General features: G+C 37.8%; 41 protein-coding genes (2 of these 41 cut by a window edge). 8 read left to right on the top strand and 33 right to left on the bottom strand.

The genetic code is table 11. The features are described from left to right. Window positions 1–220 carry the 3' portion of a type II toxin-antitoxin system VapC family toxin gene (locus tag ACOWPH_RS09375; RefSeq protein WP_015215126.1) on the top strand. Its footprint begins 173 nt before the window's first position, so the window shows 220 of its 393 coding nt (coding positions 174–393); its start codon lies beyond the left edge, outside the window; it ends in the stop codon at window positions 218–220. Between the two features lie 77 nt (window positions 221–297). On the opposite strand, the gene ACOWPH_RS09370 is transcribed toward ACOWPH_RS09375, so the two are convergent. Continuing rightward, window positions 298–918, bottom strand: a complete 621-nt coding sequence (locus tag ACOWPH_RS09370) for a type I restriction endonuclease subunit R (protein WP_015215125.1) — start codon at window positions 916–918, stop codon at window positions 298–300. A gap of 20 nt (window positions 919–938) precedes the next feature. After that, window positions 939–1,376 carry a DUF29 domain-containing protein gene (locus ACOWPH_RS09365; protein WP_015215124.1) on the bottom strand — a complete coding sequence of 146 codons (438 nt, stop codon included), beginning with the start codon at window positions 1,374–1,376 and terminating at the stop codon, window positions 939–941. Window positions 1,377–1,820: 444 nt separating this feature from the next. Between ACOWPH_RS09365 and ACOWPH_RS09360 the strand changes: the two genes are divergently transcribed. The 3 genes from ACOWPH_RS09360 (at window position 1,821) to ACOWPH_RS09350 (ending at window position 3,159) form a co-directional block, all read left to right on the top strand. Beyond that, on the top strand, window positions 1,821–2,297 hold the full coding sequence (locus ACOWPH_RS09360) for a hypothetical protein (RefSeq protein ID WP_015215123.1): 477 nt from the start codon (window positions 1,821–1,823) through the stop codon (window positions 2,295–2,297). A 390-nt stretch (window positions 2,298–2,687) separates the two neighbouring features. Next, a complete protein-coding gene (locus ACOWPH_RS09355) occupies window positions 2,688–2,894 on the top strand; it encodes a DUF2281 domain-containing protein (protein WP_015215122.1) in 207 nt (68 codons plus the stop codon). A gap of 34 nt (window positions 2,895–2,928) precedes the next feature. Continuing rightward, window positions 2,929–3,159: a DUF433 domain-containing protein gene (locus tag ACOWPH_RS09350; protein WP_015215121.1), complete on the top strand. Its 231-nt coding sequence runs from the start codon at window positions 2,929–2,931 to the stop codon at window positions 3,157–3,159. A 112-nt stretch (window positions 3,160–3,271) separates the two neighbouring features. Here the strand turns inward: ACOWPH_RS09350 and proC are convergent, their stop codons facing one another. The 24 genes from proC to ACOWPH_RS09230 all read right to left on the bottom strand — a co-directional run bounded on the left by proC (window position 3,272) and on the right by ACOWPH_RS09230 (window position 46,293). After that, window positions 3,272–4,087 carry a pyrroline-5-carboxylate reductase gene (proC, locus tag ACOWPH_RS09345; RefSeq protein WP_015215120.1) on the bottom strand — a complete coding sequence of 272 codons (816 nt, stop codon included), beginning with the start codon at window positions 4,085–4,087 and terminating at the stop codon, window positions 3,272–3,274. 132 nt (window positions 4,088–4,219) lie between these two features. After that, complete coding sequence (locus ACOWPH_RS09340) at window positions 4,220–4,816, bottom strand: cell division protein SepF (protein ID WP_015215119.1); 597 nt, start codon at window positions 4,814–4,816, stop codon at window positions 4,220–4,222. A gap of 354 nt (window positions 4,817–5,170) precedes the next feature. Next, complete coding sequence (locus ACOWPH_RS09335; protein ID WP_015215118.1) at window positions 5,171–5,839, bottom strand: YggS family pyridoxal phosphate-dependent enzyme; 669 nt, start codon at window positions 5,837–5,839, stop codon at window positions 5,171–5,173. Beyond that, a complete protein-coding gene (gene pipX, locus ACOWPH_RS09330) occupies window positions 5,836–6,114 on the bottom strand; it encodes a transcriptional coactivator PipX (protein WP_015215117.1) in 279 nt (92 codons plus the stop codon). Before pipX ends, ACOWPH_RS09335 begins: the two co-directional genes overlap by 4 nt. 567 nt (window positions 6,115–6,681) lie before the next feature. After that, window positions 6,682–9,429 (bottom strand): isopeptide-forming domain-containing fimbrial protein, encoded by a 2,748-nt coding sequence (locus ACOWPH_RS09325; protein ID WP_242043085.1) that lies wholly within the window; start codon window positions 9,427–9,429, stop codon window positions 6,682–6,684. A gap of 8 nt (window positions 9,430–9,437) precedes the next feature. Further along, on the bottom strand, window positions 9,438–13,175 hold the full coding sequence (locus tag ACOWPH_RS09320; RefSeq protein ID WP_015215115.1) for a hypothetical protein: 3,738 nt from the start codon (window positions 13,173–13,175) through the stop codon (window positions 9,438–9,440). After that, the gene (locus tag ACOWPH_RS09315) at window positions 13,172–14,707 is read right to left on the bottom strand and encodes a DUF11 domain-containing protein (protein WP_015215114.1); all 1,536 of its coding nucleotides are present in this window, start codon (window positions 14,705–14,707) and stop codon (window positions 13,172–13,174) included. The genes ACOWPH_RS09320 and ACOWPH_RS09315 overlap by 4 nt, the downstream gene beginning before the upstream one ends. 140 nt (window positions 14,708–14,847) lie before the next feature. After that, on the bottom strand, window positions 14,848–15,411 hold the full coding sequence (locus ACOWPH_RS09310; RefSeq protein WP_015215113.1) for a hypothetical protein: 564 nt from the start codon (window positions 15,409–15,411) through the stop codon (window positions 14,848–14,850). A 346-nt stretch (window positions 15,412–15,757) separates the two neighbouring features. Next, window positions 15,758–18,286 carry a beta strand repeat-containing protein gene (locus tag ACOWPH_RS09305; RefSeq protein ID WP_015215112.1) on the bottom strand — a complete coding sequence of 843 codons (2,529 nt, stop codon included), beginning with the start codon at window positions 18,284–18,286 and terminating at the stop codon, window positions 15,758–15,760. A gap of 1,003 nt (window positions 18,287–19,289) precedes the next feature. Continuing rightward, window positions 19,290–20,087 carry a class I SAM-dependent methyltransferase gene (locus ACOWPH_RS09300; RefSeq protein WP_015215111.1) on the bottom strand — a complete coding sequence of 266 codons (798 nt, stop codon included), beginning with the start codon at window positions 20,085–20,087 and terminating at the stop codon, window positions 19,290–19,292. Between the two features lie 8 nt (window positions 20,088–20,095). Next, on the bottom strand, window positions 20,096–21,100 hold the full coding sequence (locus ACOWPH_RS09295; protein WP_015215110.1) for an NAD-dependent epimerase/dehydratase family protein: 1,005 nt from the start codon (window positions 21,098–21,100) through the stop codon (window positions 20,096–20,098). Between the two features lie 283 nt (window positions 21,101–21,383). Beyond that, the gene (locus ACOWPH_RS09290; RefSeq protein ID WP_015215109.1) at window positions 21,384–22,595 is read right to left on the bottom strand and encodes a hypothetical protein; all 1,212 of its coding nucleotides are present in this window, start codon (window positions 22,593–22,595) and stop codon (window positions 21,384–21,386) included. Between the two features lie 169 nt (window positions 22,596–22,764). Then, window positions 22,765–25,062, bottom strand: a complete 2,298-nt coding sequence (locus ACOWPH_RS09285) for an SBBP repeat-containing protein (RefSeq protein ID WP_015215108.1) — start codon at window positions 25,060–25,062, stop codon at window positions 22,765–22,767. Between the two features lie 122 nt (window positions 25,063–25,184). Further along, complete coding sequence (locus ACOWPH_RS09280; RefSeq protein WP_015215107.1) at window positions 25,185–26,333, bottom strand: beta-ketoacyl-ACP synthase III; 1,149 nt, start codon at window positions 26,331–26,333, stop codon at window positions 25,185–25,187. Between the two features lie 314 nt (window positions 26,334–26,647). Further along, complete coding sequence (locus ACOWPH_RS09275; protein WP_015215106.1) at window positions 26,648–27,589, bottom strand: hypothetical protein; 942 nt, start codon at window positions 27,587–27,589, stop codon at window positions 26,648–26,650. 505 nt (window positions 27,590–28,094) lie between these two features. After that, window positions 28,095–28,931 (bottom strand): class I SAM-dependent methyltransferase, encoded by an 837-nt coding sequence (locus tag ACOWPH_RS09270; protein WP_015215104.1) that lies wholly within the window; start codon window positions 28,929–28,931, stop codon window positions 28,095–28,097. A 122-nt stretch (window positions 28,932–29,053) separates the two neighbouring features. After that, entirely contained in the window at window positions 29,054–30,922 is a 1,869-nt protein-coding gene (locus tag ACOWPH_RS09265; protein WP_015215103.1) for a hypothetical protein, read from the bottom strand. A 128-nt stretch (window positions 30,923–31,050) separates the two neighbouring features. Further along, a complete protein-coding gene (locus tag ACOWPH_RS09260; protein ID WP_015215102.1) occupies window positions 31,051–31,356 on the bottom strand; it encodes a phosphopantetheine-binding protein in 306 nt (101 codons plus the stop codon). 36 nt (window positions 31,357–31,392) lie between these two features. Next, window positions 31,393–31,680, bottom strand: a complete 288-nt coding sequence (locus tag ACOWPH_RS09255) for a 2Fe-2S iron-sulfur cluster-binding protein (protein WP_015215101.1) — start codon at window positions 31,678–31,680, stop codon at window positions 31,393–31,395. Between the two features lie 68 nt (window positions 31,681–31,748). Then, a complete protein-coding gene (locus tag ACOWPH_RS09250; RefSeq protein WP_015215100.1) occupies window positions 31,749–33,047 on the bottom strand; it encodes a hypothetical protein in 1,299 nt (432 codons plus the stop codon). Between the two features lie 126 nt (window positions 33,048–33,173). Further along, window positions 33,174–34,511 carry a phthiocerol/phthiodiolone dimycocerosyl transferase family protein gene (locus ACOWPH_RS09245; protein ID WP_015215099.1) on the bottom strand — a complete coding sequence of 446 codons (1,338 nt, stop codon included), beginning with the start codon at window positions 34,509–34,511 and terminating at the stop codon, window positions 33,174–33,176. A gap of 2 nt (window positions 34,512–34,513) precedes the next feature. Further along, window positions 34,514–36,148: a PfaD family polyunsaturated fatty acid/polyketide biosynthesis protein gene (locus ACOWPH_RS09240; RefSeq protein ID WP_199327361.1), complete on the bottom strand. Its 1,635-nt coding sequence runs from the start codon at window positions 36,146–36,148 to the stop codon at window positions 34,514–34,516. Window positions 36,149–36,321: 173 nt separating this feature from the next. Then, complete coding sequence (locus ACOWPH_RS09235; RefSeq protein WP_096713138.1) at window positions 36,322–39,075, bottom strand: PfaB family protein; 2,754 nt, start codon at window positions 39,073–39,075, stop codon at window positions 36,322–36,324. A gap of 267 nt (window positions 39,076–39,342) precedes the next feature. Further along, the gene (locus ACOWPH_RS09230) at window positions 39,343–46,293 is read right to left on the bottom strand and encodes a type I polyketide synthase (protein ID WP_015215096.1); all 6,951 of its coding nucleotides are present in this window, start codon (window positions 46,291–46,293) and stop codon (window positions 39,343–39,345) included. 1,324 nt (window positions 46,294–47,617) lie between these two features. Here ACOWPH_RS09230 and ACOWPH_RS09225 point away from each other — a divergent pair. The 4 genes from ACOWPH_RS09225 to ACOWPH_RS09210 all read left to right on the top strand — a co-directional run bounded on the left by ACOWPH_RS09225 (window position 47,618) and on the right by ACOWPH_RS09210 (window position 51,596). Further along, the gene (locus ACOWPH_RS09225) at window positions 47,618–47,941 is read left to right on the top strand and encodes a hypothetical protein (RefSeq protein WP_013192762.1); all 324 of its coding nucleotides are present in this window, start codon (window positions 47,618–47,620) and stop codon (window positions 47,939–47,941) included. Between the two features lie 459 nt (window positions 47,942–48,400). Beyond that, complete coding sequence (locus ACOWPH_RS09220) at window positions 48,401–49,600, top strand: ABC exporter membrane fusion protein (protein WP_015215095.1); 1,200 nt, start codon at window positions 48,401–48,403, stop codon at window positions 49,598–49,600. A 119-nt stretch (window positions 49,601–49,719) separates the two neighbouring features. Continuing rightward, complete coding sequence (devC, locus tag ACOWPH_RS09215) at window positions 49,720–50,892, top strand: ABC transporter permease DevC (protein ID WP_015215094.1); 1,173 nt, start codon at window positions 49,720–49,722, stop codon at window positions 50,890–50,892. 11 nt (window positions 50,893–50,903) lie between these two features. After that, the gene (locus tag ACOWPH_RS09210; protein WP_015215093.1) at window positions 50,904–51,596 is read left to right on the top strand and encodes a DevA family ABC transporter ATP-binding protein; all 693 of its coding nucleotides are present in this window, start codon (window positions 50,904–50,906) and stop codon (window positions 51,594–51,596) included. 642 nt (window positions 51,597–52,238) lie between these two features. Here ACOWPH_RS09210 and ACOWPH_RS09205 read toward each other — a convergent pair. The 7 genes from ACOWPH_RS09205 to ACOWPH_RS09175 all read right to left on the bottom strand — a co-directional run. Continuing rightward, the gene (locus ACOWPH_RS09205) at window positions 52,239–53,012 is read right to left on the bottom strand and encodes a glucosamine-6-phosphate deaminase (RefSeq protein ID WP_015215091.1); all 774 of its coding nucleotides are present in this window, start codon (window positions 53,010–53,012) and stop codon (window positions 52,239–52,241) included. A 59-nt stretch (window positions 53,013–53,071) separates the two neighbouring features. Next, on the bottom strand, window positions 53,072–53,374 hold the full coding sequence (locus ACOWPH_RS09200) for a hypothetical protein (RefSeq protein ID WP_015215090.1): 303 nt from the start codon (window positions 53,372–53,374) through the stop codon (window positions 53,072–53,074). 147 nt (window positions 53,375–53,521) lie between these two features. Continuing rightward, window positions 53,522–53,959: an NADAR family protein gene (locus ACOWPH_RS09195; RefSeq protein WP_015215089.1), complete on the bottom strand. Its 438-nt coding sequence runs from the start codon at window positions 53,957–53,959 to the stop codon at window positions 53,522–53,524. A gap of 111 nt (window positions 53,960–54,070) precedes the next feature. Beyond that, window positions 54,071–54,427, bottom strand: a complete 357-nt coding sequence (locus tag ACOWPH_RS09190) for a DUF6464 family protein (RefSeq protein WP_015215088.1) — start codon at window positions 54,425–54,427, stop codon at window positions 54,071–54,073. A 156-nt stretch (window positions 54,428–54,583) separates the two neighbouring features. Then, window positions 54,584–55,942: a trans-splicing intein-formed DNA polymerase III subunit alpha C-terminal partner DnaE-C gene (locus ACOWPH_RS09185; RefSeq protein WP_015215087.1), complete on the bottom strand. Its 1,359-nt coding sequence runs from the start codon at window positions 55,940–55,942 to the stop codon at window positions 54,584–54,586. A 474-nt stretch (window positions 55,943–56,416) separates the two neighbouring features. Further along, entirely contained in the window at window positions 56,417–57,139 is a 723-nt protein-coding gene (locus ACOWPH_RS09180) for an SDR family NAD(P)-dependent oxidoreductase (RefSeq protein WP_015215086.1), read from the bottom strand. 58 nt (window positions 57,140–57,197) lie between these two features. Further along, window positions 57,198–57,671: the 3' portion of a glucose 1-dehydrogenase gene (locus ACOWPH_RS09175; RefSeq protein WP_015215085.1), read on the bottom strand. It continues 282 nt past the right edge of the window; the window shows 474 of its 756 coding nt (coding positions 283–756); its start codon lies beyond the right edge, outside the window — the gene reads right to left on this strand; the stop codon is at window positions 57,198–57,200.

Here is a 57,671-nt window from a genome sequence, read left to right as displayed (position 1 = left end):
TCAGCAACTTCTGAGCCGAGTTAACGTGATTCCGTTTTATAGAAATGCTGCTCTTACTGCTGCTACAATTCGCGCTGAGTTGGAGCAAAAAGGAACTCCCATCGGTCAAATAGATGTTTTGATTGCCGGGACAGCCATAGCACTTCAAGCAACTCTGGTTACTCACAATGTCAATGAGTTTTCCAAGGTTTCGGGACTGGCAATTGTTGACTGGTATTGATTACCAATCAATAACTTTCAAAATTCCCCAGAGGGTTATACTTGCTCCGTAGCGATCGCATTCAGTGGGAATTGAATTCAAATCAATGTTTCTGCAATTTTACGCAGGACTTGACACGCAGACTCTAATTCGCTTTGGGTAGAGAGGGGGGCAAATACTCGTGATATGGCGTAGTGTTGATTTTCTAGCTTGACAAAGACAATATCGTCACCATTGGTGAGCATTCCAAAATTAGGCACGTCAACATTTGGACTAGCCATCAAGTAAGCAAGTGTTTGTGGCAATGCTGACCAAACTGATAGCATGGTTTTTTTGGACTCTAAAACAATTATCCAAAAGCGATCTCTTAATACCAGCACATCTATTCGACCCTGTAGAGTTTCTTCGCTATCAGCTACTGTTATTTGTACAGATTCTTCAGCTTTGATGCGAAAAGGTGGATCGTATAAACCAGCAACGGTCAGTAATGGAGAAACGAGTAATAGCATCACCGTACTTTCCAATAAATGTCCACCAGAACGGTGATAAATATAACGCTTCCATAAAATTTCTAGGTTGGTGCGCTCATTAGGATTAATCTCAGGTAATTGATCATGCCATTCTGTAAAAAAATCATGAGCTTGACTGCGACTCAAGCCAAATCTTTTTTCTGCTTCTGCGATCGTGGTGATAGTTTCAGTAACAGCTATTCCTTGCATGATGGATTCCTGTATTAAACTCAATATTCCCGCCAAGACGTTTCTTGCAGAATTTGATCTATTTCTTGAGAAAAAGGACAATCATCAGGAAAAGGAAAAGATTGATAATCGGGGTTTTCTCTAAGAGTTACTAGTGCCTCAACATAACATTCTGGAAAGATTTCATGCCAATATTGTTTTAAGCTCGGAGAGTCTTGTAACAATCCCTTTAATTCCCGCTGACTGCGCCTAATTGTTTCAGTCCAACCACGATAATCTTGAAAGTAGTCTGAATAGCAAAGTTTGAGACAATGCTCTAGCATCGTGATGAGCCTGTTTCGCAATTCTCGCTTTTGACTCCTGCCCAAACTTTCAATCTCCTCAATCAAGTTTTCCCAGTCAACATTATGATAATTTTTTTCTTTCAATAGATTAACTGTCTGTTCAATCCAAAGAGCATAATCTGTTTGGGTAAACATAGTATTATTTCCCTTTTTTTTAATTTTACACTCTACCTGACTCAAGTTGGAACTATATTATGGTTATTGCCGAACAGATTGACGCACTTGTCAAAACCCTTTCCCAAAATCAAGCTGATGAGATTCTGTCAACAATATTGACCAGTTTCCTTGTGAAGAATTAGTTTATTCACTTGCTGGAACTGGGAAAGATGACTTTCCTAATTTAGAAGACATTCGCGCTAAATCGAGACAAGATATATTGGAAACGCACCATAGCACTTTAAATAACTCTTCCTTACTGAGAATATTAATGAGTTTTCTAGTGTTTCGGGACTGGCGATCACCGACTGGTATTAACTACCAAGGCTTTATCAGCTTATTTAGGATGGCAAGTTTTGTGATAATAATGAAGGGTGAAACTATGATAAATATGCTGAATTTAGAGATTACTTGGTGTATATAATGGTATTATACTGGCTTAAGAATGTGAAACCGCAACACGGGCAAGGATGGGCTTATGACAACCGTGATGAGATGGCAATCCCAGAAGCTCAAATTTTTCGCTTGCACTGGCGAACAAGAGGCGATGAAGATAATGCTCAACGACCTCTTAAGTACGAGCAAATAGTACTGGTTCAATCAGCAAGAGTCACTCACATAGTTGAGTTGTTAGATGATGTAGTTTATGAAAATCCTGAAAGAGAGTGGAGCATATATCGCATCGTCAAAGCTGTTTGGATGCCTCCTGAACGGTTACTCGATTGGTCTAATCTACCACATCAAGAAGATGTTTTCGGTATCAAAACTCTTCCTGCTGATGGACTTGTACATGATTTGCGAACTAATGGAATGAAAAAATTCAATGAGTATTGGAATAATAGGGAAGGTTTACAGGGTTTTCAGCGACATTTGGAGACAATTATTAGCCAAATTTCATAATGTGATTGAAATCTTTTAGAGTCTATTAATTTAAGTGGCATAAAAAAACTTGCTATATGCAAGTTAAGCAAAATCAAGCAACCCCTAAAACCGATTTGTAAAGATTCAGGTGTTTGAAACCGATTCACAGAACCAGTTTCAAAATTGAATTTGGGTTATTAACATACCTTTGGTCGCAATAAGGAACGAAAATATAGGTGTTACGTAATTCTTATTGAGAATAAAAAATGTGGTTAATTCCCGTAAACCTTTGTTAGGGAACGATTGTAGCGATTTTGGTATGACCTGAATCCTTACACTGATTTCACAAACTAGAGAAACGTCAGACAGCAATTTCAGCCAGAATAGAATAGTGTATTTGAAGTAAGCAGCATTCCTTTAAATAAAGACATGGATACTTTAACCAAAAACCGAGAGCAAATTATTGAGTCAATTAAGACATTGCCAGAGGATTCCCTCGCTGAACTCATCAATTTTGTTGATTATCTACGCTATAAAGCAACTGAAAAAGAATCCCAAAAAACCAGTAGAAATTTTTTGCTTTCAGTTGCAGCCTTGGGAAATTCAGTGGAAAAAAGCGATAATGGGAAAGATTAATGCAGCCATTTCTGGTTTCCCAATCTAATCAGCCATGCAAAATCTTACTAGAATTACCCGCAACCCAGAAGTAATGGGAGGAAAACCCTGTATCCGGGGAATGCGTGTCACCGTTGGTACTATCGTTGGCTTAATGGCATCCGGACACAGTGCAAATGATATCCTCAAGGCTTACCCCTACCTTGAAGAAGCAGATATTTACGAGGCACTTGCCTATGCTGCATGGCGGGCTGAAGAAATTGAAGTTCTGCTGATAAGAGCATGAAAATGTGGATTGTTCTGAACCTTTGCGACTTTGCTCCTTTGCGTCTACTCTGCGAGATCGCCTAACGGCGATTGCGCGAAACTTTTCTCAACTTGAATTTTAAATTGATTTGTCACCCTTTTCCCAATTCCTGAGAACGAACTGTTGCAGCTTTGACAGCTTCAATTAAAGCGGAACGAAATCCAGCCTTTTCTAATTGACTAACTCCGGCTATTGTCGTCCCACCAGGACTGGTAACTCTGTCTTTGAGTTCTGCGGGGTGTAATTTAGTTTCTTCTAAAAGTTTGGCTGTTCCTAATACGGTGTGTAAAGCCAGTTGTTTAGCTACTACCCTCGGTAAACCCGCTGCAACTCCCCCATCTGATAACGCTTCTATCATCAACGCCACATAAGCCGGGCCACTACCAGATAAGCCTGTCACCGCATCCATGAGGGTTTCTGGAACTTCTACAACTTCCCCTACTGCTGAAAAAATCTGTTGTGCTGTTTGCTGGTGGGTGGGGTGAGTATAAGCACCTAGACAAATTGCCGTTATGCCTGCGCCCACTGTAGCGGGAGTATTGGGCATAGCACGAATAACTGGCATTTGCGGAAAGGCGGCTTCTAGCTGCTTTAAAGGCACACCTGCCAAGATAGAAATGATGAGGGGATAATGTTCTATAGGTAATATATCTGCTAATTCTTGAGCGATCGCACTAAATATTTGGGGCTTGATTGCCAACATTACCGCTTCTTGAGCCTCAGCCAACACCAAGCAATTATCCGTCGTTACAGCTACATCATATTGCTGCTGTAAAAAACTCTGCCGAGAAACTTGGGGTTCACTAACTAGGATTTCTGCACCTTGATAAATCCCCAATGCAATAAGGCGGGATAACAAAGCTTCTCCCATCACCCCGCCACCAATTAAGCCAAATTTAATAGTCATTCGTTAATAGTCATTGGTCATTAGTCATTGGTCATTAGTCATCCAGATCACGACAAATAACATAAATGCCGGAAAGGCAACTTGCCTAATGGTATAACAAAGGGCAAAAGACTAATGACTAATTTAACTTCTTTATTGTGCCATCCGGTTAACTTCATTGCCCCAAGCTGGAGTTGTGCTTGCAGGACGAGAGGGACGGGCAACTGGTTGTGGTACTTCATGTAAAAAACCACCTTGAGTGCTGACTTGCACACAACTGGGCGTAAACAAAAATATACTTTCTCCAATCCGCTCTTGATGTCCATCTAGAGCATAAGTACCACCGGCAACAAAATCAACCGCCCGTTGAGCTTGATCCGGGTCCATAATTGTCAAATTTAAGACTACCGATTTACGCTCACGTAATGCTTGAATTGCCTGGGGCATTTCTTCAAAAGTACGTGGTTCAAGTACTAAAACTTCGGAAATTCCATTAATTGCGCCTGGCATACCAATTACGTTACTCATAGGCTTTGACCCTGCTGCGGCTACTTCATCCCCCATTGTAGGCACAGGTTCGCGCCAACGTCGATTAGGGGTAGTGGTGGTTTCTTGTGGTTCTGGTTGGGGATTTTCTTGCTGATACAGATTTTGGTAGCCATCGGTATCTGGCTCTTCTTCGTAGTACTCGTATTCTACTTGCTCATTCAACCCCACAAAATCCCTGAGTTTGGAAAATATATTGTTCATTGTGTGCGCTCCCAGTGGAAATTACCTTAATTGATCTGGCTGTAAATTTTGGTAGCCAGTATAGTGGCTGCTGCTTTCAGCAATTCTATTGCTGGTTGTAGCCTCTAGTACAGGGTTTCATGAAGAAAACACTGTTCTAAAAAGGACTATACCTTATGTGGACATTTAATGAGTTCAAATTATATCCTAAGGTAGAAGCAACTGAAAGTTATTTCAATCTCATTCTGTCTTACTAATTACATTTGTCAATACCCTGGTCATTAGACACGTATTCAAACGGAAGTTACTGAATATGTTTAGATATGATTTGTCCATTGTTTTTGATACCCAACTCAAAGCCAGACGCAAACAATGTCAACCTCGTTTCCCAAACAATACGGTTCCTAATCTTACCATCGTTGTACCCGTTTGCATGGCTAATTCGTAATCCCCTGACATACCCATTGATAGATGTTGCATGGTTATATTCGACCAGTTCTGAGATGCAATTTCTTGGGCTAGTTGATGAGTACGCTCAAAAACTTTCAAAATTGCCTCATGATCCAAGCCACGGGGCGGAATTGTCATCAAACCTTGAATTTTTAAGTTCTGGCATTGGTTAAGTGCTTCCAAGTCAGGTAATAATTCTGGTATCATCCAACCAGACTTACTCGGATCGGGGAGAATTTTGACTTGTAGGCAAACCAATGGACTCATTCCTAATTGTTGCGCCAGAGTATCTAAACGCTGGGCTATTTGTAGATTATCAACGGAGTGAATCCAATCAAATAATTCCAAAGCTTTTTTAGCTTTATTGCTTTGTAAATTGCCAATAAAGTGCCAAGTAATATCCGGCAAATCTTGTAACTCGGTTTGTTTACTGGCAGCTTCTTGGACACGACTTTCACCAAAATCACGAATTCCGGCAGCATAGGCATCCCGCATCAGTTCGGTTGGTACTAACTTACTTACAGCAATTAACCGCACTGAGGGAGGAAGTGAGGCGCGAATGTTAGCAATATGTTCACGAAGAGAACTATTCATTGGAAGGTGCGTTGGAAAACACTCTGAAGCTGATCGTACTCCTGGGACTTGCCATTGCGACGCAAAGTACGTAAGCGATTTTCCAGCATCATTCTTGCTTCAGTCCGGCCAAGAGACTGAAATTTAATACCTTTAACGTCATTTGTTACCAAAAAAAATAAGCGTTGGGCATAAAGTGTAGTGAATAGATCTTGGTTTTCATCAACCATACAGATCTTATATAGCAAACCCCACGTTGGATGATTTATGTAAGTTTCTGAGTTATCTGGATTCATTTAATAGTCAAGGTTGGAGTATATATTCTTTTTTCGCAGCCAAACACAAGCATTCCGACGATAATAAATATTCTTTCGTCAAGAATTTTGCTGACAATACGAAACTAACGACATTTTGCCAGGTTATGGCTTTGATGAAGACCTTGATCTAGTTTTTCATTGGCAGGTGAAGCAGTACCGAGGGAAAAACACAATCAAGAATATGTTTCTCCGTCCTGGATCATGCACAATTCATAGATAGTGCCGGACTAGGAACAGAGAGTGATTCCTTTGTTTGTTTACAGTTTACCAGGAGGAAAGCGATCGCTGAAGTTCCTCAAAGTTAAAACCAGCTTTCGGGCTTCTCATTGCATAAGCTTCTCTCCATCGTGCCATAATTCTTGCTTTATGGCGCAAATAGTAGTTAATTTCACAGCTTGATAGAATTGAGTACTAATGCTTCTGTACCCAACACATAAATAAATCAGTGCGTTCAGTTCATAATACAGCTTTGTCCGGATGCGTTGTTTTTGCAAACTATGCAAATTATAATTTAACAAATAACAACAATAATAGTTTTGCTACGTATTATCGCACTTTAGCTTGAAAGCGGACAAAACCATAGGCTCCCACAGAGTTAGTGATGACACCAGGCAAAGTGCCTAAATTAACAACAATAGCCCCTTCTATATTCGGATCTGTACCACAGACTGAAGGTAGTGTTTCTCCGGGAGCATAGAATCTAGCATCATCACCATCGTCAACATTTGTATAAGATAGTGGGGTGTTATTTTTTTGTACTAAGATGCCCCGATCTGCACCAGGTAATCCATTTGTAGCTTGATTGACATTATTGTATTTGCTGGGCAAGTAAGTTTGATTTAAAGGAATGCGATCGCACAAACTGACATTAACTGCATCCTGTAGTCCCATCGATAAAAAGTAGATCGTATATTCAACTTCATCACCAGGTTTTACCATACCTCCATTGACTTCTCCCGCTAGAGATGTACTCAGAGGTGTTGGCCATTGATCAGTATCTGGTTGCAAATTAGGGTCAATCACAGTAATGAGATTATCATCATAGGGACTGGCAGTATCAATATAAGCACCAAGATTATTGCCATCGTTCATGGTTGAACCATTAACCCCAGTAATCCGTTTAACTAATAGCAGCGTCCCTTGGGGAGTACTTGTAACTGTAACTGTCAACAAGGTAGGGTCATCGTCTGCGCTAACAGCAGGATTGTTACCTACATTTATACCATCGTCAGTAACTTGTAAAAAATAATTATTCACAGCAGGTGGATTAGTAGTAGCGGTAGCAGAGTCCGCATCTGTCAACACAGTACCAACTGAGGCTAAGGGATTATCCGGTGTATTGAAATCAGCACTTGCCTGGTTACTAATAGGATTACCACCATTAGAACTATTAATTGTGGCAGTAATTGTAATCGTGATTGTATCATTTACACGTAAAGTACCAGAATTAGTAACATTACCAGAGCCATTGTAACTAGGATTAATTATAATATTATTCCCTGGAGTAACAGCAGTCATCACTGCACTAACAAAAGTTAATTGTGGGGGTAATGCATCTTTAATAACAAAATTAATAGCATCGCTGTTACCAGGATTTAGGTTGGAATAAGTAATAGTATATTCGACGGTATCGCCCACAGTGACTGTGCCACTATTATCAGTATCCCCTAGAAAGCGCACTGATTTAGTACCTTTAACATTAGCTTGCTGGCTTGCAGTAATAACCAAAGGAGTAAGTACTCCCTGACTCGAAAAATATGCCCAAGTATCAATACCTTTAAAATCACCATAGCTACCACTAAATTCATGCTCTCCAGCCGCACTATTAATTCCTAAAGCAGCATTACGAGGATTAGTAGCTACTTGTCCTCCTGTGGGATTTAAACTAACAGATACTCCATTGGCAGTAGTATAGCTATTGTCATTGTAGTAAACAGTAGTTGGGCCAATCGGCTGTCCATTCACATCGAGGAAATTACTAAATGGACCAGGGGGATTTTGCATCGTGATTTTAAACCCCGATGGATTGTTCTCAGCATCTAACATAGGAAAGTGATATTCCCCGGCCCTAGCTGTGATTCTGGCATTATATGCTGCATTTCCTGGGAGGGGTGATAGGTCAACTCCACTAGCATTTTTTCCATCCCATAACACTACATTAGAACCTACAAATGATGGGTTTTGCAAAACGCGATCAATACTGGGATCAAAAATGCCGTCGTTGTTAGTATCAATAATAATTTGATAACTTCCAGATGTACTAGAATTGAAACTAAAATTACCTCCTACCCCAACTGGTGCTTGGTTGCCACTTCCTCCATTTCCTCCAGTAAATAGAAAAGAAGTTGGTTCTACGGGTAAAACTGCTGTTATGGGAATCCCCAATCCTATCAATGCTGAAGGATCTGGTTGATTAAAAAAAACTAAGTGGGTAATATCTGTGATTGTATCTGGCAGACTTGGGTCTTGAACTGCCACATTACCAGGGAAGATCAGACTATTATTAGTAGCACCACCAGCAGAATGGTAAAGAGTTGAGTTATTAGTTTTGTCAATATATCCCCGACTATTGGCAAAAAAGATAAACCCAAAGGGATCGACTCCATTCATATCAGTTTCATATCTATACCCATCTTTAGTTTGAATATAAAGATTGGAATTGAGTCCTATCCCATTTGAACCCATATTCATGGCAATATAGTTGGTAAAAACACGCCCTTTTTGGGCAGTACCACCTGTATTTCTAACTGTAATATCCCAAGCCGCGACTCCTCCTCGTTGAGTATTATCTATAGGAAATGGATTCGTGACTGTAACAACAGTCGGATCACCACTTAGACTGGGTGAACGAAATTCAACTTCGTAAATACCAGTTTCTGTGGCTACAAAGCTACAAGGAGTGTAACCACCGATATTGGGTAAAGGCCCTGCTGTTTCTTTGGCAACGGTGTCAATTAAACCAAAACCAGTAAGTAGAACATCGCAAGCACCATTTTGACCTCCAAAAGGACTTCTATAAACAATATCTTGAGTCCCATTACTACTTGTAGGCACACTAGAGCCAAGATTAACGGTTTCCCCTGCTTGTACGTAAACCTTGAGGGTTGTTTTCCGAGGAATCCCCGCAGTGAATTGATTAGTCCATTCTAGATAAGGTCTGTATCCACCATTAGAGACTAACTCTTTGCTGCCCTCAGCCCAGCTAGGTTGTATCCCTTGTCCCCAAATACATAAAATAAAAGCCAGACTACTAATTAATTTCTCTGAGTAGCTACTTAGTAATGACAGTTTCATATTAATTTTCATATTTTTAACTTTTCTCTTGCTGGAGACGGTGTAGGTTTTTGCAGGCCAAAACCATCAAACAATTCGTTGAGTTTGACAGTCAGACCTAAATAAAGACCGCCGGCAGAACGAGTACCAGAAAAATCAGGATCATCAACTTTGCCAAAAACATAGCCAGCAGAAAGGCGCAAATTAGAAGTTAAATAATAGCCAGCTTCAACTACAAAACCTGTTTCTGAATAATTAGATTGACCTATCCAACGAGTTTCTCCCACCAGATCCATACTATATCCTAAGCGATAAGTAGCCCGGAATTGAGCTAAATTCACTGTACTTGTACCAGCCAAATCATTAGCTAAATAAGAAGTGCTATTTCGTAGTGCATATTTCCCATAAAATTCCCATTGCCAGTTAGGAGCATAAATAGTTTCCATGGCAAAGGTATGATCTTGAGAACCTGTCCCACTGCCTAACAAAATTGTATCAGGAATTGTTGCGGGATTTTGGCGATATTCATACCGTAATAAAGCGTTAAATTTATCATTTTTAGGATCACGGTAAGCCAAACCCATTTTTAAATTAATGGTGTCACCTAATCCTGATAGTTTTTGGTTAGCAGCATTAGCTTGTTGATAGCGTACCAAAGCAGTAAGAGAGGGAGAAATTTTCCCTGTAGCACCCGCAGAAATGACTGTATTCTTACCACTAGAAGAAGTGCGATGTTCATAACGAGCGCTGGCTTGAAACTGAGGATTATTGCTATATTCCAGCCCCACACTATAGCTATCACCACCATTAAAACCAATAGCAGAAGCAGATTGACCAGAAGCGAATGGTTGAGCAAATTTTTGACCTGTGCCAGTATTACCAAAAAAACTACCAAATACGTGTTCGTAAGCTAGATTTAACCGCAAACCAGGAGCAACAGTCCAGCGATTATTTAAACCAATTGCTCCTTGAGTTGTGATTTCATTCGCCCCACCTAAAATGGTATAACGACCTGTTAAAGTAGTATCTGAACCAAGTTTATGTTCGCCATTTACACTTAAACTAGTGATAGATTTACCATTATCTTGACCGCTACTATAAAACTGTTGAGCTAAACTGACATTGACTCCAGGAATAGCTCGCCAATTTAGTCCTAAAATAGTCCGATCAGGGTAAACATTATCAGCACTAGCAGAAAGGGTAAGTTCATTTTGTGCCTGGAAGGTGAGACTATTAGTAATGGGAAGAGACAAGCGCGATCGCAACTGATCAGAATTACTTGTCAAACCACTACTGTTATCAATACGATCTTTTCGATTCCGATGAATCCAATCTACATCAAAAGTAGCTTTACCTAAACGTTGTTGTATACCTGCTGTAATGGTTGTTAACGAGTTATCAACGTTGCTCCCTGGGATAGCTTGAGAACGAGGTGAAAATAATTCTTCAAAAGTGTCTAAAGGTAAGGGTGCAATACCGAAATTATCTTCATGATCATATTGAACCCGCAAGTTAGTGGTATTGGTCAGTTTACCTGTTAGTTGCGCCCCATAACGAGTTTGCCCAGGAACAAAACTAACTGTGGCATTATTGGCAAACCCTGTATCAGCAAAACGATAATAAGCGCGACCTTGAAGACCATTAAAAATCTTTCCTTCAGCTTCCAAGCGATAAGCCTGACTGCTGACACTACCCATCAAATCAGAACTATTACTAGAATGGGCATATTCGCCTATTATTTTACCACTATTACCTAAAGAAATTTGGGTATCTGCACCATAGAGTTCAAAGTTATACAAACCTTGATTTTCTTTTAAATAAGTTGCTGCTACCCAAGTTTCTTGGTTAAGAGTGCGATCCAAATTATATTGAACACGACCTGCATAAATACTACTATTAGAATCTTGTGAATCATATTGATAAGTAGTAACAATCCGCCGTACTAATACCTGTCCAAATTCATCAATATCAGTCCGAAGGATAGGTTCACGGAATAATAAAGTCCCGCGATCATAATCAATTTCATAATCTGCACCCCGGCTTAACTGTTGACGTTTAAGAACAGTACCTGGGCGATTTAATTCTTCTAATTCAATGAAGACATTTTCACTACCAGGAAGTAATATTCGCCGAGAAAGAAAATAATAACCACTAGTACCATCAGGAGCTATAGTATCTCGTTGAAAACTTTCAACATTATTACCATAAAAACCTGTAATTTGTAGATTTCCCCAATTATAGTTAGCTTTAAAACCATGAAGTTGACGGGTCGTAGCGGTATATTGTTGGGAGGGGCGAGAAAATTCTTCTGTGTTGTAGTCACCCCACATAAAATAATCTGGGCTAACACCAGGAATCCCTGTGGAACGCTCTAGACGTGCATAGACACTATCAATAGAAGGTGCAGTAACATCAAGTTTGGAACTATCACCATAAACAGGATAGTTTTGTTCATTGGCTTGATAAGTTTTAAATAAACGATTTTCGCAGTTACAATCTTCATTTAAAGGACGGGAACTGTTATATGCTCCAGTAAATAACCATTCTCCAATATTTCCGGTGGCAAATATTTCTGAATGAAAATTTAATTGAGTATTATTATTTTTATCCGGGGGTATAAAATCACGCAATTTACCATAGTAATCAGTTCCTCTAGCGCCTAAACGAATATCTATAACCCCGGTCACTAAACTGGGACGTAAAGCTGTTGCAAATTCTAGTTGAGTAAAGGTTTCTAAATTATTAATTGAAGCGCGAAGCCGCACGGTTTGGGCTTTCAAGTTTGAACGTAATTGAGCAGTAAATTCTCCTGTTTTTGCTTCTACCTGAAACCCTGGTTGATCAGGTTTAAAATCTGTACTAATAAATTCTCCAGCGCTGGTTTCTAGAGTCACTACACCATCTTGGTTGGAGCGATTACCATTTTCATCAATCAGTTGACCCTTGATGGTTGCAGTAGAACGTCCATCAGCAGGAATATTCGCTTCTAGAGTTTCTATGGTTAATTGCTTGAGTGTTCCTCGCACTGATATCTCTACGGTGTCTGGGGGTGTAGTTGCTCCTACTATTTGTGCCGACAAGGTATTTTTTCCTGGCTGGAGAGAGACACCATACCATGTCTGCGTTATCAAATTGGTCTCTGCATCAGTTTCTGTCCGTCCTACTAAAGAAGGGTCTACTAATGTATCATTGACCCGTAATTCCACTTGACTACCTACAGGAAATTGCAATATTACTGTAGTAGCTGGAACATCAAAAATCCTATTTTCTGTTGGTGTGAGGATTTTAATTGCTGTTGATATTGGGGCTACTTGTTCAGGTATTTGAGTTGTAGTTGTTGGCAAAACTTCTAAATTTGTAGTAGTGTTTGATTTAATTTCTACAAATTTATCTTGTGGAATTTCGGTTGTGGTTGTTGCTGGAAATTCTGAGTTGGTGGTGGTAGTTGATTCAATTTCTACAAATTCATCTTGTGCTATTTGGGTTGTAGTTGTTGGCGAAAATTCCGAGTTTGTAGTAATGGGTGATTCAATTTTTGCCACAACATCTTTTGGTAACTGATATTCAGTAGCTTTGGGTGGTAGGGCAATTTCTTGATCAGTTATTTGCTCATTAATATTTGTAGGATTATCTAAAGGTTTATGGGTCTGGGGATTGTCCTTAGCGGTTTCTCCCTTGACTGCATGAGGATAAAATAGATAGCTACAAGCACCAGCTATTACCCCTATAGCTTTCAGGTTCTTGATATGGTGCAGTGGTAGTTTCATTTCTTTACTTGCTCCTGAAAGATGGGGGTGACAGCAAAATTCATTCTCACCAAACCACCTGGTTCTAAACGCACTAACCGAGATTGGCTATTACGTTCACGGAATTTGTGATTGGGAGCGAGGGCATAACCAGGAACACTACTCAGATCAAGAACTCCGGTGTGACTTCCAGGTAAGACATTGGCCACGGAAAATAAACCATTAGGATCTGTGGTGATCCGATTACCATCTTGCAGAAAAATTACTGCGTTAGGTATTCCTGGTTCATCATTTTGTTGTTCACCATCAAAGTTTTTATCTAGGAATACGCGACCAATTAAAGTACCACAATCACTGACTATTCCTGGTCTAATTTTTAGTTGGTGAGTTGCTGGCCCATCTTTGACACTAAAGCCGTTATCAATTCTTTGTGCATTGACAATGGCACTATTTCGACCTGTACCTCTTTGAGCATCATTTGTGAGTTGAACAGCGTAAGCAATGTTGATAACTTTTGAACTTAAAAGAGTAATATTTGTGCGGAATGTGATGGTATTACCGTTAATTTCGCTGGTAACACTAACTGGGTTTCCTTCTAATTCTCCCCGGACAGATTTGGGTAAAAATTGAAAGCCTAAAGGTAAGTTATCGGTGACTATGATATTATTCAAATCCGCATCTGATTGATTTTTGAGTGATACGCGATAGATGGCTGTGTCTCCGGGTTCAGCGGTTGCGCGATCACCTGTTTTGATGATCTGTATTTGACTGGGTTGACACAAGTTTGTTGTTAGTTCAAAAGCTAATAAGTTTAGTCCTTGGAGTTCGGCATTATTAACTAAAACAGTTGTGGCTTCTACTGTTGTTCCACCCGTTAAACTGATGGGTTGTCCATCTAAAGAAGTAGCAAGATAACGAATAACTTTGTTAGCTGTTCCTGCGACATCAATGCTATCTAAAATAACAATTTTAATTCGGCGTTGTTTATAGATAGAATTAGCTGGGGTATTAATCACAAAAATATAAGTTTTTCCTGGTTGGGTTTGACCTTTGTTAGGATCAAGAAGAAAATTATAAACACCTGCGGGATTATTGGTAATAAAATAGGGATTACTATTTTCAATATTTGGTGCTTTTCCTCCAGGAATATTATTAGGAGTATCTGGTAGTTCTGTCCGTGTCAAGGAAACTAAATTTCCTAACTCAGATCCTGTGGGATCGTTAGAGTTAGCTTCATACACACCAACAGAGAAACCTGTATAGTCTGGTAAGAGTGTACCAGCACAACCTAAAATTTGCCCTAGAGGGTCAACTAATGAACTGAAATTGAAGTCCAGTTTACTAGAACTTGCTTTAAACTCACCTTCATCATTTGCAGGATCTGTATAGGTATAATCAGCCTGATTCGTGATAATTGTTGTACTTTGGGCTATTACCCTATTTATGTTAGCTATGGGAGTTTGCAAAATACATCCTAAAATCATTGCTGTTATCAGTCTTGGCAATAGTTTTTTAATAAAATAATTTTTTCTAGATTTACGTTTATTAATCATGTCCAATTTTTTCCACAATGTTATTAGTTATTTAATAACTAAAAAATCTTAATTTTTGCTATTCCATAAAACAGATTTTTTAAACTAGTTAGTAATGGGTAATTTTAAAAAAGTGTTTACCCATTACTAATTTTTTATGATTAGCGCACTTGAGTTTGATAAGTGGCTTTAAATGTGGTTTTAGCTGCAATTGTTGGTACTTGTAAGCGGATATTAGTATAAGCAGTTGCTGGTGCTGGTTTAGTTTCTACTGTTCCGTTAGGAAGGGTAACTTTAATAGTGGGATTTTTGACAAAAGTGCGTCCACCATCAATGCTGTAGGTGATAGTGGTATTGCTACTAGTATTAATACTTTTCAAGACATAGGACATTTGTTTGGGTATGGGTTGATTTAAAGTGAGGTTTTTGAGTTGGCGATCGCTCTTATTTTCCCCCTTTAATGTATATAGCAATACATCCCCTGGTTTGACTACGGCTTGATTTTTCAAAGCTTCCCATTTCTTGATTTTATTACCTTGTTGATCCTGCGTTTCTACTTGCTTTTCTGCTACCAACTGCAACTGTAGTTGTGATTGATTCTTAGTATTTTGAGCAGTTGCACTTTCTAACTGAAAGAGAGAAGTTACACCAGGAATTTGACCTATTAATGGTGCTGCCATCATCAAGGAAATTGCACCAATACTGGCAATATAAACTTGTTTCATTGTTATTACCTGCTTTGATTAATTTGCTGATCGGGTTTTTCTATTTTGAGAGGATGTTGAAAAAGTTGTGGCTGATGTATTCACAAATTTTAATCTTCCTAAATCCTCCTTTTTAAGGATGACTTTGAGAAGATTATTTTACCCTTAAAAAAGGATTTTCTTGATACAAATGTAGACTTTGCTAACATTTTCTAAAGCGTTGCTGATAATATCAACAACGCTGGATATAAGTTTCACCAAGTCTGGCTAATTACTGATCATCAGTTTGGTGTAGTTGGTAGTTGCTTTTCTCAATTACCCATTACCAGACCAAACAGATATGATCAGTATTCAGACAGACACAAGATTAATTCATCTTACGTTGGAAAATGAATGTTCTTTGGACACCTGGTGCAACTATTCCTGTGACTTGATTGATATATTTGGTGACATCAGTATTGACTGTAGTACCGGTTTGATCAATACTACCAGTTGTAGCTGGATTACCACTAAAGAAGTTGATCGTAGAAGCACCTGAATCTTGGGCTGAACCAACAATATTGCTAGTATCACTTTGACCATTAGTGTCATTATCTAAAGCCCAATTGTTAGTGCCTGTAGTACCATCTTCAGTAATCACAATTTTGTCAGCGTTCAAAATCACATTACCCGTACCAGCTTGGGCATCTGAAATATTTGTGTACCGAATTAGATACTCAATAATATTGCCTGGTGCTGGAGTTCTGGGTACATCAGTAACAGTGGAATTAGGATCAATACCATTGACGGCAGGTGTAGATTCAAAATTATCTTGACCTGTACCAACTGCTGGACCAGTTCCTTGTAAAATTCGTGAGAGTTTCACCAGTTTCAAGTAACCAGTGTATACCCGGTCAATGGTGATATTTGTTGTCGTAGTACCTGCTACATCAATTGTGGCAGTGATGCGGACTGGGAAGCCAAATTCTGTATCGCCTGCATAATCGGCGATAGTATCAGTTGATAATGGAGTATTCGCTGGTAAATTAACTTCTACACCATAATTAATAGTCGCACCAGGAGCAACATTTGGGATTGTAATTGGTGTACCAGTAGTAGTGAAAGTTCCGGCTCCTTGATCGTAGGTATAGATAACAGATTGGGCATCATAGGTAAGAGTTACCAGTGTTCCATCACGCAAGTCTAATGGATTTACTGGTGCGGTTGGCTCTAGTGTGATATCACCTGGGTCTGTACCACTGTTCTGAAGAGTATTAGTGAAACCAACTGACTGCGGATCAAGTGTAGAACCCGGTGCAGTACCAGCAGGAACAAGGGCTGATTTATTGGTGAAGTCATCATTATTATCAGTTGGACCAATAGCATTTGGTACACCCTGTGGCCCGTTCAGAACTGACGCTGCTCCAACTACTACTACATCGAAGACGTTGGCTTCACCAGCTTCACCAGTACCAGTATTATTGTTGCTTGTATCTGTTCCCGTTGCGGCTAGTTCTGTGTCTGTTACTAAGCCATCAGTAATGGTACTAGTTAAATCATCGGGAAGACCATCAGCATTCGTATCTGTACCAACTGGTGGTGTAGAACCATCGAAGTTACTGGGATTTTGGTCACCGGATTCATCGTAAACTGGGAGATCATTACCTGGTGTTTGACCAAATAATTGGGCGATGTTGATGACTTTTAATGGTGAAGTCGCAGTTGGCATCGCTAACTGAATCGAAAAACCATTGACTGTTGTACCAGGAGCAATGGAAGTTATGGTATTGGTTTTGTTGATAAAACCAACGCGGGTGATACCTGCCAAGGTATCAGCACCTTGTAAGGGGAAACGTTTCCATACTGCTGTATTGGCGTTAAACGTCGCTGGATCAGATGTGGTATAGACTGCGTCCCAACCAGTAGGCGGAGTGGGTGCTGCTGCTAGTTGTGTACCTGCGGGAATGGCATCAGAAACGAGGATATAAGAACCATTAACAGTATCAACATTGATGGTTGTCCCGGCTAAAGGTGCTGGGGTGATGCCACTGCCAGTGACATCATTGCTTTCTACGCGCAAACCTAAATCATAGGTTAGTGTGTCATCTGTAATATTATTTACAGTTGCATTATTGTCGTATTCACTACGCACTTTGAGAATGGTAGCTAATGCATAAGTTTTTGCTGTGACACCAACTTGAATATCCTGAACTGCGCTGGCTTCCCGTGTCCCGTTGATGGGTGGGCCATCTGCTTCATTAGCAGCAGCATCCGGGTTATCTACTGTGTATACGTCACCACCATTTGGGATGCGAAGTTGGTTTTGAGCATTACCAGGGGTGTTACCTAAGGTAACTGCAATAGTTTCCCCTGTTTGAGCGCCTACTTGTACAGTTATTGGCACACGAACCAAGACAGTGCCATTAGGAGCAACTGAGGGTGTGATTTCTTCAGTATTAGTAATTTCTATCCAAGTTGTGCCGCCGTCAGTGCTGTATTGGAGATTATTCGCTGTAGTAGCGCCGGGTAAGGTTCCTGATACTATACCTGGACCAGTGGTGGTGGCTAAGTTAGGAATGCGGAATGTGGTCGGGTCGTTACCAACGTTGGTGATTGTGTAGGTGTAGATTAATAGGTCTCCAACTCCTACAGTTCCACCGTTGTTATCTACTATTCCTGCGGCTGAAACGGTTATACCTGCGACTTCTGCAACGGTGATAGTGACGGTGTTGGAGGTAGTATTTAAGGTTGTTCCTGGGCTATTGGGGTCTTCGTAAGTTGCGGTTGCGGTGTTGCTAATAGTTTCACCTGCGGTAGTTCCTTCTGCCATTGCAGGTGCTAGTAATTGGAAAGAACCATTGGCTAATAATGCGATCGCAACTAAAGAACGGTAAAACTTGGATTTTTGATACTTCACTGTTTCTTTCGGGATGTATTGAATATTTATTGTTGTTTCTGTTGGCTACTGACTGGAAGCGCGTTTGATTCGATGACTCAAGGCCATTCAATGTCAACAAGTTCCGAAGTAATCAGAGATTAAGTCACTAGTCGCGTAACTGAATCAGTTACTTGAATAAAACTGCTAATACTGACATTGCTTCTTTAATGCACATACGAAGAAGACATCAATAGCCTCTAGATAATATTTGTACCCACATAGTAATGGAAAAATATCATTAATTGAGCTATTCACATCTCAAGTATCTAAATATAAATACTTGGAGGTTGTGCTGTTGTCAAAGTTGCTTTTTTCACCTGAGAACCTAGGAAGATTTAGGTGGTTTTGCTACTGCTGTATGACATCATATCAATAATAAAACAGCGATGTATAAATGTAAAATATTTTTTATGTAAAAATTTCAAACCTGCCTAAGCTTGACGGAATTTTAGATAAAAGAAAGGTATAGTGCAGCACTATTTATATAGTATTACTTAACTCTTGTAATTTTACTAAGAGGGGACAAACAACATCAAAATTGCTTGACACTAAAGACATAAGTGCCATCTGAATAAGGGTTTTAAGGATTTAATCCAAACTTTATAATTGTCACTTTATAACCTATAATTAACCGAGGAAGATGCAAAGTTTTGTACTAAAAAACACACTTGTTTGCTGATTAAATCTTCAAACCAACAGGTTTTTAGATATTATTTTTACTTATATTAAGATGTGATTTAATGTTGTCTACGCACAAGTACTAACAATAGTAAATATACGGTCGTATTCAAGCTGAATTCTTGCGTTTTACACCGTAGCATACTAATGTTACATACATAGGACTATTTGTAGTTAGATAGCGATTGCTACACTCGCCGTAGCGATCGCCAAAAGCTTAAAAAATACCTATATTTTTTGGAAAAATACAAAAGATATCCGCTTAAAAAATGTAAGACCGAGTAAACCGTCCCTCTTGGCTTAATTAATCGAGGTGTGTTGGAGTTTGACGCTTTTCAACAACTGGATTTTTGATTGCTTGGGCTGCAACCATGAATTCAGGAACATTAATAACGCCTCGAAAGCAAAAATCGCGCAGGAGTTGCCATCCTCTAAGAGTTAAAAATTGTTCACGCATATTTGGCCTAGCAGCTGGATAGAGTTGTCTCCAGAGCAGAAGATCCCTACGAGTCAGACACCAATCATCACAACGGTACTGTTCTACCAAAAAACCTGCTTTTTCAAGCAGTGCAAACACATCCTCCTGACTAAATGCATGAAGATGATAGGGGTCTATATGCCGAGTTTCACCGAGAGGGACTGACAGTAACAACTTACCTTCTGGAAGCAGGAGATAGCGGAGACGATCTAGAAATTTGTCAGGATGGATGACGTGTTCTATCGTCTCAAAAGAAACAATAACATCAAAATGCTCCTTCCACTCGAAATCAAGAGCATCAGCACAAACAAATTCTACATTATTTTCTTGATAGTGCTTTCTGGCATATTGTACCGTTTCTGGACATATATCTACACCTACCACAGCGATCGCACCAGCAAGACGAAGCATCTGACTACCGTATCCAGTCCCGCAGGCAATATCCAGAACCCTTTTTCCTTTTACAAAGCGTGTTGCGGTTTCATAACGCCGGAGATGGATCTCAAAAAGCTTTTGACTGGCTGGATCATTTGGTATCTGTTTAGGGATGAGGCGTTCCCAGGTAAAAGGAAGACTTTCTGAATCTGTAATCGGCTCAATAGGAACATTGTGTTTATAGTTCATCGTTCCACCTACTTATCTAAAACATTCAAGTCCACTGTTTGTAGCCATTCCTGAGTGCGTCGCATTCCCTCTTCCAAATCAATTTTTGGTTTATAGTTTAATAATTTCTCTGCTTTAACAACCGAATAAGCATAGGGGCGAGTGATAAAATCTAAAGTTTCCGGCACAATATCAACTTTCTGACCCAAAAGCTTCTGTCCCTGATAGCGCAACTGAATTAGCAGTTTGAGCTCATTTTTAGGCAGAGAAGAAGGTGCCGACAACCCAGCAATATCAGCTAAACGCGTAAAATATTCTTGCCAAGAAGTCTCTTCTCCGTCAGTAATATTAAGAACTTCTCCATAGGCTTCTTTTTCCATAGCCAGAAAGATGGCATCTATGAGATTGTCCACATAGAGATGATTCATCACTCCCTGTCCATTGTTTGCCAACAGAAATATTTTTTGGCGCATCATTGCGAGTGGTCGGACTACCCAGGGGTAGCTCCCAGGCCCGTAAACATCTCCTGGTCTGAGGATAATAATATTAAAATCAGGTGGCGAATTGAGTCGTAAAAGTTCTTTTTCGCTTTCTATTTTGGTCTGACAATAGGGATGATTCTCCGCAAAAATTGGCCCGGATTCAGTGACGTAATTGGGATAGTTATAACCATAGACTATAACACTGGAGAGATGAACAAAGGTTTTAACACCTGCATTCTTAGCCGCTTTAGCCATGTTAATTGTGCCACCAACATTGACATCACGAAATTCCTTGAGTGATCCATGTTCTTTGACAATAGCAGCCGTATGTAGAACTATATCCACATCTTGGCAAGCCTTGCGGACAGCAGCAGGATCAGTGACACTACCAACAATTACCTCAGCACCTAGTTGTTGAGCTTTTTGAGCCTGGAGTTGAGAATGTTGTAGCCCCCGGACTTTCATTCCTTTTGTGAGAGCGATCGCAGTGGCACGCAAACCGATAAACCCACTGATTCCAGAAATAAGAAGCGTTTTTTCAGAAAGGTTCATAGAACTTACTCATCAAACTTTAGATTGATATGAACTGATGTAAGCTCTGGGAGATCGCTTACCTTTTGCATTCTGCTGAAGTTCATCATTACTCATTTTTTCTACTATTTCTTCCGAGCTAAGAAAGTAGACAATGTAGATCCAGCAGGGCCCCCTCCGATAACAACGACATCATAATGGCTGTTATTCATAAAATTGACCTGCTTTAATTCCATATTAAGTACTGGCGCGATTTTATTTTTTGTGCGATCGCAATTACCTTGGTCTAAATCAACCAAAACATTCAGGTAGCAGACCGAGAGAACTGCTCAAAACCCTGAATGTTATCTTGGATAGCCTTGCTAATTGATCCTCCTGAAGCCATAACGCGCATTTCACGATTAACCGGCCACAGATAGTCAACATCTTGAAAAAACCGCCGCAATTCGGACAAGAGACGTTGATGAGACTTAAGTACAGCATGAAAACCTTCGTGTTCATGACATAAGGATTTTTCTATCCAAGATAGAGCTTCTTGAGCAGACATATCAAACAGAGGTGTTCTGAGTACTTTGTATATCAAGGGCATAATCAAAAGTTTATCTGGATAAAAGCTCCCAACTGCGGCCCCAGACAGAGTATTGAGGACAGTTACTTGCATCATGTAAATTGACAAATTAGCCATGAATTTTTCATAGGCTGTTGGCTTGGGGAAGTCCTTATACAAATCGTGAGCAATCAGTTGGGAAGTAGTAGTATGGAAAGATTCATCTAAGAAATGGTAATGAGAAACAGCTAGAGGAATAGGAATAAACGCGCCTTTCTTCTCTAACTTCTTAAAATACTGGGAGCGACTATATTCTGTAAGTTTGAGAATCATATTAGCGATGAAGCGTAAGGTATAGTACTGGGATGCTAAAAAAGGTGTACTACCCCAATTGAAACTGAATAAATGTCGCATGATTCCAGGTGATAAACGCCCAATCATTCCTCCTTGCATTAGCTGAGATTCTTTTCCTGAGAAAGGATTGCCAATGATGATATCACCTAGTAAACCTATCTCCGTCTGATTAGCAATAGTACGAAAAGCCTGAATATGGTAGCGTTCTTGAGAAGTTTCAATATCCAATTCATGGCAGAGAGTTTCGTAGCCACCTAGACTATAAAAAACGCTACTTGTAATTTGATTGTAAAGTGCGGTATTAGTTTCACTTGCAGCAGTTAGGTTGTAACCTCCAACCCAAAAAAGATGATTAAGAGCGATCCTTTGGGTAGGGGAAGCCGCTTCGTAAAGTGGAGTACCGTATAAAATTGAAAGCTCAGGTTCACTCCAATAATAATCTCTGTTGCTGCTGTAGTTGAAGTTATTTTTTAGCTCAGTTATTTTCTCTGTGTAATCTGATTCAGTATTATTTTTATAGTTGATTTCATTAAGTTTCAAATGTTTTTTAACTTTGTTCTCAGAAACAGCAGAGGATGTTTCATTTGTTTCAAGTTGTTGGATCATCTCTGTCATAAATACTCCAAAAAAGTTATCGAAAATAAATATTTGATGTCTAAAGTTTGGTAGATATAGCCTTTCCCACTCTAGTTAGATACAAAATTACCTCTCCCCAACCCTCCCCTTGGTAAGGGGAGGGTGCGCGACAGCGCGGGTGGGGTGTATTTCATGAGCTTGGGAATTGCTATAACATGACATCAAAATCAGATACTATTGATTTTCCCGACGCGGATAAAGCCGAACTTCCCTCTAGACCCCCATTGAGGATATTCTTCTGAAAATTGTTACCTAAAAGGCCACTACTACCACCACAACTAGATATTTCATTTTGAATTTCAGGCTTTGAAATCTTGCTCAAATCTTGTAACTTTCCTGATTCTAAACTTTTGCCTAAAACAGCATTGATAATTTTATCGGTAAAACTGCTGCTCAATATTTCATTTTGGATTTCATGTTTTAGAATCTCACCAAAGTCTTTGATCTTTCCTAAATCAGAACTTTTTCCTAGAAAATCATTGAGGATGTCATTCTTCAAATCGTGGCTAAATATTTCATTTTGAATTTCAGGCTTTGGAGTTTTATTGAAATCTTTTAGCATTCCAGAAGCCAAACTTTGACCTAGATCATTATTGAAAATGTGATTTTGAGAATTCCTATCGAAGACACCAAAACTGCTATCACAACTTGAAATTTCATGTTGAGTCTCATACTTTGAAGTTCCACTAAAGTCTTCTAGCTTTCCTGAATTGGAATCGAGCTTGGCTACCCAACTATCCACAGATCCAGCATTGATACCCCCTAAAGATCCCTCAGTAGTTCCTATCACGAATACATTACCAGTCTTGTCAATGGTAAGACTAGTGGCAACATCAGACTTAGAAGTTCCAAATTGTTGAATCCATAACTGTTTACCGTTACTGTTAAACTTAGCTGCCCAGGCATCATTAGAACCGAGATTCTTGCCTCCCAAATTGTTGTCAGTATATCCAACTAAAAAGATATTGCCATTTAAATCAATCTTCATATCCAAGGCAGCATCATTACCATTAGTACCGAACTGTCGAGTCCATAGAGAATTACCATTGCTGTCATATTTGGTAATCCAAGCATCCTCAGACCCAGCATTCTTACCCCCCAAATTACCTAAAGTCCATCCTGTGATATAGACATTGCCCTGACTATCTGAATCAATTCCCTTAGGAAATTCATAATCTTTTGTGCCGAACTGTCGAATCCATTCCGACTGACCATTTTTGTCATTCTTGGCCACCCAGACATCATATAAACCAGAATTTTTTGCTCCCAAATCACCCATTGTCCAACCTGTAGAGTAGATGCTGCCATCATTACTGACAGCAAGACTGTAAGCTTCATCAAAAGCGGAACTGCCAAACTGTTGAAACCATTGCTGGTTGCCATTACTGTCATATTTGGTTATCCAAACATCATCGGCAAAGACATCAGGTTCAAAAAACAGCCCTTTCTGCTGTTGTTCAATGGAGAATCCTGTCAGGTAGACATTGCCATCCTGATCGACTTTCATATCAAAGGAGGCATCAATTAGCCCATTTCCAAACTGTTGAAACCATTGCTGCTTGCCACTACCGTCATACTTGGCTATCCAGATATCATAATTTCCTTCTCCTTGGTTAAATTCCCCCAAATTGCCTTTTGTCATTCCCCCCAGGTAGAAGTTGCCTTTATTATCAGTGGCGACGCTAGTGGCAAAGTCAGATTTGTCAGTCCCAAACTGTTTAATCCATTTTTGATTGCCATTGCTGTCGTACTTGGCCACCAAAACATCATTAGATCCAGCATTAGCTGCTGCTAAAGAACCACCTGTAACTCCTGCCACAAATAGATTACCATTAGGATCTGTGGCTGAACTGATGAGGGAATCAAAACTGCTAGATCCTATTTGTTGAATTTTCTCTAGTACAGGCCCTGGGGGCGGGGTGTCGCCTTCATACTGAAAATAGTTTTCCTCAAGATGCAAATGATAATTCCCAGGCAAAAAGGCAATAAGGTCAGGTACAGTTCCTTGTTTCCAAAATATCGCCGTCCCCAGAGGAGATTTTACTAGTTGGTAATCTTCTGGGCAGCCGTGAAGTTGAATAGTATCTTGTTTGGGGTTGAAGTCTAAAATTGAAGCGAATTGTTTGAAACCGAAGTTGAGTTCTTGAGCATCAGCATAATAGGGTTGTTTCCAATCACCTAGAACGAATCTGTCGTTTCCGTTAAACTGACTACCTTTCTGTAGCGCCATTAAATCGCCATCACCTAGCATAATATCAATTTGCAATTGATCAGGATTATTATCGCCAGGTTTCAAACCAATAAAGGTATCATTTCCAGTGCGACCCCACATGAATTCACTATCTTCGTTCTTCAAAAGCAAGTCGCTACCAGGTGTGCTTACATTTAAAAGGTTTAAAATTGTGGCATTGATTTCACTTTCCAAGAGGGTCAATATATTTTTCATGTATTCCAAGCTGGAGTAGTACTTAAATTTTTGAGTGAGCCTCTTGGGAAAAAGGTTGTCATTTTTCAAGCTCACTCGATTGTGATTGTCAATTTAGTAAAATAATAGCGGTGGAGGAAAAATCAAACTGCTGTCATGTGCATATAAGCGTATGAAAACCTAGCACTTTCGGGAACTAAGCAAAAGATTTTATCGCCGCGTTCAATTTTTCCTGAGTACATCAATTCCTCTAGCATCACGAAGATAGAAGCCGAACCTGTATTTCCTTTTGTGGTTAGATTAGTAAACCATTTATCATAAGTAATATGCACTCCAATTTCTGCCATTTTTGCATAAAGTTCTTCTTTAAAATATTCCGATGAGTAGTGAGGCAGAAACCAATTTATTTCTTCTGTTTTTAGGTTGTATTTATCCCTAATCTGTGCTAATCCTTTTTGACCATAGTTAATGATATTTTCCCCTAAAAGTTTGGCATCTTGCTTGATGGCTAAATAATTCTGTTTCCATACTTCCTCTGGCTGGTCTACATCCCTCCAGCCTTGTACAGAACCATCTGCTCTTTTCACACATCCTCCATACATACAAGTTTCTAGAGAATTTGCAAAAGAGATATAATCAATCCAGTCAATCCGCAGAGAAATACGATCTTGACTCGGTGTATCTGCGATTAAAACGGCTGTGGCTGCATCAGAAAGCATCCACCTTAAAAAATCTTTTTCAAAACCTATAACTGGTTTGTTTTCTAACTCTTGAATTTTTGACTCTATTTCTGATTGAAAGTATGCTGCTCTTAAGGCATTAGATACGACTTCGGAGCCAGTTGTGACAGCATTTTTAGTTAAACCAGATAACACATTCATATATCCATACTTTAATGCAGTTACTCCTGAGCAACAGACACCACTGGTAGATACTACTTCACAGGGAGGAGATTTAAGTTCTCCATGCACCATCAGAGCATGATTAGGAATAAGTTGATCTGGCCCCGATGTGCCACAAACTAAACACTCAATTTCTTCAAGGGGAAAATTAGAATTTCTGCAAAGGGCGCGCACTGCCTCGGCAGTTAATTGTGCATTAGTGTGAGTTTGTTTGCCAGTTTTTGGATCTATGGCATAGTGTCGAGATTTTATACCGTTGTTTGTGAGGATGCGATTTTTACAGCGAGAGGGTTTGTTATTGATCAATCCCAGAACATTTTCAATTTCTTCATTACTGACGGGTTTATTAGGTAGAAAAACTCCTAAGCCTGTAATGTATGCTGAAGGCATAATTTTCTCCAAATAAGTTGATTGAATATCAAATGATCAAAGGTAAATTTTGGTAGGTAGGGGATGCTGAATAAATGTAAAACCTAGATAAATCAAGGGATACAGGGAGATAAGATACAATAAAGTGCAAGGAAAAAAGGGTGATGGCATCAAAAACTGACCACTTTTCCAGGCTCGATATTATTCTTACTTTCTTCCAACTCCTCCTGATAGCGTAGCGTGGCGTTAGCCATACTTCTGAACTCCTGAACTTCTGAACTCCTAGCCCTCACAGATAACTTTTTCAGCAAGCCCTAGGTAATTATTATTTGTTTCTAAACCACAGCCGAAGATGGGGATTTTAGAAGTTGAACATAAGACTTTATTTGTTTGTTGATCAGTGGAGCAAATAAAAATTGAATGATGGTGGAAACTAGAAGGACGATGGGAATAGCGAAGATAAGTTGAATGGCAAAGATGTAAATGATTGGTCGTCTGCGCCAACTTCCTTGTTTGCCAAATAGACGAATGATTTTAGCCCAGGGACGATAAGCTATCCGGCCGATTAGTTCGGGAATGATATAACGTGGATTGACCTCAACGGCATCTAGACCTTTGAGTAGGGGTTTTTGAGAGCCGCCGTAGGTATCGCTACAGCCATCGCTCAAGGCGGGGAGATTGTTGGCTATTTGCTGGCCGAATCGTGATAAGTCATCAATTGTGCGATCGCGTACTCCTCCTGGAGGTAATACCCCCCAAAGCCCATTTGTTTTCCCGGTCAATAGTAATCTGGGTGTACTAATAAATGTGGCTAAAGGTTTACCCTGGTGAGTAACAACCACATTATCAACATGAATACCCCCCACATCAGCAATCATTTTCTTCATGGTTTCTGAGGCTGAGTGCCACATATTTCTAGACACCACTAAAGTAATAACTTTCGTGTTCTGCAAAACTTGGGCGTATTTAGATTTAAAAAATCCCTGAATGGGTAAAGATGGCGATAAAAACCAAACTTGATAGGCAAGAATCACTAAATCAAATTTATCATCTTCACTAAAATTCGGTGGATATATTTCCGGTGCTTCGTTATTAATACATTCTGGAAAAACATCAAAAAATTTATATAAACTCCAAGGATAAGGATAATCAATCTTTGGTTTAATACACTCTCTATGAATTTCAAATTCTGAAATATTAAGACATTTAGTAAAAGAATTTACTGCCCGATCTACATCTCCCGAATGTGAATAATACACTATCAGTAAACGTTTCATAACTGTTAATATTATTAACTAAAAAAACAAATTAGCGTTTCCCACTAAGCGTGATATACAAAATTACCCCTCTCCAACCATCCCCTTGGTAAGGGGATGGTGCGCGATAGCGCGGGTGGGGTGTATTTCATGAGCTTGAGAATTGCCATAGTTGTTTAACAAATTTCTGATAATCAGCTAAATTAATCTGCATTGAGTTTATTTCCTGTAGCGATTTCTGTTGTACTTGTAAATAATCATGGTGAACTTTAGTCATCATTGAAGTGTTTTCACTGTGCATTTGATAAAGAAGATTACTTAAATTGGATTGTTTATTTTGAACCTGGGTAAGTTTTTCCATTAATTAAATCCCCATTCCGATTACTTTAATTCAGAAGTCATACAAATGTCATATTAGTAGGGTGTGACAGACTCGATTATTCAGCAACAATCAACAGATTTTCAACTTTAATGCACCCTATAAAAAATATTGAGTGTGTCATTTTTATAAGTCCTATTATTTAGATTATTTTTTCAAAACATAGCAAAGATATTCTTGGTCTCCTTTCATAAATGCTTCATACATTGGAGTTCCTTGGCACCCAGCAAACCAGTTTGCTACTATGTGTAAATATTTAGGAAGATACTGGTTAATTATTGCCAACTTGCGTTCATTTTCCAAATCCATAGCTTTAATGACATTGGCAGTAATATTTTTTAGTTTTAAAATCTTAAAACCAGATTCTTTTAAAAGTTGTGTGGTCTTATCAATTTCATCTTTTGGTCTAAAATCAGCAAATAAAAAGTAACCATTTGTACGAATTACTCTAAAAGCTTCAGCAAAAAAGCGTTTTCTCGAACCGTAACAATGTGATGATTCCACATTAATAAGAACATCAAAAGAATAGTCATTAAATTGCAAAAATTCGGCATCTCCTAATTGAAAGTTTAGTTGAGGAATAGAATGTTTGTTTTGACAAAATGTAATATTACTTTCTGAAAAATCAACTCCCGTCATTGTTTTTGGATGTAAATAACGCATCATATATGAAGATCCTCCTCCACGCCCACATCCTACTTCAAGAACATCTAAGCCTGCTAAGGAGATAGCATTTGCTACATGATGATAGAGTTGAATACAATAACGTTCCTCTTCTTCATATCCACTCAATTCTAACTGTTTAGCATTCTCTTCTAAATCAGCATAACCATAGTTAATAAAAGTAATGTTTATCTTGCTAAAATTAGATGCAAAAAGGTTATACCACACCTTCCAAAACAATCTTCTTAAAGGATAGTAATTGGGGCGAGCTATGAAATTATTTAAAATATGTTCTGGTGTGTAAATGAAATTATGAAACATTTGCTTAACTCCAATGGGTGAGGGATAAAAAATTATCGGCTAACAACTAAATGTTTGCAAAAGTATAGAATGTTGAAAAAATCTTGTTTTGAAAAATAAACAAAGATGAAATTATGAAGTTATCAATCGCCTAGATTTGCTTTGAGAGAAGCAAAATGTTTGCCACCTAATTCTATTTTTTCTGCTAAACAACCATTTTTAAGTCTATCAATTAGATATTCCATATCGCGTGCAATGAAATTTGTCCCATGATCTGGCTCTATTAAACTAATTAAGTTGATATTTTGTTTGGCCTGATTAGCTAAATTAGAAAGACCTAAAAAATTCAGCACTCCTGATTCATATGTTCCACAGGGTACAGAAGGATGATTAACTCCCACACAGTATTCATCCTTTTGAAACCAATCAAATGCAGGATAGCCATGAAAATGAACGATTGGCGCACCATTTTGAATTAATTCTGGTGTATATAAAGCAGCAGCCATACTAATTGCCAACATGACATAGATATCATAAGAAGGTTTAATATCTAATTTTTGAGATTGATTGCCTAAAGGTAATTGCAATTGTAAATTATCTTTTAAACCGATACGGATAATATCTTGCTCAATCTTTAGGTCTGTTTTATTTGAACCTGAACGAGAGCTTACCAACCAGATGTCAGGAATTTGCTTAAATACATATTCTCCAGCAATAATGATTTTAATATAACGTCTACCTGCTTGATTTTTACGAATTTCATTACTACTAAATCCGGGGACAGGCAATAAATTTTCCCATTCGTTAGTATTAATTTCTGGTTTTCCCACATAACAGGGAGGTTCGGCATAAGCTACAAAACCATAGGAAACTCCTGTTCTGCCATTGACAATCACATTAACAATATCTCTGTGGGATTTTCTCTTAATAACTTCAGCCAGCTTAAAACCTGCTGGAAATAGTCCAGTTGAGGCTAATTCTTGACCTAATTTCACTAATTTATGAGCATAATTAGATACACAAGGATTATATTTTTCTATTTCAAATCTACTCATTAATAGTGGAGCAATGGGTACAAATATTTTAGGAATCAGTGATTTAGAAACGAAATTATTTATTTCATGCTTAGGAAAAATGGAATCAGAAAGATTCATATTGAGAATAGAAATATACTCAGTAGATACGCCAATTACAATTTCAGAAAAAGTTTTAATGAGTGTATTAATACCAATGCTAATTTTTTCTTGATACTGGGTTGATGGATTGATAAATTTACGATCTATTTCGTTAAGAATGATTACTTGAGTATTTGCTGGATCTTCAACATATTTAGCTGCATGATCTTCAGCCCAAGTACTTAATTTAGCAATTTGGATAACGGACATTCTTTGCTGATTTACTAGCCAAGGATAAGATAAAACATAAAAACTTTCAGCTATAAATATTCCTAATTTTCTCAACCAAGAATTAGGTCTTGTCACATCTATTACAGCGTTAATTTCAGATCTTACTCCCCTAATTTTTAAAGATTTATTCCAGTTTAATAGTGGAATTTTAATTTTATATAAAAAATCTGTTGTAGCTTCCTGCCAAGGAATAACAGCAACGCCAAATTGTTTTAGTTTAATTGCTAATTCCTGACGGAATTTAATAATAGTGTGATGATGATAACCATGAGGTAAAGGTCTAAATGTGACACTGAGATTTTGAGCCATCAATTTTGGATCAATGATTGGTGGCTGATATTCCATAGGCGATTCACCAGAAAAACCACCAATTAATCTGCCGATTGTTTGCAGGCTAATTCCCTGAATTAGAGGTTCAGATGAAGATTTAGTAGTGATATTCATTTCTTGTAACAATGCTAAAATATCTCCTTTATGTGTGGCTATTTCTGCTTGTATTTCTGGTGTAATTACTTCCTTAGGAGAACGAATATTTAATTTGTTATTTTCCACCCAAAATTGTACACCTTGTTGAGTAAGTTTAGCTAAAAGTTCGGATGCATTCATGACTAAATCTCCCAAGTTTGAACAAGCTATAAATCCTAAAGAAAAAGAAGACACTCCGCTGAACCATGTTGTCTCTATTCTGGCGAAGTGTCAGTCTTAGAGGAGGAAAAACTTAAAAACTTTATTGCTTACATTTGTAAGATTTCTGATTGGGAATTTTCCAATTCTTCAGCTAATCTCTGAGAAAGTTCCTCAATTGTAGGATAATTCCAAAGATGTATAAGAGGCAATTTTAAACCCAAATATTTCTCTGCTTTACTAGCAAGCAGCATGGCTTGTGCTGAATCTAATCCATAGCTATCTAAAGGTTCACGGATATCTATTTCCTCTGGATTAACTCCCATCATATAGGCAACATTAGAAACAAACCATGCTTCAATATCCGCTACTGAATAAGGCTTTTTAGGTTGAGAATTGCTTATATTTTGACTCATCGTTCTTTTGATAATGGAGTAAGTGAATTTTAGTAATCAACTAGCTACTCGAATGCAAATATCATCTTTAACTACACATTGACAAGCTACCCGAATCAGTGGATTTTTTGGAGCTAAAATATCTAGTAAAATTTGCTCTTTTTCCATTATAGGAGAGAGATTTTCTATCCCACTCACAACTTCAATTAGGCAGGTTCCACAGACACCACTACGACAACCAAACAGAATTGAGTTGGGATACTGATCACATATCTGAGTTAAGCATTGGTTGGCGACAGTTTTAATGGTTTTTTGATCATCTTCAAAATGAATAGAAACTATCATTTCTATCTCCATTATTCATATTTCACAAAGCCTAAATTATGCAGGTTAATTAATAGAGATGTTAATTGTTATGCTACTTCTATGAATCTTTTAAGTTCTTCTGTTTCTAAACAGTCTTGATAACGTTGATAGTGATTACCCAGTTTATTTTTATTTAAATCAAGTTCTAGTTGTTGAATAAGACGATGAATTTGCTGAGACTTGTAACGCCAAGTTTTTTGTTCTATAGTTCCAATAACTTTTCGCCAATATTGGCTAATATTTTGCCAGGAGTGAATGAGTTCATTGATATTTACTTGCTTATCAGATAATTCGGGATGATGTAGAGTCATGCGTAGTGCATTTAGCCCAATTCTGACATCAGTAAATACGAATCCTTGTTGACTTTTATCTAACTTTTCCAAATAAGTTGCAAAGGCAGCTTGAATGTAGTCTTCTACAACTTTCTGTAAACAATATCGGATAAAAAATTGAGCTTCAGGAGGTGCTTTTCTATAGAGTTCCATTCCTAAGTCAAAAGATGTTGTATAGTGACGTGCTTCATCTGTTAAGTGTGCTTGATTCATTTCCATAGCCAAAGGCTCGTATTCAAAACTTTCGGGACTATCAAATAAATAAGCTTCAGCTTGTTTTAATTCCACATTAGCAACATATCTATATAAAAGCCATAAACTTCCCAGTCCATTTTCTTGAACTTTATCAGCAGGTAGCATTCTGACAGCATCTCCAACTATGAACTGTAAAGTTCGATATATTGAATTACTATCTTGATTTTGTAATTTCTCTACTATTTTTTTTAAGTGGTTTTTACCTTTTAATAGTAAAGATAAAGTTTCAGAACGATCATTATCAAAGCTAAAACAAGTATTTAAACTTTGCCAATCTGATTGAGGAATAGCTCTAAAATTGCCAAAAAAGAAGCCAGGTTCATCAAATAAATCAGGACATCCTGTTTCTCGGCAAACCATGCTATGTAAGGTTCTAAAAGACCATATATGATCTAACTCTTCACTGGTTTCTTGATGAAGAATCATATACTCATCTGAATAGGGAACAAAAATTTTTTCAGCGACACTCACATTTGATATTAGCGTTTGGGATTCACTATTGGCAACAAATTTATAGAAATTAGCTAAGAATGCAGCAGACAAAATTGATTTCTGATGAGCATTGAAGGAAAGTAAATATTCACATCCTTGTGTTGGTAAGGTAATAATTTCTGGATGAGAATATAGTTTTTCTCCTTTAATTCCCTGCTTATTCATGGCTATAGCGAGGAATTTTAATTCTAAAGGCTGAGTATGTGCCTGTTCAAAAAGCTTATTTTGAATCAGAGTAATTCGGTCACTAATTTGGACAGTATTCATCTGCATATCCTTATTTATGAGTGAAGTCTATGTATATCTAAACCCTGAAGACGTACTAAAAATATTTCATGAGCAATGCTGATCAAACTTGAAACTACGCTATTGTATAGAACTGATTTTTGTTTTTCAATTCGCTAGAAAAAATGTGCTGCCATTATTTGAATTACAAATATCATAAATACAAGACATGACATTTTCTATTAAATAATCTATTGATTTTCTACTAATTGAAGGCTGAGAAAATCCAAAATTTAACAGCATTTTTTCTTGAAAACTAGCGGCATGAATTACAAACATACCTGCATATAAAGCATGAGAACCAGCAAAACTAATCTCTTCTAGTTCTAATTCACCATAAATGTTGGGAATATTTATCTTACCAACATTAGAAACTGAAACTGTAGCGGCTACCTGTTTGGGAAAGAAAAAACAAAAGTTTATGAGTTGCTTGGCAATTAATGGCATATAGAAAATATCACCACGCTTGATACTAGTTTCTAAGTTAGATTTTACTGTCCGCGCTAATTCCCAGAAATATGTATGCTGTTTTATGGTGTAAAATTGCATCATAGAGGTAGCCAGAACGCCTAGATCTGCTTCACTAATTGGAGGTTGTAAAAGCCTACGTAAATCAAGATATGATAAGCAATTTACGTTCACACTTTTTTGATTAGGTTTGATAATCTTTCTGGCTACTGTGAACATGAGTATGGCGCATAAAGCACTATATACTGTGACATTTTCTTGGCGACATTTATTAACAAATTTTCGGGTTAAATCCGGCTCAATTTGTTTATGGATAATTTGAGAAGTTCGTTGGGGAATAGATACATATTTTTCAAATCCTAATGTTTTTGGTTGGTATAAAAGTTTTTGAATACCAAGCTTTAACGACAATAAATTACTGTATATACACCCTCTATAATCTTGTGTATATTTGGTGATTATGCTTTCAATAGGTGGTAATGGCTCCAATTTAATAATTGGTTGAATTGTGTCGCCAGAGGCGAGTCTTTGATAATAATTTAAGATTTGTGAGTGAAGTTGAATGCTTGATAATCCGTCTGCAATTGCATGGTGCAATGTTGTAATAAGATAACTGATTTTTTTCTCCCCCAGGATAGGAGCTAATACAACTCGCATGAGGCATTTGCTACTGTCAATTACCTGATTCATCTCTTCATTAACAACTTCTTGCCATTGTTCCTCATTTAAAGGATTAAGAACTCGCAAATCAATTTTTTGTGTACCCGCAGTCTTAAAGTAAAGACAATTTTCAAAATCTATAATTCGGGAATTTAAACGAGGATGACGATATTGGAGAATGTCTAGAGATTGTCTGAGAAATGCTTCTTGGAGATTACCTTTGATACGACTAATAGTAACTAAATTCCATGTTTTAGCTCGTTTGTTAAGGATTTCCATCGTTTCTTCCAGACTTCCCAATTTTCTGCTGTCTGGCATATTTATAACCCTTCTGGACGATACTGACTGTATTCATCTGGAATTAGCAGTCCTTGAATTTTTAAATTTTGAATGCGATATAAAAATGTTGCTCCTTTCATAATATGATCAGCAAGTTCTACGACTTTGCGATTTTTTGGTTCAGATAGATAGGAGCCTCGAACCCAATCATTAAAGCTACCCATTGCTGGACCACACCAAATTTGATAATCAATTTCTCGACCTTTTTCACCAGTGTTAGACCAACGAGAAGATAGTCCTAAATACCAGCGGAAAATCAGTGCCATTTTTAGTTTAGGATTATTTGCTGCTTTGGTTAATTTATCAGGGTTACGTTGGGATAAATAAGTGACGGTTTCTTGCCAAACTTCTTGTACAGTTTTTTTCAAAATCTGCTTTTCTAATTTTTCTTTTTCTGCTGGAGGAATTTCTTCAATTGAATTATAGTTTTTGTAGAATTCTAAAAGTTTTTGAGCGCGGAGGGGAAAGAGGGTTCCTCGTTTGAGAACTTGCAGTTTTACTCCCATTTCAAACATATCAGCAGCGGGGGCCATCATGACATCAGTCATTTCTGCTTGTGCTAGTAATGCTTTGGTATATTGAGAAGTTTCTGCTTCAATACAGGATTGATTAATGGAGCCTGTGACTACATAAGCAGCACCCATCATAAAGGCAGCTAAGGCTGATTGCGGTGTGGAAATTCCACCGGCTACGCCGATTCTGACGGGGTTTTTATATTTATATTTATTTTGAATTTCATCTCGCAATTCTAAGATGGAAGGTAATAAACAAATGAGAGGACGATTATCTGTGTGACCGCCAGAATCTGCTTCTACGGTGATATCATCAGCCATGGGAATTTTAGAGGCAAGATTGGCTTGTAATTCGCTAATAAGACCTTGTTGAACTAATTGGTTGATAATTTTTGTGGGAGCAGGTTGAAGAAATTTGCTCGCTACTTCTCGCCGGGAAACTTTGGCAATGACTTTATTTTTGATTTCAATTTGATTAGCTGAATTTAAACTTAGTCCAGCAACTCGATAGTAAACAATGTTGTCGGTTAAATCTAAAAATGCAGAGGCTTCAATGATTCTGATTTGGTATTTGAGATATAAATCAATGCTACGCCGTTCAATTGCTGGTTCGCTGGGACTATGGAGTAAGTTAAAAGCGAAAGGTTTTTGATCTAAGGCTGGCTGAATGCGATTAATTGCCGCTTCGACACGGGAAGGAGATAAACCTCCTGCACCAAATGAACTGAGGATATTTTGTTTTCCTAGAGAAATTACCATTTCTTCAGAAGCAATTCCCTGCGCCATTGCACCTGTAGCATAGGCATATTTTACACCGTAAAAGTCTAGAAAAGTTGGATCACCTAATTGTTGAATTGTTAAGGGAGGAACAGCCATGAGCATTTCTATTTGGGCTGTTTTACCATTATTGGCATGAGATAAATTACCTTCGTTGGTAATGCCAATTTGTCCTTCATATCTAACTATATAACAAGGTTTATTTAAATTCTTCAGTTTAATTTTAATTTCTTCGGCATTAAATGAAACAGTATTTAAATTACCTTGCCAAATTTGAGGATTATTGATGAATAAGTGGGATAATCTGAGATGATTATATTGATTCAGGTTTTTTTCTGTATTAAACACGTTAATAAACCTCTAGTTTTAGGAAGTTCCGCGTAATCTAAGAGACAATTTTAGATTTTGGATTGACCCCACGTATAAATCCGGGGAGCTTTTCACATCAAGGAATCATTCAGCAAGATACTAATATCTTGATTTAGTTTTGTGAGATTCATTTATTTTGGTTCTTGCTCAAGTATTTTTTTGTAAAATTCAATTTGCTGTTGAATTAAGGAGTTTATTTGCTGTAGTGATTCCTGGCGTGATTTGATTAAAAAGGTATGATTTTTAGTCATGAGTGCATTATTAGTACTCAATTTCCTGTAGTGCCAATTAGATGGTTTGCCAGAAATGGATTTGAAGGTTTTTTCTGGTTTTTTAATAGTAGAATTTTCTAGGTTAATTAAAGGTTGATTTGGTTCTGAAGAAAGAGAATACAAGGGTGATAAATCTAATTCGACACGATGGCTGAGAAGTTTACCTAATGCTCTGATAATTGAAGTATGATCATCTAAACCTTTACGATTAATAGATACGGCTATATGTTCTCTTTCTTGGAGATTTGAGCTAATCCATCTTGAACAACTGCTACCAACACCTACTTCAATAAATATTCTGATATTGTCGTTGTAAACCCGGTTAATGAGGCGAGGAAAATCAAGTTGCTGACATAGACATTTAGCAATGTTGTGTCCTATAGTATGGCTATTGAGTTTGATTGGTTCATATTCTGCGGAGGAATAAAAAATAGATTCTGATACGTTTCCGAGAGGTAAGGTGTTAATTTTTACTAGTTCATTGTACTCGGAGTGCATTGGCTCACAATGAATTACATGATTGATGGAAGTTGGAAAAGCATCACAATTTAGTTGTTGAATTATTCTTTGACAGGCTTTTGTTTCACCAGCAATAACAATTTCTTCTGGTGCATTAATTAAAGGTATGTAGACACGAGGTTCGTTTTTTATTGCTTCCTGAACACGGGATAATGGACACATCAGGATGTAGTTGCTCCAAAAATCTGGGTTTTGATCTTCTCCTGGTATTTTCCAATGTTGACGAACTGCATTTTTGGGGCCGGATAATTGAGTTTTAAAGAGGGGCGATGAATTCAAATAATCACTTGTTTCTTTAAAGCTTGTCCAAATACCTTGGGCTAACATCATGCTGGTTTCACCAAGGCTATAACCAAAGACACATTGTGATTGTATTTGGAAATAATTTCTGAGTATTGCAGTCATGAGTCCAGCAAAGCCAACTTCAGATTCCAGCATTGCTACTGGGTCATTGATTAATTGCTGTTCTAAGGCTTCTATTTCTCTTTTTGATAATTTTTTTAAGCTGCGGGGATAGAGAATTTTTTCAATGTTGGCGGTGCGATTATAAACGCTATTGATGATAGGATCATCATAAATTTTGGGAAACAGACGTAAGAGATTTCGCCCTACTCCGATGTAAGAAGTGAAGGAACCGGGGTAAACAAAAGCGACTTTACCTTTTTTGCCCTGTGGTTTGGCAGTAAAATAGCTACCAAGGGGGGTTTGCCAGTCTTTTCCGGTATCAAAGGCAAGATTAACACCGGGGATGGCACGGTCTAATTCTCGTGTGAGTTCTTCTTGATTTCGTGCCAGAATTGCGATCGCATAATTTGCATAATTTGACTGTTGATGTTTTTGAAATTCTCTAAAGGTTTGGCTGGCCAGTTGAGAGAGAACAGGGGTATCTTTGAGGGTTTGCTTAAGTGCGGTAATTTGGTTTAATAGGGAGGTGCGATTTTCTGCTGCGATCGCATATAAATAATAAGGAATCTGCTCTAAATATCTGCTCTTGCGTTCTATCTGGCTGACTTCCTCTGATAAAATCAAGTGTGCATAACTGCCATTTGCCTCCATACTGTTAACAGCAGCTATTCTTTTAGTCGTACCTGGTTCTATAAACCAAGGTTTAGATTCTGTAGCCACATAAAAGGGACTTCCACTCCACATATCCGGTTGTTTGGGACATGACCAATTGGGAACTGCGGGAATGTAGCGGTGATATAAACACAATGCTGTTTTAATTAAACTGATAATTCCCGATGCACTGTGAGTATGACCAATATTAGCTTTGATGCTACCCACTGCACAACTTAAGTTTGATTCCCCAGTTGTATAAGCTGTAACTAAACCTTGAATTTCTGCTTCATCTTGTTGGGTATTTCCACCAGCATAAACTTCCAAATAGCCAATATCTTGAGCTTGAATATCTGCAATCTGAAAAGCAGTCTGGCAAGCTTCTGTAACTGCTTGCGGTTGATGTGGGGAATTCTGCACCACACTCAAAGCATCAATTACTGCATATATACAATTATTATTTTCTTTGGCTGTTTGATGAAGTTGCAATACTACAGCGGCTGCACCCTCTCCTACTAAAGTAGCATCGGCATTTTGATCGTAACTGAGAGTTTGCAAACCTATAATCTGATTTTTCTCTTCAGCAAAATCCATTGCTGCAACTAATACAGCATCTACTTGTTTATTTATTAATAGTTTTTGTGCTAAATTCAAGGCTGAAAAGCCTGAGTTTTCTTCAGCAAATGCAGGACTAGTTGCATCCCACAGCCGAGAAATATAACTTGCTAGTTTGTTTTGGTAGTGACTTTGAGATTCAGTCACCATCACAACTGCAATTTTCGTCTCTGGATTTAATTGAGCATTTTTAAGCGCATTATTAGCTACCTGCAACATTAATTGTTGTTGGGAGGAAAGTTGATTAATTTCTGCTAATGGAATTGTTAATGATGGGGTATCGCTATAATTTAGGGGTGTAAAATGTTGTTTGCCTTGGTAAATACTGCTTTCAAAAGCATCTAATCCTTGGCAATTACTAATGAAGCAGTCCATTCCTATAATTGCAATTTTAGGAATTTTATTTTTCGGAAATTCTTTCATGCTTATTCTCCAATTTTGAATTAAAAGAATATGGATTAAATGAACCGCGAAGGCGCAAAGAGCGCGAAGAAAAAAGGAAGAAGATAGGTGTTATAGCCTTTCCCACTCTAGTTAGATACAAAATTACCCCTCCCCAACCCTCCCCTTGGTAAGCGGATGTATTTTGTGAGCTTGGGAATTGCCATATATAGCAGTTGTCAGTTGAATAATATCTAAATGTAAGTTACAAATGACCGCTGCTATATTGGGAAGGAGGTCTTGATATGTCTATCCTATTTGCTTGGGTAAAATAGTTCCTTTTGCACCAATCATCTGGTTATAAATTTGTCCTTCTTTGTTATGGGTAATGATGTTAGCCACTACATTTGATTCTGTCTTGGATTGGATTTCACAGGTAACATAAAATGTTTCACCAAAAGGTATTTGTACAAATTGTTCAAAGTTTTGAATTTCTGAGGGTAAGCACCCTATTTGATGAAAATGCTGTGTCCAAATCCAGAGTGAATGTATCTGTACATCTGCAATATATGGATTGAATGTTTGGACTGGAAATTGTCCCTGTTGTTGTGCTGTGGGTTGTGGTAAATTACATTTGATGGTGAGTTTACCAGGGCTGGCGTTTAATACAGATTTTACGCCTTGAAAGATAGTTCCATGAAATAAGCTAGATGTGCCGTTTTGATAAAGTAATTGATTGGTAGAGAGAAATTGCTCATCTTGGTTTAAGTTTAGCAATTCATAGTTAGGAGTAATGGGAATCTCGCGCTTCAAAATCAGATTAGTACTGAAGTGATACCTGATTTTACCTTCTGGAGTGATACTGCTAATTTTAGCAGAAATTTCTATCTCTTTATTTTCTATCTTAGCAACTTCTTGCAGTTCTAGAGTATATTCATCGACGAAATTTTCATCAAAAACAATTCCCTTTAAAACTTTGAAATTAAGGCAACTAAAAGCCTTGAAACCTGGATAAATTTGTTCGCAGGTGTTAGCCATCCATAGTAGTCCACAAGTGGCAGGAAGAACTGGACGACCTAGAATTACATGATCCTGCAAAAATGGATTAGCGGCTAAGGTTAATTGGCGATGAATGCGATAGGTTTTTAATTCGCTGGATAAGGAAGATGGGATATAAACTAGGGGGCTACCAATTACCAATTGTACTGTTTCTGGACTTGCATTTGTTAGTTCATCTACTAACATCTGTGTGCCGATTTCTACAGGTATGGTTTCAATTCCCCGTTCTGTAAAGACTTGCTTTAATTCTGGTGATACCATGCCGCTATCCCAAGGACCCCAGTTAATCGCGGCTACATGGCAGTCAGGATGGTTGCGTTTGACGAGATGGGCTGATTTGTTGAGGATCTCGTTAGCGATCGCATAATCCGATTGTCCTACATTACCATAAAAACCAACTACCGAGGAAAACAAAACTAAATATTGCAGTTGTTTTGGTGGTACACAACGAAGTAAGTTTTCTAAACCCTTGACTTTGGAAGAGTAAACTGTTTCAAAATCATGAATTGATTTTTTTTCAATGCGCTTATCAGCTAAATTTCCAGCACCATGAATAATTCCAGTTATCTCCCCTACACATTCAACTATGGATGCTAGTTTCTGTTCTAACAAGATGCCGTCAGTAACATCTACACTCAAATATACTGCTTCCCCTCCTGCTTTCTCAATTGCTTTCAATGTATTTTGAATTTCTCGTTGTGAGGAAATTGCTTGATATTTTTTTTGCACCATTCTTGGTGTTGGCTTTTCTCCCCTGGCTTGAAAATCCTCCATAATTTGCTGTTTTAATTGGGCTTCATTCTCATAGCCCTCTGCCCAAACTGGTTCTGCTTCTGTACTCGAACGACCTAAAAGAATGAATTTACATTGATATTGTTGGGCTAGTTTAATGACACATTGGGCAGTTATACCTTTTGCACCACCACTAACTAGAAATACTTGATCTTTGGTAATTGGTAATGGGGAATTGCTAATGCTTAATGAAGCGGGTTCTGCAATTAAGGTTACTCTACCTTTGTGGCTATATCCTACCTCTGTAACTAAAAGATTAGGATCTTGAAGTTCGGCAAGAATATATTTGACAGAAGTGTCTACATCTAAATCAGGACTCAAATCAAGAGAACGACAAAATACAGCTTCCCATTCTTGATTTAAACTCTTAGTTAGTCCAAATATTCCTGCACCAATTACACCAAAATTAATTGTGTGTCCCAGTCCAAACTCACCATCTAAACGGGCAACATTGATAAAACAACTGCGTCCTTTTGTAGCTGCATTAGTTAGTGATTCTTTGAGATATTTAGCAACCAGAAATACATGACGTAAGACAGTATGTTCTGTTTCTAAATAACGCACACTATGACTTGCTTGATCATGAGTTGCAGAATGTAAGTGAATAAATGTACCAACAGCACCATAATCACAAGAGATATCTTCTAACTGTTGTTTTAAACCTTCTTCACTCCAATCATTTAAAACTACATGATTAATTCCTTCTACTAAAGTTGACTGGACAGAAGGGAAACTTAAAACTACAGTTTTCCAACCTTTTTCCATTAAGGCGGTTGCTAATTTTCCTGTAGTGGAAGAACCATTATCAGTAATTAAAGCAATATGATTTTCAGGAATATTGAACTCTAAAACATCAGGTTGGGGAAGTTGCTGTAATTTCACAGGACTGCGAAGAATTTTATGATTCAATTCCGTTACTTTCAGATCCTGCTTTTTTTCAGTTAGTAACTTAGTTATACCTTTAGCCAGATCTTGCATATATTCAGCAATTTGACCTAAGGTACGTAATTGACCCAACTCTTCTGGATTCGGTCTGGGTAAGTTCGGGTAAAGTTCTAACAACCCTCCTAAAATTTCTACCCGTTTGATAGAATCAATTCCTAAATCCGCCTCAATATCCATTGACAGTTCTAACATCTCTGTTGGATAACCTGTTTTGTCACTAACAATGGTGAGAAGAATATTACTCAAATCTGTGGGTATGATAATTTGTTTATCTATATCGTTTGCAGCAATTTCTTCTAATTTATCTTCACTTGTAGAAAGAAGTTGGATGGGAGTTAGAGAAACTTCTAATTCAGGAAAATTAGTTTGGGCTTCTGGGATTTGTGGCTGATTTTCTTCAGTATCGTGAGGAACTTTTACTAATGTTTGTGCTGGAACAATAGTAGCTTCAGAAACCTCTACTTTTTGATTAAGTAAATCTGGAATTAGAGTTTTTATGTACTCTGCAATTTGTCCCAAGGTACGCAATTGACCTAATTCTTCTGGGTTCGGTTTGGGTAAGTCGGGGTAAAGTTCTAACAACCCTCCTAAAATTTCTACCCGTTTGATAGAATCAATTCCTAAATCCGCCTCAATATCCATTGACAAATCTAACATCTCTGTTGGATAACCTGTTTTATCACTAACAATGGTGAGAAGAGTTTGTCCGAGTGTGGAAATATTAATATCAATTGGATTTGTCGGTACTACTGTGATAGTGTTTGAACTTTCCTGTAACCCTTCTTGCAGGGCAGAAGAATTATTCACCCCATTCTTGTTAATCAAATTTTTTTCATTTTCTTCTCCTTCTCGCACTTCTTTAGGGAGATATCGAGAAGGATTTTGGGGTTGAGGTCTATCATTAGGAACTAGCAAAAAATTATAATGTTGTTGCAGCAATTGGAAGTAATTATGAGTATATTCCTGCTGATAGCTGAGATATTGTTTATGAATGTGGATAGTGTCAGTTTGATGATCATGAAGCCGCATTATGCTACGTTCAGAACTAGAAATTGCTAGTTGTTGTGTTTGTGCTTGATATTCACTAACTTGATTATTCGCTAATAAGGAATGCTGCTGTTGCATTAACTGGTAAAAGGTTTTTGTATACTCTGTTTGATTATGTAAAGATTGTTCATGAGCCTGTGTAATATCACGTTGATTGCGAGTAAACTCTGCTAATGACTGTTCTAAGCCATCAATAACTTTTTCATAATTTGCAATGGGAATTTCCACTTTATCTAATTTGCTATTATCTTCATTATGTGTGGATTTACCATTACCGTTAATTAATTCATTATGGGCAGGAAGAAGAGATTCTATCTCTACTATTTGGTAATGTTCGTTACTTACTTCTGTGAAGGAAGATACCGTACTAGTTTGATTTTTATTCATTAATTCTGCATGAGGAGATACCGTACTAATTTGATATCCATCTTCCATAGCTTGTGCAAATGCTTGTTTTGCTTTGTCAGTGATATTGGTACTGTTTAACCGCACGTTTAAAACCTTCTTTTGATCAACTTGAGTAATTTTTGTTTCAATTTGGTAGGGGTCGAGTTTTTGTAGAGGTAAACCAACAACCCGCAATTGTATTATTGCTTCTCGTAAAACTAAGTCGCTATTCTTAGCATGATTCCCATTTAAAGCTACGGCTATATGTGGTTTATCATTCAGAATATCTTTGACTAAGTTGGTCAGAACATTTTTGGGGCCAAACTCAATAAAGCAATAGCCTCCATCTGCATATATATTTTCAATTTCCTGTTGAAATAGAACTTGATTTAGCAGATGTTTCTTGAGAATTTTTTGAATGCTTGAGGAATCACTAGGGTAACGTTCACCTGTAACATTGGTATAAATCGGAATTTTAGCATCGTTGAAATTTACTTTCTCAATTGCTTGCAAAAAAGGTTCCTGAGCATGGGCTACTAATGGTGTATGAAAAGCTGCGGAAACTCCTAATAAAAATGTCAAAAATCCCTTTTCTTTTAAAACATTCTGCACTTGGGCAAGTTCTACTTTTTTGCCAGCTAATACCACTTGATTTGGAGAATTCCAATTAGCAATAGCAACTTGGGGGAAATTTTTAATTAGTTCCTGCAACTGACCAACATCACCTTTAACTGCTAACATTCCCCCTGGATCAGATTCTGGGGATGTAGCCATTGCTTTCCCTCTGGCCGTCACTAGGAAGAAATAATCTTCTTCACTCAACACTCCCCCAGCCCACAAAGCTGTTAATTCTCCAAAACTATGACCGGCCACAAAATCAGCTTTAAACCCGGCTTGTTTTAATATGTTGTATAAAGCTGCGCTGAAAGCACCAATTGCAGGTTGTGCATATTCGGTTTTTTGTAGTATTTCTAGCTGATGTTTCTTTTGTTCTGCATCGAAAACTGGGTGTGGAAAAACTACTTCAGATAGAGGGTTTAGCCCATCTTTACATAACAATTTATCCATGTGAGCATAGGTTTGACGTAGGTTAGGAAAGTTAACTGCTACTTCCTTGCCCATGTCTAAATATTGGGAACCTTGTCCAGAAAATAAGGCAACTATCTTACCTTTAGTTTCTATGCCCGTTTGGCGATAGTAAATTCCTTTGGGATGTTCCCATGATTCGGCTTTGGGCTGTTTTTTTAACTGGTCAATACTAAGTTGTAAAAATTCTTCTGCTTGTGTACAATTATTTACTAAAAAGCCAATTCTGTTATAGTTGATGGGGATTTCTAAGGTTTCAGATTCTGTGATTATTTGTTGGTAACGTAGTTGTTTTTGATCTGATTTTAGTTGTTGATAAATTTCTTGACAACGAGACAATAATTCTGGAGTTGTGGGTGCGGATAATAGGATTGATTTGGGAGTATTGTGTAGCCGATAAGATTGATCATGTTCGTTTTCATATTCTTCTAAAACAACGTGATAATTTGTGCCTCCAAAACCAAATGCACTCACCCCAGCCCGTCTAGGTTGGCTACTAATCCAAGGACGAGTTTCTGTATTTAAATAAAATGGGGAATTCTCAATATTTAGTTTTGGGTGTGGTTTAGTAACGTTAATTGTGGGTGGTAGTACTTTGTGATGTAATGCCAAAGCTGTTTTAATGAGACTTGCTGCACCGGCTGCGGCTTTGGTATGTCCAATTTGTGATTTAACAGTTCCTAAAGCTATATGTTGGGTTTTGGAATTGTTTTCACCAAAAAACTGTTTGATAGATGTAAATTCTGTAGGATCTCCTACCATTGTTCCCGTTCCATGTGCTTCAATTAAACTCACACTAGCGGGGGAAATTCCTGCTTCTTGGTAAGCACGTTGCAAGGCTTTGATTTGTCCTTCGGAACGTGGTGCATAGATACTTTTATACTTACCATCGCTAGAAGAACCAATTCCTTTAATAACTGCATAGATGCGATCGCTATCTCGGACTGCATCTTCTAACCGCTTAAGTACTAACATTCCTACCCCTTCACCCAACATCATGCCATCAGATTCAGCATCGAAGGGTTTGACTTTCTCTCCAGGGGAAATAGCTGGAGTTTTACTAAAACACATATAGGCGAAAATCGAGTTATCGGTGTCAACTCCGCCAGTCAGCATCATGTCGGCGCGATGTTCAACTAATTCGCTAATCGCCATTCTCAACGCACCTAAGGAACTGGCACAAGCTGCATCAACTACGCAGTTCATCCCTCCCAAGTCGAGACGGTTGGCGATACGCCCAGAAATGACGTTAGCTAACATTCCGGGGAAGGCGTTTTCTTCCCATTGCACATATGCACTTTTGATTTTTTGAATGATTTTTTCGGTGTCTTGGTCTGATAAACCGCTGTTTTTCAGGACTTTTTCCCAAATTGGGTATTGCAACCTTGCACCTAAAGGTACTGCTAACTGCCGACCAATGGCTACTCCTAATACTACCCCAGTGCGATCGTAGATCTCACTGTTAATCTGGCTAGATTCACCATATCCAGCATCTTTCATCGCCGCTTTTGCAACTACCAAACCGAGTAATTGGGAAATATCTGTCACCTCTAGGATATTGGGAGGTAAGCCAAATTCCATCGGATTAAAATCAATGTCTGGAAGAAATCCTCCCCGTTTGGAGTAAGTTTTATCAACTGCATGAGGATTAGGATCATAGTAATCTTCTATACTCCAACGTGATGTAGGAACATCCGTAATACAATCAATTTTCTGAATAATTGTTTCCCAATATTCCTGTAAGTTTTTTGATTGGGGAAATATAGAAGCCATCCCAATAATTGCCACATTAGTTTGCTGCAATTGTGTATTAATTTTACTAAGTAAATTTGTGTTTTCTGACATATTAATTTTCCTCTTGATAAGCTTGAGCAAAGCCTTTTCACAATTGCTGATTTCATCTTGCAATTGTGACAATACAGCTTCAATTTTGGAAGCAGCCATAACTATATATTCACTATTTTGCTCGTGAAATTTAGAGGTGCTAAGAAAGCTGTAGTGTGAATCTAGATCATTAAAATTAAATAACTAGAGACAACAAACTTCCCTTTGCTAAAAATTATTGATTGCTAGTCTAAATTTGGTAAAATGCATGACTTTGCGGCTCAATCTGGGATAGTTTTATCCAGAAAACTTCATTTTTTCCCCTGTACTTTCATTAAATTGCCGCTTGGGTTTATCTTAAACTGGTGACAAATCTTTTGCAACTCATATGCAACTTAAATGCAACTAAATAAATTTATATCGACTGCAAAGTTGCTAGAGCGATCTCACTGCGAGATTTTATTATCCAATTATTTCCTATTATTAACTCATGCAAATAAGACTGTTCATAAAATTGCATATAAATTGCATGGATTTGACAAAGTATTATCTATATCTTTATATATTTTACCCATCAGATTTTTTTTTCTCTAGCAATTAATCTGTAAATGGATACAAAGAATATTTTTTCCCCTGATTTAAATCACGTCAAAATTTGCTATATAATAATTTTTTAGACATTATAATAAAACTCTAACTATAGGAAGGTGTTGTAATTAATAAAAATATAAGTTAGTCCTACCATTTAATGCTTTTATTTGTAATTCATATATCAGTAAAGGGTGTTATTTTTTACACTTGAAACAATAGAGTATGTTAAGCGATTATCTCCACTATCTAAAGATAGATTAGCTTAAGTACCGTAATCAAAAATCAAGTCTGCTGTAAATTTTAAACCAATTAAATTTATCTTTAAGCATCTATCTTAAAGTAGATTTTTCTGACTAGTGCCAACATTTTTGATAGGATATTTAATCGCTATAAAAATTATTTCTTCTAGCTTAACCATCTTTTATATTGTAACTTTTACAACTTGTAACTATGCCTTAAGTAGTAATACATTGGTATTTTCAGTAATACATTAGCTTGTTTTTAGTTAATGAATAACATCGGCGAAAATTTTATTGATAAGTTTAAAGTCTACCAAAATTAATCAATTATTTAATTTAGACATATTTGTTGCATAGGGCTTGAAATTGGTAATAAATCAGTTTATTGTGTGTGATTGAATGATGTAAATGTAAAGGTAAATCCATGCTGTTCGTTTACCATAGTGAGTAGATACAGAGTTAGTTAGAGTAAATGTAAAAATACACCTTATTAATTCATCGCTCTATCCACTTTCAAACGTACAGTCTTGCAGCGCAAATTTATGCAATATAAACTTATTGTGTCTAGCATTCTGCAAAATTGGAATTACACAAAAATATAAGGGCTTGCTGGCATGAGACTATCTGAACTAGATCCACTCATCCCGCTAAATGAGTTGAGAGAAGAACTTCTCAAATTACCAAAAGGCTACTCTTTTTACGAAGATGAATTGGTAGATTTCTTATCAAGACGAAGATGGCCTGAAAGCGATCGCCGGATTGATAGAACAACTTTCTGGCGGTGGCGTAACGACAACGGAATTGAGCATCAAAAAGTATTTAGTCGCTTGGATATCCTGAAACTCTGTCAAATTTGTGATCATTATCGGGTGGACGGTACTCGTAACGAATACTTAGCAATTATGAAAAAGAAAAAAGAAGTGATGCTCAACAAATAACTATGCAACTTTACTGATGCAGAAAATACTCAATAGCTCTACTCACAGCAGATATGTAAGGAGTCATGAGGAAGAAAGAAGAAGAATATTTTTCTCTTCTGTTAAGAGTCCTGTGCTATATCAAATATTCTGTATCCTGAATCCTTACGCAGATATAGCTAACACCAAGTTGGGATTTTGAATTTTGGGTAGATTAACAGTTTTCAGCAAGAAGCTGTGATCAGAATCTAAAACAATACTAACTATCCAAATTTGGGATCAGGAATAGATGGATATTTTCACAATATATCCATCTTCCTAGCTTTATCTTTGCCAAACATTGAAAAATACATCGAACCGACGTTATCAGGGAATGCTATCAAGTGTACTGCTCTATCTCTTTTGTAGAGATAGAAGCTTCTGTCAACCCCTGTGGGGGAATAAAGCGACGTGCTAATTGCTAATTTAAAAGGCATAATTATGGTACACAAAGAAAAGCAGTCATTGACAAACCCTGTAGGTTGGTTGTCGATAACTTTGGCAATTACTACAGCTGTAGCTACTGGTGCAGTATCTCTCTACAGTCTTTCACGTTTCCATTTAAGATCTAAAACAAATGCTCCAGTTCCTATCAGCAGTCCAACTCCAGCAGTGACTGCTATTGCTGCTTTAGGACGTTTGGAACCTCAGGGAGAAATTATTCGTTTGTCTGCTCCCGATTCACTAGGTGGGGGTGTAAGACTAACCAAACTTTTGATCAATAAAGGTGATAAAATCCGTCAAGGACAAGTGATAGCTGTTCTTGACAGTTACGATTCTAATTTTGCAGCCTTAGAAAAAGCCAAGAGGCAAGTACAAGTGTCCCAAGCGAGCCTTAAGCAAGTACAAGCAGGGGCAAAACAAGGTGATATCTATGCTCAAGAAGCGACAATTGCACGTCTAGAAGCTGAGTTGCGTGGAGAAACTTTTACCCAAAAAGCAACAATTGCTCGCCTAGAAGCTGAATTAAATAATGCAGAAACAGAGCATCAAAGATATCAAAAATTGTATCAAGATGGTGCTATTTCTGCTTCTGATGCAGACACAAAACGTCTAAGAATGGATACTGTACAACAGCAACTCAATGCAGCTAAGGCTTCCTTAAATCGAACTGTAGAAACGCTTCAAAAACAGTTAACTGAAGCCAAAGCTAGATTGAATAGTATTGCCGAAATTCGTCCTACTGATGTGCAAGCTGCACAAGCTGATGTTGAAAGTGCAAAAGCATCAGTTAAACAAGCTCAAGCACAACTAGAATTAAGTTCTGTCCGTTCACCTATAGATGGTCAAGTGTTAAAAATTAATGCTTGGCCAGGAGAAATAATTGCTGGTAACGGTATAGCTGAAATAGGTCGCACTCAACAGATGTATGTAGTAGCAGAAGTTTACGAAACCGATATTAAAAAAGTGCGTTTAGGACAATCAGCAGCAATCACTGCTGATGCTTTTGCAGGAAAAGTACAGGGAACAGTTACAGATATCGGATTGCAAGTAGGTAAACAAAATATTTTCAATAACAATCCTGGTGCAAATACAGATAACAAAATAGTTGATGTCAAAATTCGTGTTGATAAATTAACAGATAATCAACGAATTGCAGGTTTAACTAATTTGCAAGTACAAGTAATCATCAAGATCTAGGCATAGAGGTACAGAATCTAAGTCAAAGCCATACACCAAGCCAGTTTTACTCCTGACTCCTGACTCCTGAATTCTGCTGTAATTCAATAAATGTAATCTGACTCCCAGAGGTTTTCAACATGATTCTTAATATACCTCTAGCTTGGCTACAACTAGCTAAACAAAAAGTTCGCTTTTTTGTAGCTTTAGCAGGAATTGCTTTTGTTGCAGTTTTGATGTTTATGCAAATAGGCTTTCAAGATGCGCTCTATGCGAGTGCTACACAGGTACACAAACATCTTCAGGGAGATTTGTTTTTAATTAGCGCACAATATCAATCTTTGACTTCTAATCAAAGCTTTTCGCGCAATCGTTTATACCAGGCATTGGGTTTGGCTGATGTTGAATCAGCCGATCCTTTATATGTGCAGTTCGCTAAATTAAAAAATCCGATTAATGGGCGCAAATATCCTATATATATACTTGGATTTGACCCAGTAAAATCAATTTTAAAATTGCCAGAGTTACAGGAAGATTTTAAGTTACTAGAAATACCTAATCAAGTATTTTTTGACCGTGCTTCGCGCCCAGAGTTTGGGCCAATTGCTGAATCTTTTCAGCAAAATAAATCTCCAAGTATGGAAATATTTAGTTATCTGGGTACAGTTGGTTACAAAGTTAATGTCATCGGCTTATTTAGTCTCGGTCCTTCCTTTGGAGTTGATGGTAATTTAGTTGTTAGTTCTTCAACTTTCATGCGAATATTCCGAGAGCGTGCAGCAGAAAATATAGATATGGGGTTGCTTCATCTCAGACCTGATGCTGATCCAAAAAAAGTTATAGCGAATTTATCAGCTAGGTTACCTAAAGATGTCATGGTGATGACTCGGAAAGAATTTATGGAATTTGAAAAAAGTTACTGGACTTTGAGAACACCTATTGGTTTTGTGTTTAATTTGATGGTAATTATGGGCTTTGTGGTTGGTATCATTGTTGTTTATCAAATTCTTTATAGCAATATATCTACCCATTTTGTTGAATTTGCCACCTTAAAAGCAATGGGTTTCAAAAATAAGTATCTTCTACGAGTTGTTTTTCAACAAGCTTTAATTTTAGCTTTTTTGGGATATATTCCTGGTTTTGCTATATCATTAGGACTTTATGATTTAGCAAAAAATGCTACAAAATTACCAGTTATTATGGATATGGAGAAAGCATTAATAGTATTAATCTCTGCAATTTTAATGTGTTTGATTTCGGGATTTTTCTCTACAAATAAATTACGCAAGTTAGATCCAGCAGAAATTTTTTAGTTCTATTTACTATGATGCCATCAAAATTTATTCTGGAAATTACAAACCTAAATCAGTATTTTGGTACAGCCAAAATACGTGACCAGATATTATTTGACATTAATTTGACAATTAATTCCGGAGAAATTGTCATTATGACAGGACCATCGGGTTCAGGAAAAACTACTTTATTGACTTTAATTGGTGGTTTACGTTCTGTTCAGGAGGGAAGTCTCAAATTTATTGGACAAGAATTATCTGGAGCTAGTAATGATCAATTAGTGGAAGTACGCCGGAAAATTGGCTATATTTTTCAATCTCATAATTTGTTGGATTTTTTAACAGCTAGACAAAATGTACAAATGTCGCTGGAATTACAAAAAGATGTTTCTGAATGGGAAGCACGTATGCAATCAGAAGCAATACTTAATGCTGTTAAATTAGATCATCGTATTAATTATTATCCTTCTGATCTATCAGGAGGACAAAAACAACGGGTTGCTATTGCTCGTGCTTTAGTTAGTCATCCCAAAATGGTGTTAGCTGATGAACCAACCGCAGCTTTAGATAGTAAATCAGGTAGAGATGTTGTGAATCTGATGCACCAATTAGCAAAGAAGCAAAATTGCTCTATTATAATAGTGACTCATGATAACCGAATTTTAGATATTGCTGACCGGATAATTCATATGGAAGATGGTCGCTTAATCAAACAGGTTTCGTAATTATTTCAGTGTAAATTGGATGCTTAAATTAAAGTATTTCTTCAGGAGGAGATTATAGCAATTCCCAAGCTCATGAAATACACCCCACCCGCGCTATCACGTACCCTCCCCTTAGCAAGGGGAGGGTTGGGGAGGGACAATTTTGTATATCACGCTTAGAGGATGTTTGAAAAATATCAAAATTGATTGAGATCCCCCCAACACCCCTTTTTAAGGGGGGCTAAATTCTTCAAAATCCCCCTTAGAAAGGGGGATCTACAAGTGTTAGATACCACACGACAAAGTTTTCAAACATCCTCTTAGTGGAAAACGCTATATACCTGCTGAAAGTATGAGGTGAAGATTTCTCTATATAGGTAAAATGTGAAGACTGTCTAGTTAGATTGAATCTGATGTTGGTTGAGGTTGTGCTGAATTATGGTGCAAGATTTGATTATTTGCCTACAAGAAGCAACTTTATATTTTATACTTAAAAAGTCTTGGGTTCCTAAATATCGTGATCAATGTTTGGTCAATTTTCCTTGTGGCTGTCTAAATCCTGGGAAAGAAATCAAATGTGAAGATTGTCCATATTTGGAGGCTTGTTTGTCTACTTGGAAGCTCCAACATGATCATGTTAAGCCAAGGGCAAAATGTAGCAATTTAAGAGAGTAATTGAGCGGAATTTGTATCTAAAAATAAGGTTGCTTGGGGTTGTTTACGCAAAATTGAAGCTGGACGATTTGTGGTAATGGGACTTTGTAATATTTCTTTGACTATTTTGGCTTTGCGGATGTCTGGTGCTAGGCAGATAATTTTTTTGGCTGCACAAATTATGGGGATAGTGAGGGTAAAAGCATATTGAGGAACGGTTTCTAGGTTAGAAAAATAGCCTGTATTTACTTGTTGTTGACGGTTAACTTGATCTAGTTTTACTAGTTTGACACTAGCGGGGTCTTGAAAATCTGCTACTGCGGGGTCGTTAAAAGCTAAATGACCATTTTCACCTATACCAAGAAAACAGAGGTCAATGGGTTGAGCTTTGAGGAGTTTGGTATAGCGATCGCACTCGGCTACAGGTTCTAATGTATCCCCTTCTATATAGTAAAATCGTTGTGGAGATACCCGCTGTTCTACACGCTCCCGTAAATAATGCCGAAAACTAGCAGGATGATCAGCAGTGATTCCCAAATATTCATCCAGATGGAATAAGGCTATCCGTGACCAGTCTAGACCACCTAAAGCTATTAAAGCATCAAGAAATTTAAGTTGGGAGTTTCCTGTGGCTAATAATAAAGCAACTTGATCTTGTTGCTGGAGCAGATTATATAAATACTCTTGTGCGATTTTGGCAGCATTTTCTGCCATTTCCGCTTCAGTGTTGTAAATCTGCACTAAGAGATCATCGACACGAAAAGATTTTGTAGCGGCTGACATTGGCTTTGAAAATCACGATTTATTACGGTTGTCGGTTTTGTTGGTTACCCCTCCTCTCATCATTTATTTATGGGTGTTTTGCTTTCCCATTCGTGTTCAAATTCCGCTTCAGAAATTTCAAATTCTGTGATATTTCCATCATCTAATCTTTTATCGCATAACATTCCGTAATTATCGGCGAAATGCTTACTATCATAGAATAAAACATTGCCATTTTCATAAACTTCTATTTGTCTGCGGGCATACAAATCTCCACCCAGTTCCATAAAGTAGGTGCTAGTACCCCAAGCGTCATATTCACCACCCAGAGATACTTCCCAAAACCATTTGTAATATTTCTTGACTTTTTGTAATGTAGACATAGTATTTTTACTCCTAATACTGCGGTTACTACTTTAAATTTTATGACTTACTCAATTACCTCTAAATAATATCTATTATCCACATTAGCTGTAGTAGATATTATTAATATTATACTGTAAAGTTAGCAATGTTTCTAGTTTGGGTATTTAGTTAATTTGTATTGTTTCCCGTACTTCCATTAAAATGATGCCCAGCATATTTTTTCCACTGCCATCAGATCCGCAGCCCCAATAATAGTCTATAGGCGAATTTTCAACTAGTTCTTCATTGCCTGTATCTAGGAGAATATCTCTAATGTCTGCATGGGTAGAAAACTTACATAGTAAAGCTTTCCGCATAATATCATCTTTTACTTGTTCCCAATCGGAACGCAAGGGACGAGTTCTTTCTCTACCCATTTTTGCAGCGTCTTTTGGAGTTTTAACGAGACGAATTTGTTGTAAATGAGGTGTACCAATAAACTTTTGTGCTTGAAAGTAATGTTCGCTGGTAAACCAATATAAATCATCTAAGATAAAACCATGAGATGAGAAATTAGAAAAACAACCATATTGATCACGAGTATTATAAAAATAAATTGTCATCTAATCCTTACCTTAAATATCAATAAATATCAATTTACGAGTTAGGTTGGTGTAGCTTGCAGTCGGCATTATTACGAATTACGAATTACGAATTACGAATTACGAATTATTTTAACTTTGTTTTTCACTATCAGTTAATTTTCTCGGTTCATAGTGACGACAGTCCTGGCAAGGGCCGCTAGGATTGACAGCACAACGGACGTAACCAGAACGAGCATTAAATTGACAACTAATATCACCTATCAAATAGCCTATACCTTCTAGATAATAGCGATTCCTACAGTGTGCTTCGCTATCAATCTCAACGCCCTCAATGGGTCTGATATATTGCCTAATCTGCATTCTGGAAGAGTTTATAGCAGCTTGTCTAATGCGTGCGCGTGTCTGCTGCTGGGTTTTGCGAATCACCCACAAAGATAATAGGGATGGTAAGAATCCAACGGTGATCAGCAAAAGTGTTTTTAACACCTTCTCTTTACCTCGTTTGTGCGCTAATTGATACTTTTCCCAGTTTAGCTAAATTCTGGGAGTTTAAATCTGGGTTACAAAAATTAATTAGGGCAAGGAGTTAGAAGTCAGAATTATTTCAAAAAATCTGCAAAAGTGGTTGATTTTTAATGGTATCTACGAATTATCCGTTAATTGTTTGACTTGAGCAGGAAATCTAGCGTTTTTTAATGATTGTACAGTTGAGAAAGAATCTTGTACCCAAAATTGTTTACCAAAACGCACAAGTTGACGAGAGCTACCTGACTGAATAATGCCAATTACTGGAACTTTCGCTTTATCTTTATCTCCTGATTGCTCTTTTAAAATTGATCTGAGGCGGTGCTGAACTTCAATAGTACCAGCTTCTTGGGGATTTAATTCCACCATTACCATTTGGACTTTTTCCACTGGTTCTGCATCTTCGACAATAAATTGATTTTGATCATCTCGTTTGTCTACTTTACCCCAAATGATTAATCTGGCATCAACTTGTAGTAGTGAAGCAACTCGTTCATAGTTTTTGGGAAAGACAATTGCTTCTGATGATGCAGTTAAGTCTTCTATTTGTAAAATTGCCATTGGATCACCTTTTTTTGTCACCACTTTTTTGACATTATTTAGCATGACAACTGCACAAAGCATGGTGTTATCTTTTTGTTCTCCTAACTGAGATAGGTTAATTGGTGCCAGAAGTGATGATGATTGTTTGATATCTTTGAGTGGGTGAGCCGACACATAAAAACCTAATAATTCTTTTTCCATCCGCAATTTTTCTTGGGGAGGAAAATCTGAAGTTGGTTCAGCTTTGGGGGCAGATTCAAAGGCGTTATTTGATTTTTGTGGATTATTATTACTGGCAAAACCGCCACCCATTAAATCAAATAGGTTTCCCTGTCCACTGGCTCGATCTTTAGCACGAGATTGGGCCCAATCGTATACTAATTCTAAGTCGCGGCTTAATTGCTGACGATTGGATTCTATTTTGTCAAAGGCTCCACATTGGATTAGTGATTCGAGAGTACGACGGTTAACTGTACGTAAGTCGATGCGATCGCAAAAATCGCCCAAGGATTTAAACTCCCCTCCCTCGGCTCTAGCTTCCAGAATACCTGCGATCGCATTTTGTCCCACATTCCGCACTGCGGAAAACCCAAATAAAATCTTCTCTTCCGCCGGCGTAAAGTCCAAACCAGAGCGATTAATATCCGGTGGATCTATGGCAATACCCATACTCATACAGTTATTCAAATATTTCTGCACTTTGTCGGTATCTCCACTGTTAGCTGTCAACAGTGCAGCCATATATTCCAAAGGATAATTAGCTTTTAAATATGCCGTTTGATAAGTTACATACGCATAAGCAGTAGAGTGAGATTTGTTGAAGCAATTAGAAGCAATGAAACCATTTTTGATGGCGAAATTATGATCTTCTTCAACGCCAATATCATAAACATCGGCTTGACCTAGGTATTGACGGGAAATGATTTTAACCATATTACTTAGCTTTTAAAAATTTCTTTATAGAAATATTCGGTGAACGTAAAACTCAGTGGCTTTAGCCCTGAGAGATAAGTGACACGAGCGGTTTTAACCGCCGTGATCTTTCCTAGTCTAGTTTATATTCTCTGATTAGTCTTTGTGTAGCTGAAGACTGGGAGACTCCCCAATTTGCGGCAATTTTTTCTAGCTTTGTTTAAAGTCAAAAAATCAATGGGAGTACAGCAAATTTTGTTGTCCCCCAATGATGAAACAAAAGCAATTTTAGAATATCTCTGTCTGCATAATCTCAGCGGCTTTAGCTCTTAGAGTGTCAATATTGAGTCATTACTCAACGGTAAAATAAGGGCTTCAGCTTCTAAAAATGTTTGGCTTACTCATGTAATATCTCTTAACCCAGTTTTCTGCGCGAATGCTACTCATACCCCAGTGTATATAAGTAGAGTAGCCACTCTAGGTGCAACTTTATCGTTAAGTTACAGGCTTTTCATACAAGCGTAGGAGACTACTATTCACCATAGATGCTGCGTCAGAAGCAAGCCAAGCTGTAAATTCGCCAATGTCATCAGCAGTAATCCAGGTAGGTTGACTGCGCTCTTCACTGCTGCGAGTTGCCACCCAGCTATGAACAATGACTTCATTAATTCGGATACTACTACCTTTATTTTCTTGCATCAATACCTGAGCTAACATCAACTGTCCAGCAGCAGAAATGCTCACAGGGCTGACATTGGGAATCGGTACTTCGGCTGCGGCTCCTCCAATCAAGGTATAGCTAGCACCTTTGCGTTCTTGAAGAATAGGTAGAAAGGTACGGGCAGCGATGAAGTGACTCGTTAAATTACTATCTAAATATTGTTGCCATTCTGCGATTAAGACTTCAGTCAAAGGTCTGTTACCAAACCACCAGCCGCCAAGGGAAGCAACCACAGCATCAAGCCTTCCAAATTGTTTAAGCAGTTGGTCACGAATACTTTCGGCACTATCAATTTGACCAATTTCTCCCACAATGGGAATAAAGCGATCGCCTTGTGCAAGTTCACCTAAATAAGTGCGTAGTTCTTCTAGTTTTTCGACTTTACGGGACGGCACAACTACTATGGCACCTGCTTTGAGAAATGCTCTTACAATGCCTTCTCCTACATTGCCTGCACCACCAAGAATTAATGCAACTTTGTTCTCTAGTTGACTCATGATTGCTCCTGCATCTATTGTTTTTACGAAAACCCACATTCAGCGAGTAAAGCAGTGATCACGCCGCCAGTAATCCGCCATCAACAACCAGGGTATGTCCATTAACAAAATTGGTAGCATCCGAAGACAACCAGATCACAGCATTAGCAATGTCATCGGGTTTACCCAAACGTCCGGCGGGAACAAAATTCTCAAAAGCTTTGGTATTACCGCCAGTTGCCTGACTGAGCATTTCCGTTTCAATTGGCCCTGGTGCGATCGCATTTATCCGAATTTTTTGTGAGGCATATTCTAGGGCTGCGGCTTTTGTCAGCATCACCACAGCTGTTTTAGATGCATCATAAATCGATAAGCCAGGAGCTAAAGGACGAAAACCATTGATGGAGGATGTATTGACAATTGCTCCACCATTACCTTGAGCCAACATCTGGGTAATTTCATGCTTCATACACAGAAAAACTCCCTTGACATTCACTCCAAAAACCCGGTCATAAGTTTGCTCTGTTTGCTCTGCCAGCAAGGCATTTTCACC

The organism is Anabaena sp. PCC 7938, assembly GCF_049315035.1.
Classification (GTDB): domain Bacteria; phylum Cyanobacteriota; class Cyanobacteriia; order Cyanobacteriales; family Nostocaceae; genus Anabaena; species Anabaena cylindrica.
Note: the sequence above shows the minus strand (reverse complement) of the source record. Positions and strands in the feature narration are given on the sequence as shown.

Coding starts and splice junctions, on each gene's coding strand:
- ACOWPH_RS09360 (WP_015215123.1), top strand. CDS start 1,821: ATGGTATTATACTGGCTTAAGAATGTGAAACCGCAACACGGGCAAGGA.
- ACOWPH_RS09335 (WP_015215118.1), bottom strand. CDS start 5,839: ATGAATAGTTCTCTTCGTGAACATATTGCTAACATTCGCGCCTCACTT.
- ACOWPH_RS09280 (WP_015215107.1), bottom strand. CDS start 26,333: ATGCCTTCAGCATACATTACAGGCTTAGGAGTTTTTCTACCTAATAAA.
- ACOWPH_RS09325 (WP_242043085.1), bottom strand. CDS start 9,429: ATGAAACTGTCATTACTAAGTAGCTACTCAGAGAAATTAATTAGTAGT.
- ACOWPH_RS09350 (WP_015215121.1), top strand. CDS start 2,929: ATGCAAAATCTTACTAGAATTACCCGCAACCCAGAAGTAATGGGAGGA.
- devC (WP_015215094.1), top strand. CDS start 49,720: ATGATTCTTAATATACCTCTAGCTTGGCTACAACTAGCTAAACAAAAA.
- ACOWPH_RS09365 (WP_015215124.1), bottom strand. CDS start 1,376: ATGTTTACCCAAACAGATTATGCTCTTTGGATTGAACAGACAGTTAAT.
- ACOWPH_RS09265 (WP_015215103.1), bottom strand. CDS start 30,922: ATGAATGCATCCGAACTTTTAGCTAAACTTACTCAACAAGGTGTACAA.
- ACOWPH_RS09255 (WP_015215101.1), bottom strand. CDS start 31,680: ATGATAGTTTCTATTCATTTTGAAGATGATCAAAAAACCATTAAAACT.
- ACOWPH_RS09300 (WP_015215111.1), bottom strand. CDS start 20,087: ATGAACTATAAACACAATGTTCCTATTGAGCCGATTACAGATTCAGAA.
- ACOWPH_RS09295 (WP_015215110.1), bottom strand. CDS start 21,100: ATGAACCTTTCTGAAAAAACGCTTCTTATTTCTGGAATCAGTGGGTTT.
- ACOWPH_RS09290 (WP_015215109.1), bottom strand. CDS start 22,595: ATGACAGAGATGATCCAACAACTTGAAACAAATGAAACATCCTCTGCT.
- ACOWPH_RS09355 (WP_015215122.1), top strand. CDS start 2,688: ATGGATACTTTAACCAAAAACCGAGAGCAAATTATTGAGTCAATTAAG.
- ACOWPH_RS09275 (WP_015215106.1), bottom strand. CDS start 27,589: ATGAAACGTTTACTGATAGTGTATTATTCACATTCGGGAGATGTAGAT.
- ACOWPH_RS09320 (WP_015215115.1), bottom strand. CDS start 13,175: ATGAAACTACCACTGCACCATATCAAGAACCTGAAAGCTATAGGGGTA.
- ACOWPH_RS09370 (WP_015215125.1), bottom strand. CDS start 918: ATGCAAGGAATAGCTGTTACTGAAACTATCACCACGATCGCAGAAGCA.
- ACOWPH_RS09285 (WP_015215108.1), bottom strand. CDS start 25,062: ATGAAAAATATATTGACCCTCTTGGAAAGTGAAATCAATGCCACAATT.
- ACOWPH_RS09200 (WP_015215090.1), bottom strand. CDS start 53,374: ATGTCTACATTACAAAAAGTCAAGAAATATTACAAATGGTTTTGGGAA.
- ACOWPH_RS09310 (WP_015215113.1), bottom strand. CDS start 15,411: ATGAAACAAGTTTATATTGCCAGTATTGGTGCAATTTCCTTGATGATG.
- ACOWPH_RS09235 (WP_096713138.1), bottom strand. CDS start 39,075: ATGAAAGAATTTCCGAAAAATAAAATTCCTAAAATTGCAATTATAGGA.
- proC (WP_015215120.1), bottom strand. CDS start 4,087: ATGACTATTAAATTTGGCTTAATTGGTGGCGGGGTGATGGGAGAAGCT.
- ACOWPH_RS09195 (WP_015215089.1), bottom strand. CDS start 53,959: ATGACAATTTATTTTTATAATACTCGTGATCAATATGGTTGTTTTTCT.
- ACOWPH_RS09205 (WP_015215091.1), bottom strand. CDS start 53,012: ATGTCAGCCGCTACAAAATCTTTTCGTGTCGATGATCTCTTAGTGCAG.
- ACOWPH_RS09180 (WP_015215086.1), bottom strand. CDS start 57,139: ATGAGTCAACTAGAGAACAAAGTTGCATTAATTCTTGGTGGTGCAGGC.
- ACOWPH_RS09230 (WP_015215096.1), bottom strand. CDS start 46,293: ATGGCTGCTTCCAAAATTGAAGCTGTATTGTCACAATTGCAAGATGAA.
- ACOWPH_RS09260 (WP_015215102.1), bottom strand. CDS start 31,356: ATGAGTCAAAATATAAGCAATTCTCAACCTAAAAAGCCTTATTCAGTA.
- ACOWPH_RS09185 (WP_015215087.1), bottom strand. CDS start 55,942: ATGGTTAAAATCATTTCCCGTCAATACCTAGGTCAAGCCGATGTTTAT.
- ACOWPH_RS09210 (WP_015215093.1), top strand. CDS start 50,904: ATGATGCCATCAAAATTTATTCTGGAAATTACAAACCTAAATCAGTAT.
- ACOWPH_RS09250 (WP_015215100.1), bottom strand. CDS start 33,047: ATGAATACTGTCCAAATTAGTGACCGAATTACTCTGATTCAAAATAAG.
- ACOWPH_RS09220 (WP_015215095.1), top strand. CDS start 48,401: ATGGTACACAAAGAAAAGCAGTCATTGACAAACCCTGTAGGTTGGTTG.
- ACOWPH_RS09340 (WP_015215119.1), bottom strand. CDS start 4,816: ATGAACAATATATTTTCCAAACTCAGGGATTTTGTGGGGTTGAATGAG.
- ACOWPH_RS09225 (WP_013192762.1), top strand. CDS start 47,618: ATGAGACTATCTGAACTAGATCCACTCATCCCGCTAAATGAGTTGAGA.
- ACOWPH_RS09270 (WP_015215104.1), bottom strand. CDS start 28,931: ATGTTTCATAATTTCATTTACACACCAGAACATATTTTAAATAATTTC.
- pipX (WP_015215117.1), bottom strand. CDS start 6,114: ATGAATCCAGATAACTCAGAAACTTACATAAATCATCCAACGTGGGGT.
- ACOWPH_RS09315 (WP_015215114.1), bottom strand. CDS start 14,707: ATGATTAATAAACGTAAATCTAGAAAAAATTATTTTATTAAAAAACTA.
- ACOWPH_RS09245 (WP_015215099.1), bottom strand. CDS start 34,511: ATGCCAGACAGCAGAAAATTGGGAAGTCTGGAAGAAACGATGGAAATC.